The organism is Streptomyces carpinensis, assembly GCF_002154505.1.
GTDB classification, from domain to species: domain Bacteria; phylum Actinomycetota; class Actinomycetes; order Streptomycetales; family Streptomycetaceae; genus Streptomyces; species Streptomyces carpinensis.
Map to the genome: position 1 here is coordinate 1 of NZ_MUBM01000035.1, position 55615 is coordinate 55615.

Annotated in this window: 56 protein-coding genes and 1 pseudogene (1 of these 57 cut by a window edge); 31 read left to right on the top strand and 26 right to left on the bottom strand. The window is 71.3% G+C overall.

The annotated features are described in order from the left end of the window. The 5 genes from BZY54_RS05875 to BZY54_RS05890 form a co-directional block, all read left to right on the top strand. Positions 1-580: C45 family autoproteolytic acyltransferase/hydrolase (locus tag BZY54_RS05875; RefSeq protein WP_244216983.1), on the top strand; the 580-nt coding region annotated here is incomplete at its 5' end. A gap of 56 nt (positions 581-636) precedes the next feature. Next, positions 637-1545, top strand: coding sequence for a bifunctional helix-turn-helix transcriptional regulator/GNAT family N-acetyltransferase (locus BZY54_RS05880; protein ID WP_086723471.1), 909 nt, complete (start codon positions 637-639; stop codon positions 1543-1545). Between the two features lie 58 nt (positions 1546-1603). Further along, positions 1604-1726, top strand: a complete 123-nt coding sequence (locus BZY54_RS54690) for a hypothetical protein (RefSeq protein ID WP_279634659.1) — start codon at positions 1604-1606, stop codon at positions 1724-1726. A 235-nt stretch (positions 1727-1961) separates the two neighbouring features. Next, entirely contained in the window at positions 1962-2582 is a 621-nt protein-coding gene (locus BZY54_RS05885; RefSeq protein WP_086723472.1) for a DUF6082 family protein, read from the top strand. Between the two features lie 81 nt (positions 2583-2663). Next, the gene (locus BZY54_RS05890) at positions 2664-2912 is read left to right on the top strand and encodes a hypothetical protein (RefSeq protein WP_208640566.1); all 249 of its coding nucleotides are present in this window, start codon (positions 2664-2666) and stop codon (positions 2910-2912) included. Positions 2913-2992: 80 nt separating this feature from the next. Here the strand turns inward: BZY54_RS05890 and BZY54_RS05895 are convergent, their stop codons facing one another. Continuing rightward, entirely contained in the window at positions 2993-3652 is a 660-nt protein-coding gene (locus tag BZY54_RS05895) for a hypothetical protein (protein WP_086723473.1), read from the bottom strand. A gap of 241 nt (positions 3653-3893) precedes the next feature. On the opposite strand from BZY54_RS05895, the gene BZY54_RS05900 reads away from it, so the two are divergent. The 5 genes from BZY54_RS05900 (at position 3894) to BZY54_RS05920 (ending at position 9474) form a co-directional block, all read left to right on the top strand. Next, on the top strand, positions 3894-4412 hold the full coding sequence (locus BZY54_RS05900; protein ID WP_086723474.1) for an SRPBCC family protein: 519 nt from the start codon (positions 3894-3896) through the stop codon (positions 4410-4412). A 37-nt stretch (positions 4413-4449) separates the two neighbouring features. After that, positions 4450-6768 carry an FdhF/YdeP family oxidoreductase gene (locus BZY54_RS05905; RefSeq protein ID WP_086723475.1) on the top strand — a complete coding sequence of 773 codons (2319 nt, stop codon included), beginning with the start codon at positions 4450-4452 and terminating at the stop codon, positions 6766-6768. Positions 6769-6839: 71 nt separating this feature from the next. Then, positions 6840-7643: a family 1 encapsulin nanocompartment shell protein gene (locus BZY54_RS05910; protein ID WP_086723476.1), complete on the top strand. Its 804-nt coding sequence runs from the start codon at positions 6840-6842 to the stop codon at positions 7641-7643. A gap of 95 nt (positions 7644-7738) precedes the next feature. Then, positions 7739-8860, top strand: a complete 1122-nt coding sequence (locus tag BZY54_RS05915) for a CE1758 family FMN-dependent luciferase-like monooxygenase (protein WP_086723515.1) — start codon at positions 7739-7741, stop codon at positions 8858-8860. Continuing rightward, positions 8857-9474, top strand: a complete 618-nt coding sequence (locus tag BZY54_RS05920) for a CE1759 family FMN reductase (RefSeq protein WP_208640567.1) — start codon at positions 8857-8859, stop codon at positions 9472-9474. The genes BZY54_RS05915 and BZY54_RS05920 overlap by 4 nt, the downstream gene beginning before the upstream one ends. A gap of 158 nt (positions 9475-9632) precedes the next feature. Here BZY54_RS05920 and BZY54_RS05925 read toward each other — a convergent pair whose 3' ends face one another. Further along, positions 9633-10592 (bottom strand): DUF5996 family protein, encoded by a 960-nt coding sequence (locus tag BZY54_RS05925; protein WP_086723477.1) that lies wholly within the window; start codon positions 10590-10592, stop codon positions 9633-9635. Positions 10593-10758: 166 nt separating this feature from the next. Between BZY54_RS05925 and BZY54_RS05930 the strand changes: the two genes are divergently transcribed. After that, on the top strand, positions 10759-13323 hold the full coding sequence (locus BZY54_RS05930) for an ATP-dependent Clp protease ATP-binding subunit (RefSeq protein WP_086723478.1): 2565 nt from the start codon (positions 10759-10761) through the stop codon (positions 13321-13323). Between the two features lie 55 nt (positions 13324-13378). On the opposite strand, the gene BZY54_RS05935 is transcribed toward BZY54_RS05930, so the two are convergent. After that, positions 13379-13855: a GreA/GreB family elongation factor gene (locus BZY54_RS05935; RefSeq protein WP_086723479.1), complete on the bottom strand. Its 477-nt coding sequence runs from the start codon at positions 13853-13855 to the stop codon at positions 13379-13381. A gap of 137 nt (positions 13856-13992) precedes the next feature. Next, entirely contained in the window at positions 13993-15792 is a 1800-nt protein-coding gene (locus tag BZY54_RS05940) for an FUSC family protein (RefSeq protein WP_086723517.1), read from the bottom strand. Between BZY54_RS05940 and BZY54_RS05945 the strand changes: the two genes are divergently transcribed. The 4 genes from BZY54_RS05945 (at position 15791) to BZY54_RS51555 (ending at position 17991) form a co-directional block, all read left to right on the top strand. After that, positions 15791-16417, top strand: coding sequence for a DUF1345 domain-containing protein (locus tag BZY54_RS05945; RefSeq protein ID WP_086723480.1), 627 nt, complete (start codon positions 15791-15793; stop codon positions 16415-16417). The genes BZY54_RS05940 and BZY54_RS05945 overlap by 2 nt on opposite strands. Positions 16418-16599: 182 nt before the next feature. Next, positions 16600-17175 carry a DsbA family protein gene (locus BZY54_RS05950; protein ID WP_086723481.1) on the top strand — a complete coding sequence of 192 codons (576 nt, stop codon included), beginning with the start codon at positions 16600-16602 and terminating at the stop codon, positions 17173-17175. 172 nt (positions 17176-17347) lie between these two features. Continuing rightward, on the top strand, positions 17348-17755 hold the full coding sequence (locus BZY54_RS05955) for an NUDIX domain-containing protein (protein ID WP_086723482.1): 408 nt from the start codon (positions 17348-17350) through the stop codon (positions 17753-17755). 71 nt (positions 17756-17826) lie between these two features. Further along, positions 17827-17991, top strand: a complete 165-nt coding sequence (locus BZY54_RS51555) for a hypothetical protein (protein WP_167413952.1) — start codon at positions 17827-17829, stop codon at positions 17989-17991. A gap of 107 nt (positions 17992-18098) precedes the next feature. On the opposite strand, the gene BZY54_RS05960 is transcribed toward BZY54_RS51555, so the two are convergent. Together BZY54_RS05960 and BZY54_RS52115 are read right to left on the bottom strand one after the other, a co-directional pair. Then, positions 18099-18458: a thioesterase family protein gene (locus BZY54_RS05960; protein WP_086723483.1), complete on the bottom strand. Its 360-nt coding sequence runs from the start codon at positions 18456-18458 to the stop codon at positions 18099-18101. 9 nt (positions 18459-18467) lie between these two features. After that, a complete protein-coding gene (locus tag BZY54_RS52115; protein WP_208640568.1) occupies positions 18468-18731 on the bottom strand; it encodes a hypothetical protein in 264 nt (87 codons plus the stop codon). Positions 18732-19144: 413 nt separating this feature from the next. On the opposite strand from BZY54_RS52115, the gene BZY54_RS05970 reads away from it, so the two are divergent. Both BZY54_RS05970 and fdhD read left to right on the top strand, forming a co-directional pair. Then, complete coding sequence (locus BZY54_RS05970; RefSeq protein WP_086723484.1) at positions 19145-21439, top strand: FdhF/YdeP family oxidoreductase; 2295 nt, start codon at positions 19145-19147, stop codon at positions 21437-21439. Between the two features lie 176 nt (positions 21440-21615). Then, entirely contained in the window at positions 21616-22452 is an 837-nt protein-coding gene (gene fdhD / locus BZY54_RS05975; RefSeq protein WP_086723485.1) for a formate dehydrogenase accessory sulfurtransferase FdhD, read from the top strand. Between the two features lie 119 nt (positions 22453-22571). Here the strand turns inward: fdhD and BZY54_RS05980 are convergent, their stop codons facing one another. Then, on the bottom strand, positions 22572-23486 hold the full coding sequence (locus tag BZY54_RS05980; RefSeq protein ID WP_086723486.1) for a LysR family transcriptional regulator: 915 nt from the start codon (positions 23484-23486) through the stop codon (positions 22572-22574). Positions 23487-23828: 342 nt separating this feature from the next. On the opposite strand from BZY54_RS05980, the gene BZY54_RS55810 reads away from it, so the two are divergent. Continuing rightward, the gene (locus tag BZY54_RS55810; RefSeq protein WP_483025143.1) at positions 23829-23906 is read left to right on the top strand and encodes a hypothetical protein; all 78 of its coding nucleotides are present in this window, start codon (positions 23829-23831) and stop codon (positions 23904-23906) included. Between the two features lie 111 nt (positions 23907-24017). Here BZY54_RS55810 and BZY54_RS05985 read toward each other — a convergent pair whose 3' ends face one another. Next, positions 24018-24977, bottom strand: coding sequence for a 2-hydroxyacid dehydrogenase (locus BZY54_RS05985; protein WP_244216985.1), 960 nt, complete (start codon positions 24975-24977; stop codon positions 24018-24020). Between the two features lie 74 nt (positions 24978-25051). On the opposite strand from BZY54_RS05985, the gene BZY54_RS05990 reads away from it, so the two are divergent. Beyond that, positions 25052-26377 carry an MFS transporter gene (locus BZY54_RS05990; protein WP_086723487.1) on the top strand — a complete coding sequence of 442 codons (1326 nt, stop codon included), beginning with the start codon at positions 25052-25054 and terminating at the stop codon, positions 26375-26377. A gap of 80 nt (positions 26378-26457) precedes the next feature. Next, the gene (locus BZY54_RS05995) at positions 26458-27219 is read left to right on the top strand and encodes an IclR family transcriptional regulator (protein ID WP_244216986.1); all 762 of its coding nucleotides are present in this window, start codon (positions 26458-26460) and stop codon (positions 27217-27219) included. A gap of 60 nt (positions 27220-27279) precedes the next feature. Here the strand turns inward: BZY54_RS05995 and BZY54_RS52830 are convergent, their stop codons facing one another. Further along, entirely contained in the window at positions 27280-28785 is a 1506-nt protein-coding gene (locus BZY54_RS52830; protein ID WP_244216987.1) for a hypothetical protein, read from the bottom strand. A 339-nt stretch (positions 28786-29124) separates the two neighbouring features. Between BZY54_RS52830 and BZY54_RS06005 the strand changes: the two genes are divergently transcribed. Both BZY54_RS06005 and BZY54_RS06010 read left to right on the top strand, forming a co-directional pair. After that, on the top strand, positions 29125-29538 hold the full coding sequence (locus BZY54_RS06005; RefSeq protein WP_086723521.1) for a helix-turn-helix domain-containing protein: 414 nt from the start codon (positions 29125-29127) through the stop codon (positions 29536-29538). A gap of 9 nt (positions 29539-29547) precedes the next feature. Then, positions 29548-29964: a VOC family protein gene (locus BZY54_RS06010; protein WP_086723488.1), complete on the top strand. Its 417-nt coding sequence runs from the start codon at positions 29548-29550 to the stop codon at positions 29962-29964. 124 nt (positions 29965-30088) lie between these two features. Here the strand turns inward: BZY54_RS06010 and BZY54_RS06015 are convergent, their stop codons facing one another. The 3 genes from BZY54_RS06015 to BZY54_RS06025 form a co-directional block, all read right to left on the bottom strand. Then, a complete protein-coding gene (locus BZY54_RS06015; protein WP_086723489.1) occupies positions 30089-30931 on the bottom strand; it encodes a CAP domain-containing protein in 843 nt (280 codons plus the stop codon). A gap of 415 nt (positions 30932-31346) precedes the next feature. Beyond that, positions 31347-32765 (bottom strand): MFS transporter, encoded by a 1419-nt coding sequence (locus BZY54_RS06020; RefSeq protein ID WP_086723490.1) that lies wholly within the window; start codon positions 32763-32765, stop codon positions 31347-31349. A gap of 171 nt (positions 32766-32936) precedes the next feature. After that, positions 32937-33581 carry a TetR/AcrR family transcriptional regulator gene (locus tag BZY54_RS06025; protein ID WP_086723522.1) on the bottom strand — a complete coding sequence of 215 codons (645 nt, stop codon included), beginning with the start codon at positions 33579-33581 and terminating at the stop codon, positions 32937-32939. A gap of 83 nt (positions 33582-33664) precedes the next feature. Between BZY54_RS06025 and BZY54_RS06030 the strand changes: the two genes are divergently transcribed. After that, positions 33665-34051, top strand: a complete 387-nt coding sequence (locus tag BZY54_RS06030) for a nuclear transport factor 2 family protein (RefSeq protein ID WP_086723491.1) — start codon at positions 33665-33667, stop codon at positions 34049-34051. A gap of 32 nt (positions 34052-34083) precedes the next feature. Here the strand turns inward: BZY54_RS06030 and BZY54_RS06035 are convergent, their stop codons facing one another. The 6 genes and pseudogenes from BZY54_RS06035 to BZY54_RS06060 all read right to left on the bottom strand — a co-directional run bounded on the left by BZY54_RS06035 (position 34084) and on the right by BZY54_RS06060 (position 39600). After that, positions 34084-34803 carry a FadR/GntR family transcriptional regulator gene (locus tag BZY54_RS06035; protein ID WP_086723492.1) on the bottom strand — a complete coding sequence of 240 codons (720 nt, stop codon included), beginning with the start codon at positions 34801-34803 and terminating at the stop codon, positions 34084-34086. Between the two features lie 106 nt (positions 34804-34909). Then, positions 34910-35833, bottom strand: a pseudogene (locus tag BZY54_RS06040) (SMP-30/gluconolactonase/LRE family protein). Between the two features lie 61 nt (positions 35834-35894). Beyond that, the gene (locus tag BZY54_RS06045) at positions 35895-36908 is read right to left on the bottom strand and encodes a sugar kinase (protein WP_279634660.1); all 1014 of its coding nucleotides are present in this window, start codon (positions 36906-36908) and stop codon (positions 35895-35897) included. Beyond that, positions 36905-37549, bottom strand: a complete 645-nt coding sequence (locus BZY54_RS06050; RefSeq protein WP_086723493.1) for a bifunctional 4-hydroxy-2-oxoglutarate aldolase/2-dehydro-3-deoxy-phosphogluconate aldolase — start codon at positions 37547-37549, stop codon at positions 36905-36907. The genes BZY54_RS06045 and BZY54_RS06050 overlap by 4 nt, the downstream gene beginning before the upstream one ends. Before the next feature lie 72 nt (positions 37550-37621). Then, positions 37622-38767, bottom strand: coding sequence for a galactonate dehydratase (dgoD, locus tag BZY54_RS06055; protein ID WP_086723494.1), 1146 nt, complete (start codon positions 38765-38767; stop codon positions 37622-37624). A 59-nt stretch (positions 38768-38826) separates the two neighbouring features. Further along, the gene (locus BZY54_RS06060; RefSeq protein WP_086723495.1) at positions 38827-39600 is read right to left on the bottom strand and encodes an SDR family NAD(P)-dependent oxidoreductase; all 774 of its coding nucleotides are present in this window, start codon (positions 39598-39600) and stop codon (positions 38827-38829) included. A gap of 248 nt (positions 39601-39848) precedes the next feature. On the opposite strand from BZY54_RS06060, the gene BZY54_RS06065 reads away from it, so the two are divergent. After that, positions 39849-40973, top strand: coding sequence for a PP2C family protein-serine/threonine phosphatase (locus BZY54_RS06065; protein ID WP_086723496.1), 1125 nt, complete (start codon positions 39849-39851; stop codon positions 40971-40973). Between the two features lie 424 nt (positions 40974-41397). On the opposite strand, the gene BZY54_RS06070 is transcribed toward BZY54_RS06065, so the two are convergent. The 6 genes from BZY54_RS06070 to BZY54_RS06095 all read right to left on the bottom strand — a co-directional run bounded on the left by BZY54_RS06070 (position 41398) and on the right by BZY54_RS06095 (position 46594). Then, positions 41398-42603, bottom strand: a complete 1206-nt coding sequence (locus BZY54_RS06070; protein WP_086723497.1) for a cytochrome P450 — start codon at positions 42601-42603, stop codon at positions 41398-41400. Beyond that, entirely contained in the window at positions 42603-43601 is a 999-nt protein-coding gene (locus tag BZY54_RS06075; protein ID WP_086723498.1) for a DUF1259 domain-containing protein, read from the bottom strand. The genes BZY54_RS06070 and BZY54_RS06075 overlap by 1 nt, the downstream gene beginning before the upstream one ends. 212 nt (positions 43602-43813) lie before the next feature. Continuing rightward, on the bottom strand, positions 43814-44095 hold the full coding sequence (locus tag BZY54_RS06080; protein ID WP_086723499.1) for a hypothetical protein: 282 nt from the start codon (positions 44093-44095) through the stop codon (positions 43814-43816). Between the two features lie 306 nt (positions 44096-44401). Next, positions 44402-44698: a hypothetical protein gene (locus BZY54_RS06085; protein WP_086723500.1), complete on the bottom strand. Its 297-nt coding sequence runs from the start codon at positions 44696-44698 to the stop codon at positions 44402-44404. 128 nt (positions 44699-44826) lie between these two features. Next, positions 44827-45060 (bottom strand): hypothetical protein, encoded by a 234-nt coding sequence (locus BZY54_RS06090; RefSeq protein WP_086723501.1) that lies wholly within the window; start codon positions 45058-45060, stop codon positions 44827-44829. Between the two features lie 154 nt (positions 45061-45214). Then, complete coding sequence (locus BZY54_RS06095; RefSeq protein WP_158103819.1) at positions 45215-46594, bottom strand: aminotransferase-like domain-containing protein; 1380 nt, start codon at positions 46592-46594, stop codon at positions 45215-45217. Between the two features lie 286 nt (positions 46595-46880). On the opposite strand from BZY54_RS06095, the gene BZY54_RS06100 reads away from it, so the two are divergent. The 6 genes from BZY54_RS06100 (at position 46881) to BZY54_RS06125 (ending at position 52505) form a co-directional block, all read left to right on the top strand. Next, positions 46881-48191 (top strand): MFS transporter, encoded by a 1311-nt coding sequence (locus tag BZY54_RS06100; protein WP_086723503.1) that lies wholly within the window; start codon positions 46881-46883, stop codon positions 48189-48191. A 273-nt stretch (positions 48192-48464) separates the two neighbouring features. Further along, positions 48465-49199, top strand: a complete 735-nt coding sequence (locus BZY54_RS06105; protein ID WP_086723504.1) for a class I SAM-dependent methyltransferase — start codon at positions 48465-48467, stop codon at positions 49197-49199. Positions 49200-49617: 418 nt separating this feature from the next. Further along, complete coding sequence (locus tag BZY54_RS06110) at positions 49618-49839, top strand: alpha/beta fold hydrolase (protein WP_143668010.1); 222 nt, start codon at positions 49618-49620, stop codon at positions 49837-49839. Positions 49840-49997: 158 nt separating this feature from the next. Beyond that, positions 49998-51017, top strand: coding sequence for a sigma-70 family RNA polymerase sigma factor (locus tag BZY54_RS06115; RefSeq protein ID WP_086723506.1), 1020 nt, complete (start codon positions 49998-50000; stop codon positions 51015-51017). 130 nt (positions 51018-51147) lie between these two features. Further along, complete coding sequence (locus tag BZY54_RS06120; RefSeq protein ID WP_086723507.1) at positions 51148-51876, top strand: aspartate/glutamate racemase family protein; 729 nt, start codon at positions 51148-51150, stop codon at positions 51874-51876. Between the two features lie 74 nt (positions 51877-51950). Continuing rightward, positions 51951-52505 carry a YciI family protein gene (locus BZY54_RS06125; RefSeq protein WP_086723508.1) on the top strand — a complete coding sequence of 185 codons (555 nt, stop codon included), beginning with the start codon at positions 51951-51953 and terminating at the stop codon, positions 52503-52505. Between the two features lie 91 nt (positions 52506-52596). On the opposite strand, the gene BZY54_RS06130 is transcribed toward BZY54_RS06125, so the two are convergent. After that, a complete protein-coding gene (locus BZY54_RS06130; protein ID WP_244216988.1) occupies positions 52597-53322 on the bottom strand; it encodes a DUF4253 domain-containing protein in 726 nt (241 codons plus the stop codon). A 140-nt stretch (positions 53323-53462) separates the two neighbouring features. On the opposite strand from BZY54_RS06130, the gene BZY54_RS06135 reads away from it, so the two are divergent. After that, positions 53463-53915, top strand: a complete 453-nt coding sequence (locus BZY54_RS06135; protein ID WP_086723510.1) for a flavodoxin family protein — start codon at positions 53463-53465, stop codon at positions 53913-53915. Positions 53916-54013: 98 nt separating this feature from the next. Here the strand turns inward: BZY54_RS06135 and BZY54_RS06140 are convergent, their stop codons facing one another. Continuing rightward, positions 54014-55615, bottom strand: partial view of a bifunctional YncE/alkaline phosphatase family protein gene (locus tag BZY54_RS06140; RefSeq protein WP_086723511.1) — the 3' portion only. 1146 nt of this gene lie beyond the right edge of the window; 1602 of the gene's 2748 nt are visible here — the last part of the coding sequence; its start codon lies beyond the right edge, outside the window; its stop codon occupies positions 54014-54016.

Below are 55615 nucleotides of genomic sequence, written 5' to 3' on the forward strand. Positions count from 1 at the left end.
GCACTTCAACACGCTCGGGCACGAGGACGACCGCGTCGGCGGGGTCCCCGTGCACGTGCTCGCCGCGCTCGTCCTGGAGGAGGCGGACGACGCCGACCACGCGCTGCGGATCCTTCGTGACGCACCCGTCACATCGTCCGGATCCTTCATGCTCTTCGACGCGCGACGCGCCGTGCTGCTCGACATCAGCCCGGCGGGCGTCTTCGAGGCACCCCAGGCGGTCGCGGGCACACACCTGCGCACCAACCACTTCCTCACCGCGGTCCCGGCCGCCCGTGAGAAGTCCTGGCTCTACCAGCCCGACTCCGGCGCCCGCCACGACTTCCTGCGTGCCCGGCTCGAACGCAGCGACGCCGCCGACGCCGGCGCACTGCTCCGGCAGGTGGTCACCGGCGCGGGGGAACCTCCCGTGACCTGCGTCCCCAACCTGCGTGAAGCCATGGGGCGCCGCTGGGCGAGTCTCGCCACCGTGGTCCTCGACCCTGGCTCCCGCACCGCCCGCGTGCTCGACGGCACCCCCGCCGAGCACGCCATCCGCCCCTGGCGCACGCTCCGGGCGGGGCGTGACGCGCCCCGGTGAGCCGCAGGTGCCGCCGGCGTCTGGCCTCCCACGATTTCTCTGACTAGAGTCAGAGAATGGATTCGGCGCAGATCGACCAGGTGCGGCGGTTCAACCGCACCGTCACCGAACGGGTGGGCGTGCTCCACGACCACTACCTGGGCCGCGACCGGGCGATCGGGGAGGCCCGGCTGCTCTGGGAGATCGGCGAACAGGGCCAGGACGTACGGCGGCTGCGCGAGCGCCTCGGACTCGACTCCGGGTACGTGAGCCGGCTCCTGCGTTCCCTGGAGGCCGACGGTCTGGTGACCGTGGAACCGCAGCCCAGGGACAGGCGCGTGCGCACCGTCCGGCTCACCGACGCGGGCCGCGCCGAGCGCGCCATGCTCGACGCCCGCAGCGAAGAACTGGCCGGGTCTCTACTCGAGCCGCTCAACGACGCCCAGCGCGCCCGCCTGGTCTCCGCCATGGCCGAGGTCGACCGGTTGCTGACCGCGGGGACCGTCACGCTGGACACCGTCGACCCGGGCCACCCCGACGCCCGGCACTGCCTGCGGTCGTACTTCACCGAACTGCGGGAGCGCTTCGAGACCGGCTTCGACCCGGTGCGGAGCCTGCTGCCGGACGCCGGCGAACTCACGCCGCCGCGCGGCGTGTTCCTGGTCGCCCGGCTGCACGGCGAACCCGTCGGCTGCGCGGGCCTGAAGCTGCCGGCCGGCGCCCCGGCCGAGATCAAACGCATGTGGGTTGCGCCTCAGGCCCGCAGGCTCGGCCTCGGCCGCCGCTTCCTGGCCGAGCTGGAGGCGCGAGCCGAGCAGCACGGCTGCACCCTGCTGCGGCTGGACACCAACAAGGCGCTGACCGCCGCGATCGGGCTCTACCACTCCTACGGCTTCCAGGAGGTCCCCGCCTTCAACGACGAGCCGTACGCCCACCACTGGTTCGAGAAGCGGATCACCGCCCCGCCACCGCGATCGGCACCGTGAGAGCGCCGGGGCCGACACCATGGCCCGCGCCACCGAGATCGCAACACGGTTCCCGTGGTTGCGCGAGCGCCTCGAGGCCGCGGCGGCCACCGACGACGCCCGCAGCACCCGAGAACAGCTTGTTTCCTTCGGCGTCCAGGCCGTCCCGGACGGCTTCGAGCCCCGCCTCGCGGCCGGCTGACCCGTCGCCGCGCCCACGCCGGCCGGTGGGACCGCCACTTCGCGCCGCCGGGAGGACCGGCAGCCACGATCTCCACCCGGCGACATGCGCGGCTCCTCGGACGGCGCGGGCGGCGCAGCGCGCCGGTCGCGCGCCCCGGCGGCGACTCGGAACCGTGCGCCCTACCCAAAGTCCGACGTGGTTGGTTACATGACGAGTCCGGTCGGCCGACGGGTACCTGACGGAGCGTGAGGCATTGAAGAGGTGGAAACTCAGGCGGTTCTTCGCCCGGACTCCCGTGGTGCTGCTGGTCGCGTCCGTGTCGGTGCTCGCGGTCGTGGCCCTGTCGCCCTATCTCCTGCAGCAGTTGGCGCCGCCGATGGGGGGAGACTGGAACGACCTCAGTGACATAGGGCAGACCTATGCCGCGGTGGCGGCCATCCTCTCCGCTCTCGCGGTGGCGGGCGTGGCGGTTTCCCTGGTCATCCAGTCGCGCCAGGCCCGCGTCGAGCAGTGGCAGACCGTGCGCGGCTTCCAGAAGGACCTGCTGCTCATGGCCCTCGACAACCCCCTCTACCGGGACGCCTGGGGGGAGATGGGGGGACTGACTGGCGAGGAGTGGCAGAAGCACACCTATACCCGGATGGTTCTGCACTACATGTGGCTGGGGGCGGACACCGGCGCGATCCCGTGGGGTTCGCTGCCCCGGATCGCGGCCAACACCTTCCGGGTCGAGTCGAACGTTCGCGTCTGGGCTCGCATGAGGCAGGGCTGGCTGGTGGAGGCCCAGACTGCTCGCGAGCGGGAGTTCGTGGCCATCTTCGACGCGGAGTACCAGGCGGCCCTCAGGAGGGCCCCTGCCCCCGTCCCGGAGTAGCACGGTGAGGCAGGGTGCGCCGACGACGCGCAGTGCTCGGCAACTGGGAGACGCCCGCGGACAAGGGGCAGGCGATCATCTGTGATCGTCCACTCCGTAGGGTGGGCGCCATGCCGGAAGCTGCGCGCGGGTGTCCGGATCACCCTGTCCTCACTGATCCGCCGCCACGTCTGGCCCCGCATCGTCCTGGGCCAGGCCGCCTGGGCCGTGATCTGCGCGCTGCTCATCACGCAGGTGCCGTGGACGCGGCGTTCCGTCCCCGCTGTTGTGTTCCGGGCGGGTCTGCTGCCGACCTTCGCGAGCGTCTGGTTCGACCGGCGGAAGGGCTGAACGGCCGGCGACGGGGACTGACCCGGTCACGCACACGACAGGTGGCCGGCCCGTTTGCGGCCACCCTGCGGTCTCCCCGCTCACGCTCTGGCCGCCGAGGCCTGGATGTCCTCGCGGGTGTGCTCCATCAGCTCGCCCAAGTCACCGACCTCGGGGTCGAGTTGTGCCGCGCGTGGCGCGGCCTCGTGGAGCCACGCCGCGGTGGAGAGCGCGAGCTCGACGGCCTTCTGCTCCAGGCCGTCGCCGAGCAGCTCCTCGATCTTGAAGGCGAGGCCCGCGAGGGTCTCGTCGTCGGTCTCGGGTACCAGGTACTCCTCGAGACCGGCGGGATACGGCGTCTGCTCACGGGACTCGCGCAGGGCGGTGACCACCGCGGCCTCCTCGCTGAACTGATCGAGGAGGCCCATGAAGACGTACAGCCGCGCCACCAGCCGGGGCAGGCCCGCGTGCCGGTCCAGCCAGGCCATGAGATGGCGCTGACCGCCGAGGTGGTCGATGACCTGCGTCATCTCCTCGGTGAGCGTGTTGGGCAGGACCCAGTGGAACGGCAGGAGCCGCGCCACCTGGTCGGCGAGCCGCGCCTCGCCCCGGGGATCCAGGGTGCCGGCGACGAAGCCGCCGACCAGCGCACCGTCCAGGCCGAAACCCTCGGGCTTCGACCGGTGGCGCGAGGTGCCGGACGCATCGCGGCGCAGACGCAGGAGCTCGTCGACGATCTTGGTCAGTGGTGTGTCGTGCACGGATCCTCCTTTGGTCTTCGTTTCGGGGGTGCCCGTTCCTGGCCGCGTGCTGTGGGGATGCGCGGATCGGCGAAGGAAGCGGCTGCCCGGAGCCTGCCCCACCACTGTGCCGCCCGCCCTCGGCGCGGCGCGCGTTCGTCAGCCCGGGCGAGTCGCCTCCGGTGGGGAGGGAAGATCCGCATGCGGGCTGTCGGCCGAGCCGCAAGACTGGGGGGCGGAGGCGCCTGAAAGTAGGTGGGCCATGCATTCCGTCGAGGAGACGATCGAGGTCGCGGTGCCGGTGCGTACCGCGTACGACCAGTGGACCCAGTTCAAGAGCTTTCCCCGGTTCATGGCCACGGTGAAGAGGGTCGAGCAGGTCAGGCCCGCCGTGACCGCGTGGGTCATCGGCTACGGACCGGTTCGCCGGGAGTTCGAGGCCGAGATCGTGGAGCAGGAGCCCGACTCGCATCTGGCCTGGCGGAGTCTGGAGCGCGGCCCCTCCCACCGGGGCGAGGTCTCGTTCCGGCCCACGGCGGCGGGCGGTACGGCGGTCACCGTGCGGATGGATCTCCAGCCGCGCGGCCTTGCAGGCGTGCTCACCAGCGTCCCGAGGATGGCCGGACGTGTCGTACGGCTCGAGCTCGGCCACTTCAAGGAGTTCATCGAGGGGCTGGGGGAAGCGGGCGGGGCCTGGCGGGGAACCATCCGCAACGGACACGTACGGCCCGTGGAACCGCAACCGCCGAGGAGCCGGGTGCCCTGCTGGCCCGTCGGCTGATCCTCGTGCGGGAAGAGGGCGAGCGAGAGGCAACCTGATGAAGAAGCCGCCCGGCGAAGAGCCGAAGGACGAGCTCACCGTGACCCCGCCCAAGAAGTGGGCGGCCGGCGTTCCCGCGGTGGTGCACGCGCTGGAGTACTCCCTGGAGCAGACGTCCCCGGTGAGGACCGGAGAGACGCTCCTGACCATGAACCAGGTGGGCGGCATCGACTGTCCCGGCTGCGCGTGGGCGGATCCGTCTCCCGGCCACCGGCACCGCAACGAGTACTGCGAGAACGGCGCCAAGCACATCAACGACGAGGCGACCACCCGGCGGGTCACCGCCGACTTCTTCCGCAGGTACCCGGTCTCCGAACTGGCCCGGCGGTCCGACATGTGGCTCAACCATCAGGGACGGCTCACCGAGCCGATGGTGAAGCGGCCCGGCTCCGACCACTACGAGCCGATCAGCTGGACCGACGCCTTCGGACTGCTCTCCGCGGAGCTGACCTCGCTCGACTCTCCCGACGAGGCGGTCTTCTACACCTCCGGCCGGGTCGGCAACGAGGCCGCGTTCGTGCTCCAGCTCTTCGCCAGGGCCCTCGGCACCAACAACCTGCCCGACTGCAGCAACATGTGCCACGAGTCCAGCGGCTTCGCCCTCCACGAGACGCTGGGCACCGGCAAGGGAACGGTCAGCCTCCACGACCTCCACCACGCCGACCTGATCTTTTTGGTGGGGCAGAATCCCGGAACCAACCATCCGCGGCAGCTCTCCGCGCTGGAACAGGCCAAGCTGAACGGCGCCCGCATCATCGCGGTCAATCCACTGCCCGAGGCCGGACTGCTGAGGTTCAAGAACCCGCAGAAGGCACGAGGGGTGATCGGGCACGGCGTGCAGATCGCCGACCGGTTCCTGCACATCCGGCCCGGCGGCGACCTGGCGCTGTTCCAGGCGCTGAACCGGCTGCTGCTGGAAGCCGAGGACGCTCGGCCCGGGCAGGTGCTCGACCACGACTTCATCCGCGCCAACACCAGCGGCTTCGAGGAGTTCGCCGAGCACGTCCGCGCGATCTCCTGGGAGGAGGTCCTCACCGCGACCGAGCTGACCCGCGAGGAGATCGAGAAGGTCCGCGACGACGTGCTGCGCAGCGAACGCGTCATCGTCTGCTGGGCCATGGGGGTGACGCAGCACAAGCACGGCGTCGCCACCATCCGGGAGATCGTGAACTTCCTGATGCTGCGCGGAAACATCGGCAGGGCCGGCACCGGGGCCTGCCCGGTGCGCGGGCACAGCAATGTGCAGGGCGACCGGACGATGGGCATCTGGGAGCAGATGCCGGACTCCTTCCTGGACGCGCTCCAGCGGGAGTTCGGGTTCGACCCGCCCCGCGCCCACGGACTGGACTCCGTCAACTCGATCAAGGCCATGCGCGAGGGCCGTATCAAGCTGTTCCTCGGCGTCGCCGGCAATTTCGTCCGGGCCGCTCCGGACAGCGCGGTCACCGAGGAGGCCATGCGCAGGTGCCGCCTGACCGCCTACATCTCCACCAAGCTCAACCGGTCCCACGCCGTCTGCGGCCGGGCCGCCCTCATCCTGCCGACCCTCGGCCGCACCGAACGGGACTTCCAGGCCGGCGGCGAGCAGTTCGTCACGGTGGAGAACTCGATGAGCGAGGTGCACACCTCGCGCGGGCGGCTGAAGCCGGCCTCCAAGCTCCTGCTCAGCGAGGTCGCCATTCTCTGCCGTCTCGCCCGCCGCACCCTCGACGGCGAACCGGACATCCCCTGGGACCGGTTCGAGGCCGACTACGGAGCGATCCGCGACCGGATCTCCCGGATCGTGCCCGGACTGCACGACTTCAACCGGCGGGTGGCACGCCCCGGCGGCATCCAGCTGCCGAACCCGGTCAACGAGGGCGTGTTCCCCACGGCCGTCGGCAAGGCGCTGTTCACCTGCAACGCCTGGGAGATGCCGCACACTCCCGACGGGCACCTGCTCCTGCAGACTCTGCGCTCCCACGACCAGTGGAACACCATTCCCTATACCTCCGACGACCGTTACCGGGGCATCCACGGAAGCCGCCGGGTGGTCCTCGTCAACCCGGCCGACCTGACCGAACTCGGACTTTCCGAAGGCCAGCACGTCGACCTGGTCAGCGTGTGGACCGACAAGGTCCGGCGCCGCGCCGAGGACTTCGAGGTGGTTCCGTATCCGACCGCACGCGGCTCCGCCGCCTCGTACTATCCCGAGACCCAGGTCCTCGTGCCCCTGGACAGCGTGGCCGAGATCAGCAACCAGCCGACGTCGAAGGGGATCGTCGTCCGCCTGGAACCGACGGGCGCGAGACGCTCGCCGAAGACCACCCCGAGCTGACCGACGTCCGGCGCGAGCCGTCGCCCTCCCGCGCGGCGTGCCACATCAGCAACAGCTAGGAGGCAGGCTCCGTGGCAGAGAACAACCTCCACCGCGAACTGGCCCCGATCACGCCGGAGGCGTGGGCGCAGATCGAGGACGAGGCGCGTCGTACCTTCCGGCGCAATGTCGGGGGCCGACGTGTCGTGGACGTGACCGGTCCGGACGGCCCGGAGCTGGCGGCGGTCGGGACCGGGCACCTGAGGGGTATCGAGGCGCCGGGGCCGGGTGTGACCGCGCGGCTGCGTCTGGTGCGGCCGCTGGTGGAACTCCGTGTCCCTTTCACCGTCACCCGTGAGGCGGTGGACGATGTCGAGCGCGGCGCGCAGGACTCGGACTGGCAGCCGGTCAAGGACGCGGCGCGGGCCATGGCGTTCGCCGAGGACCGGGCCGTGTTCGAGGGGTACGGTGCCGCGGAGATCGAGGGGCTGCGCCGGCGTACCTCGCATGCGGTGGTGGCTCTGCCGGACGAGGTGCGTGACTATCCGGACGCGGTGAGCCGGGCGCTGACGACGCTGCGGCTGGCCGGGGTGGACGGCCCGTACGTGCTGCTGCTGGGTGCCGAGGCGTACACCGCGGTGAGCGAGACGTCCGATCACGGGTATCCCGTCGCCGAGCATCTGGGCCGTCTGCTGGACGGTCCCCCCGTCTGGGCGCCCGCACTGAATGGCGGCTTCCTGGTCTCCACCCGGGGCGGCGACTTCGAACTGCGCCTGGGTGAGGACCTCGCGATCGGCTACACCACGCACGACGCGCACGGGATCGAGCTGTACTTCCACCAGACCCTGACCTTCCTGGTCCACACGGACGAGGCCGTGGTGGCACTCGGCTCCTGAGCACGGCCGGCCGTCGGCCGCGGGGCGGGCGCGACGGCGGAAAACTGTAGGAAGTCCAGAAGGGGCCCGACATGGACTCGTCCGAAGCGACCGGGATGCAGTTCGGCATCTTCACCGTCGGTGACGTGACCGCCGATCCCGCCACGGGGATAACTCCCACCGAGTCGGAGCGTATCCGGGCCACCGTGGCCATCGCGCGCAAGGCCGAGGAGGCCGGGCTCGACGTCTTCGCCACCGGCGAGCACCACAACCCGCCCTTCGTGCCCTCCTCACCGACGACGCTGCTCGGCTACATAGCCGGGCAGACCGAACGGATCATTCTGTCGACGTCGACCACGTTGATCACGACCAATGACCCGGTCAAGATCGCTGAGGACTTCAGTGTGCTGCAACACCTCTCCGGCGGCCGTACCGACGTCATGCTGGGACGCGGCAACACCGGCCCCGTCTACCCCTGGTTCGGACAGGACATCCGCCAGGCGGTCCCGCTGACCGTCGAGCACTACGGTCTGCTGCGCCGCCTGTGGCGTGAGGAAGTGGTGGACTGGGAAGGCAAGCTGCGCACGTCGTTGCAGGGCTTCACACTCGCGCCGCGTCCACTGGACGACGTTCCGCCCTTCGTCTGGCACGCTTCCATCCGCACGCCCGAAGTGGCGGAACTGGCGGCCTATTTCGGTGACGGACTCTTCGCCAACCACATCTTCTGGCCCGCCTCGCACACCCAGGCGATGGTGGAACTGTACCGGCGCCGGTTCGAGCACTACGGCCACGGCCGGCCCGAACAGGCCATCGTGGGCCTGGGCGGCCAGGTCTTCATGCGCCGCAACAGCCAGGACGCGGTCGACGAGTTCCGGCCCTACTTCGACAACGCCCCGGTCTACGGACACGGCCCGTCGCTGGAGGACTTCACGGCACTGACCCCCTTGACGGTCGGATCCCCGGCACAGGTCATCGAGAAGACGCTGGGCTTTCGCAGCTACGTGGGCGACTACCAGCGTCAGCTCTTCCTCATGGATCACGCGGGCCTCCCGCTCAAGACGGTCCTCGAACAACTCGATCTCCTCGGCGAAGAGGTGGTGCCGGTGCTGCGCAAGGAGTTCGCCGTCGGCAGGCCGACCGACGTCCCGGCGGCGCCCACCCACCAGTCCCTGCTGCGCGCCCGCCGCGACGAGCAGGCGTCGCAGCCCGACCACGAAGACAGTCCGGAAGTGCCATGACCGCGATGAAACTGACCATCGTCACCGGCGGCCTGCGGGAGCCGTCCTCGACACGACTCCTGGCCGACCGGCTGACGACGGCCGCGACCCGTGAACTCGAGCGACTCGGCGACCAGGCCGACCCGTCGTTCGTGGAACTCCGCCCCCTGGGCCACCCCATCATGGACGCGATGCTGACCGGCTTCGTCGGGGAGGCACTGCAGTCCGCGTTCGACACGGTCGCGCGGGCCGACGGCGTCATCGCCGTCACGCCCGCCTTCAACGCCTCCTTCAGCGGACTGTTCAAGTCCTTCTTCGACGTCCTTCCGGAACAGACCCTCGCGGACATGCCGGTCCTCATCGGAGCGACCGGCGGAACCGAGAGGCACTCCCTGGTCCTGGAACACGCGCTGCGGCCGATGTTCTCCTACCTGCACGCGATCGTCTCGCCCCGGGCCGTCTACGCGGCGACCGGCGACTTCGGTTCCCCCACGGGATCCGCCCTGGCGAACCGCATCACCACCGCAGCGGCCGACTTCGCCCGGCTGCTGCGCGCGTGCGGTCCTCGGGCAGGACGCGAGGCGGCCGACGAGGACCTCGCCACCATGCAGCGACTGCTGGGCGGTGCGACCTGACCGGCAGGCCCTGACGTCCGGAAGGTTGCTCGCGAGCTGTCCCGGGCGGCTCTTTGGAGCTGTTGACGGCGAATCGCTCGGTATCTGCCGCGATCCTGGGTGCTGTCGTCAACTTCCCGCCTGCCGGTGGGCGGACGACGGGAGTTCGGCGACAGGACCTAGCGGTCGCCGGGGTCTGCCGCGGCCGGCGTGGGCGGTGTCCGGCTCATGTACCAGCCGTCGCAGCGCGGTCCGATGAGGTCGGACGGCCAGCCCGCCGTCTCGACGGCGGCCTCGTAGACGGCGTCACCGAACGCCACGACGGCGTGGTGCGGGTCGGCCGTCTCCCTGAGCGCGGTCCACGGCAGCAGCACCAGACCGGCATCCGCGTGCCAGGCCGCGCCGTCCACCCCCCAGGACCGGCCCTCGAGACCGTCCGGCTGGGGCCAGATGTAGGCGTACAGGCCGGCATGGGGCGCCTTCGGGGTGCCGAAGGAGAACCCCACCGACACATACGCCGACACCTGGGCGTTCTGCATGAACGCCGGACGGTCGGGCGGCGGCGCGGTGGGCCGCGCCCGGTGCCGGGTGGCGGACAGGTCGAACTCGCCCCACATCACACCCACCCGCGGGCGGTGTCCCTGGAAGGGCGCCTGCCAGGCCTGGAGCCCGCCGGCGGCGAGGTCCAGCGCGGTCCAGATCAGCCGGGCCGCCTCGCGGTCCCAGTGGCGCTCGGCGTGATCGTCCGTGAAGCACGCCGGGGCATCGGGGATCTCGCAGATCAGCGAGCTGCCCGGGCTGCGGATGCCCAGCTCGCCCGCCGCCCGGCAGAAGGTCGCGTAGAACGCCGCGACGGAGTCCTGGGACAGGGGCAGGGTCCGTGAGCCGGTGTCGGCCTCGATGACCACGTCCCCGTCCAGCAGCCGGTAGTGCACGCAGAAGGTCACGTCGCGCTGCCGGAGCGTCGGCGTCCTCAGTCCCCGGGGAGTGACGTCGAGGACGATGTTCCCCCAGCCGACCTCGAAGGGCTCGTCGAGGGTGTACTTGCCCGCGACCTGCACCGAACGGTTCATATAGGAGATCGTGGGCGCCAGCTCCTCGTAGTCCAGCACCGGCCATGCCCGGAGTCGTCCGCTCACGACGAGCCTCCCACCGTAGGACCGCGGCGCCGTCCGGAACCCATTCTGGTACGCCGCCCGGGATCACGCCTGCTCGCGCGCCCGTGGACCCGTGTGATCCGTTTGCGGGGTCGGGCGCGGCGCGTTTGAGTGAGTAGGGGTCCACTCCACGTGTCAGGAGTTCGTCATGTCGATGCCGTTCGGTTCCGCTTTTGGTTCGTCGGACCCGTTCAGTGAGTTGCTGAATCGGTTCTTTGGGATGTCGCCCGCGACGTCGCCGCCGGCGGTGCAACGGGTGCCGATCGGACGGTTGTTGAGTGAGGCGTCGCAGGAGCTGATCAACCGGGCGGCACAGCGGGCGTTGGAGGACGGGACGTCGGACCTGGACACGGAGCATCTGCTGTGGGCGGCGACGCAGGTGGAGCCGTCGCGTGGGTTGCTGTCCCAGGCGGGAGTGGATCCGGAGGAGTTCGCGGGGCGCATCGCGAAGGTGTTGCCGCGCGAGTCGGGGGAGCCGTCGGCGGAGCCCGGGCTGACTCCGGCGGCGAAGCGGACCCTGGCCGCCGCTTATGGGCTCTCCCAGGCGGCGGGCGCCTCGTACATCGGGCCGGAGCACATTCTGGGCGCGCTGGTGGAGGGCGAGCAGACGGGGGCGGCGCGGTTGCTGGAGGGCGCGGGGCTGGACGTGGGGCGGTTGCGGGCTCTGTCGGAGCGGGCGGCCAGGCCGGCGCGGCAGGAGGCCGGGGGGCCTGCGGGGCAGGCCGGTGGGGGGTCGACGTTGGAGGAGTACGGGCGGGATCTGACGCAGGAGGCCAGGGCGGGCAAGCTGGACCCGGTGGTGGGGCGTGCGGAGGAGATCGAGCAGACGGTGGAGATCCTCTCGCGGCGGTCGAAGAACAATCCGGTGCTGATCGGTGAGCCGGGAGTGGGCAAGACGGCCATCGTGGAGGGTCTGGCGCAGCGGATCGTGGCGGGTGAGGTGCCCGGCACGTTGAAGGACAAGCGGGTGGTGGTGCTGGACCTGTCCGGGATGGTGGCCGGGGCCCAGTACCGGGGCCAGTTCGAGGAACGGCTGAAGAAGGTCATCGAGGACGTCCAGGCATCCAAGGGGCAGATCATCCTGTTCATCGACGAGTTGCACACGGTGGTCGGGGCGGGTGCCACGGGCGAGGGGTCGATGGACGCGAGCAACATGCTCAAGCCTGCGCTGGCGCGGGGGGAGCTGCATGTGGTGGGGGCGACGACGATCGACGAGTACCGCAAGCACGTGGAGAAGGACGCCGCACTGGAGCGCCGGTTCCAGCCGGTGATGGTCTCCGAGCCGACGGTCGAGGAGACGGTGGAGATCCTGGAGGGGCTGCGGGACGCCTACGAGGCCCACCACCAGGTGCGGTTCGCCGACGGGGCACTGGTGGCGGCGGCGGAGCTGTCCGACCGCTACATCTCCGACCGGTTCCTGCCGGACAAGGCCATCGATGTGATGGACCAGGCCGGGGCGCGGGTGCGGCTGCGCAGCGCGGACCGGTCGGTGGAGGTGGTGGGGGTGGAGGACCGGCTGGCCCGGCTGCAGCGGGAGAAGGACCAGGCGGTGGCGGTGGAGGACTTCGAGAAGGCCTCCGAGGTCAAGCAGCGGATCGACGAGGCCGAGGCGGAGCTGGCCGGGATCACCGAGCGGCGTGAGGGGGTTGTCTCGGTCACCGCCACCGACATCGCCGATGTGGTCTCGCGTCGCACCGGGATCCCGGTGGCACAGTTGACCGCGAGCGAGAGGGACAAGCTGCTCAGGCTCGAGCAGGAGATGCACGAGCGGATCGTCGGGCAGGACGAGGCGGTCACCGCGGTCTCCCAGGCGGTGCGCCGCAACCGGGCCGGGATGGGGGATCCGAACCGCCCGGTGGGCTCGTTCCTGTTCCTGGGCCCGACCGGGGTGGGCAAGACGGAACTGGCCAAGACGCTGGCCCAGTTGCTGTTCGGGGACGAGAGCCGCATGATCCGCTTCGACATGAGCGAGTTCCAGGAGAAGCACACCGTGGCCCGCCTGGTGGGGGCCCCGCCCGGATACGTCGGCTACGAGGAGGCCGGGCAGCTGACCGAGAAGGTCCGCCGCCAGCCCTACAGCGTCGTGTTGTTCGACGAGGTGGAGAAGGCCCACCCGGATGTCTTCAACACACTGCTGCAGATCCTGGACGACGGGCGGCTGACCGACGCCCAGGGCCGCACCGTCGACTTCCGGCACTGCGTCATCATCATGACCTCCAACATCGGCGCGCAGCGGATCATCGACCACAAGGGCGACGTGACCGAGCTCAAGGACGAGCTGATGGACCTGCTGCGGACCCGGTTCCTGCCGGAGTTCCTCAACCGCATCGACGACATCATCCTCTTCCACAGCCTCACCGAGGACGATCTGTCACAGATCGTCGACCACCTGCTGGACCAGAGCAAACACCGGGTCCGCGCCCAGGGGATGACCTTGGAGGTCACCGAGGCGGCCAAGAAACTCCTGGTCGCCCACGGTCACCAGCCTGAGTTCGGGGCCCGCCCGCTGCGCCGCACGATCCAGACCGAACTCGACAACCGCATCGCCACGCTCCTGCTCGGCGGGGACGCCGAACCCGGCGACATCATCGTCGCCGACGTGGTCCGCGACACCCTGCACTGCACCGTCCAGCACAACCGACCGCCGCAGGACACCGGCTCCGGTACCGGCGACACGTCGGCAGCCGCGACGGCCGGACCGCCGGTCCCCTGATCGTCACGTGCCTGCGCGGGGGCCGATCCTCATGTGCCTACGTGGGGATCGGCCCTCATGTGCCTTCGCGAGGGTCGCCGAGGGACAGCACGCTCACCGTCGACCGGCCGCCGGGCGCGTCGTACTCGACGGTGTCGCCGGCACGGCGGCCGAGGAGAGCGCGGCCGAGCGGGCTGTCGGCGGTGACCAGGGTCTGGGCCCGCCCCTCGGCCATCTCGCTGATCTGGACCGTTTCCACCGTCCCGTCCGTGAACCGTACGGTGACCGTGCTGCCCACGCCGACCGCGTCGGTACTGGGCGGTCCGGCGTCGGCCGACTCGCGCAGTCGCTCGGTGATCCTGGTGATGCGGGCGTCCAGGCGTTCCAGCTGATTGGCGCGCTGCAGTTCGTCGGCCTGGTCGGCGGCGTCTCCCGGCGAGTCCGAGTCGCCCAGGGTCGCCGCGACCGTCGCGCGTTCGGCGCGCAGATCGGCGAGCTCCTGCTCGAGCGCGCGCCGCGCTTCCCCACCGATCGGTCTGGGCTCACCGGTCATTCCTGCTCCCGTGGTGCGGTCGGGCTCAGCTGGGACGACACTCGCCGCGTCGGTCGCTGAGTCGTCATGGGCAGAGTAGTGGTGAGATCGCCGGACGCCGCCGAAGCTCGCCGTGGGCTGGTCGGGAGGCCGGGAGATCAGTCCCACCGGCGGTGCAGGAGCCGCTCCAGGAGCAGGTAGCCACGTTGCTCCGCGGTGGCGAGTTCGGCGGGGTCGATACCCGCGGACCACAGCTCGCCGGCGGCGGCGTCGTCGGCCTCGCGCAACTCCACCACCGCCAGGGCCAGTCGTGTCGGGACGGCCGGGAGCGGTGGCCCGAAAGGAGCCGCCAGCGCCCGCTCCGCACGTTCGGTGGCGTCCGCGCAGGCCGCCATCGCACGCTCCACCCGCACCGCGGCCTGGTCGTGGACAACCACCAGCGCGCAGACCAGCCCGACGACGATCCCCAGCAGACTGGCCAGCCCGCGGTCGTGGACGAGCTCACCGGCGGAGACGGGGGTGGCCATGTCGCTCAGCAGCAGGGCCAGCGGCGTGACGAAGACGACGCCCAGGCCGTAGTTGCGGACCACCGCGTACTCCAGCAGGAACTCCAGGAACACGATCACCAGCGCGAGGACCGCGGGACCCGGGTGTGCGGCGAGCACGCCGACCGCCAGCAGCAGTCCGACGACCGTGCCGAGGGTCCGCTGGACGGCGCGCTGTGCCGTGGTGCGGATGTTGACCGAGTGCAGCACGGCGGCAGCCGAGATCGCCGCCCAGTAGCCGTGTCCCAGGCTCAGCAGAACGGCCAGCCCACCCGCCGCTCCCGTGCCCAGCAGCATCCGCAGCGCGGGCACGGCACGGGCCGGGAGGTGGTCGGGGCGTCCGGGATGGGACCCGACCATCAGCTCGGAGGCGCGCCGGGCGGCCGGATCGGCGCCGGTCGCGTCCGTCCCGGCCGCACGGCGGCCCCCGCCGTCCGGCGCGACGGGAGCCGGGGGCGACAGTTCGGGCAGCACCCGCGGCGTGCGGCGGCGCCGGTCCGCGAGGAGACACGCCTGCCGGCGCAGGGCCTGCGCGAGGGCGGCAGGGTCGTCGGGCGACCGGCGCGCCGAGCCGATCAGCAGCGACCACGCCATGTCGGCCAGGCGCAGACAGGGCGCCTTTCGGCCGGAGAGCCGCACCTCCGCCGGCGGGGCCACACCGAGTGAGTGATAGGCCTGCAACAGGGCCACCGTCGCGCGGTGGCGCGTGCGGCCGCCGATCGCGCCCCCGGTGCCGGAGGCGTCCAGCACCTCCGCGAGCGCGCGCAGCGCCGAGGCGACGGCCAGACGCTGAGGCCGGTCCGGGTGCACGAGCCGGCCTGCCACAGCCAGCAGCCAGGCCACCGCCGACGCGGCGGCGGCCAGCGCCGTCTGCGCAAGGACGTCGCCCGGGGCGGAGGAGCCGTTCGCGGCCACCGCGAAGGAGAAGAGCAGCAGCACCGCGCCCAGCCCGCCCAGCCGTGTCACGTCACAGACGAACTTGGCCAGCCCGGCGACCACGGCCGTGGCCGCTACCACCACGAAGGCGCCGGTCCCTCCCGCCCGCGGATGCACCCATGCGGCAAGCGCCGCGCCCGAGCCTACGCACGCCGTCATGGCCAAACCGACCAGCGCGAGGGCACGAGCACGGCGCGGATAGGGAAGGTTGCGCCCGAACGTGGTGGTGAAGGCGCCCAGCATGGCGTAGACGGCGAGTTCGGCCCGCCCGGCCAGCACGATCGGCAGCGCCACCAGGGCCATGGCCAGCGCCGCCCGCAGAGCGAAGAGGAAGGCACCGTCCACCTGGTGCACGGCGAGCGCGCCGCGCGGGGAGAGCACCCGCGCCGCGCCGGCGACCGCACGCCGCCGCCCTTGACTCCCGACGGCGGTATCGACGGGCTGACCAGCGGCGGGGCCGCTACGGTTGTGGCTCATGGGTTCCTGGTTGCCGCTGTCCGCGGTGCCCCGGCTTGCCGGGGCGGTGGTCGTCGGGGCGGTGGTCGGCGCGGTCGTCGCGGAGGCGATCGACACGCCACTCGGTGTCCTGGTGGGTATCGCGGCGATGGAGGCGTCCTTCGTCGTGTCGGGCTGGTTCGTGCTGTGGCCGATGGACGCGGCCACCACCCGGCGCTACGCCGGGCGCGAGGACTTCCGGCCGGTGCTCGAGGAACTCGCCGTCGTCGCGGCCGCGCTGTGCGGCCTGGCCGGCATCGCGGTGCTCCTGCTCGGCCACTCCGACACGAACCACGCCACCGCGGCCCTGATCGGGGTGTTCATGGCCTGGGCGGCGCTGCACCTGATGTACGCCACCCGCTATGCGTACCTCTACTACGTGACATCCGCGGGCGGGATCGACTTCAACTCCGACCACCCACCGGCATACAGGGACTTCTTCTACTTCAGCTACAACCTCGGTATGACGTACCAGGTGGCCGACACCAACGTTTCGAGTTCGACCGTCCGTGCGACGGTGCTACGGCATTGTCTGCTGTCCTATGTCTTCGGCACCAGCATCCTGGCCACCGCCATCAACCTCGTCGCAGGAATTGTGGCCCGCTGATCCCGTCAATATTCATCCTCGGGCCGTTTCCCGCAGGAGTCAAAGAGGCATACGTGATCGCGTGATAAGCGGCGGTTATCCGGCCGTGTGCCGCCATCGGCGGGGCCGGGGGCCCGGGCGAGGGCAGGTCGACACACCGGCGCCCCCGCGCCCGCCCGCACCCGCTGTGCCAAGCTGTGCCCATGCCTCCGAAAAACACCACCGGCACCGCAATCTATTACGGTGACCTGAACACTTCCCACGTGCTCCAGGTATTCCTGGAGTTGCGTGACCGGGCGAGTCACCGCATGGCGGCAAGTCTCCTCGGGACTATGCGGCAGGTCGCGGACGACGGTGAATTCGTCATCAAGTTCCATTTTGCGGGTTTGCTCGACGACACGGTCGGCGGTGCCGGTTCCCAGCATGGTCTGAGCGCGCTCGCCGCGGCCGCCGACGCCGGTCAGAAGCAATTCATCGAGTACCTCGGAACACTTTTCGCCCATCAGCCGTTCCCGCCCGGCGAGGACCGGTTCGCCGACACGTCCGTGCTGCTGTCGCTGGCCGGCGAGGTGGACGGGCTGCGGTCCGCCGACTTCGACCGCAAGCTCAGGGAGGGCACGTACCTGACCTGGGCCGGTGAGGCGATCGGGAACTTCGAGTCCTTCGGCGTGGTGGGCACACCGGTCGTCTGGCGTGACAGCGAGGTGATCCCCGTCGTGAAGAGCGACGGCGGGCCCGCGATCACGCCGCAGGAGTTCCTGGCCCAGCTCCAGCGGTGACACCCCTGGGGCTGGTGCCGCGACCCCCAGGGTCCCGGGGCGCGGCGGCCTTCCTGCGCACGGGCAGCCGGGCAGGGCGTCAACTCCCAGGCCCAGGGTAGGAAGACGGGGGCGGACGGCGGCCGGTGATCTGCCGGACGGGCCGCGTGAGGAGCAACGGGAGGGGTGGACCATGGCGCCGGAGCAGGCTGCCGAGAGCGTGGTGCAGGCGGTCGTCGTCTACGACGGACAGGTGCTGCTGGTGGAAGAGTCCCACGGCGGCTGGCGGCTGCCGTCGGGCGGCCTGGAGCCGGCCGAGACGGCGGAGGCCGCGGCGGCGCGCCTGGTCTACGAGCTCACCGGCTACCTCGTCGACGGCTCGACGACGCTGGGGCCTGCGGCAGCGGTGGGGACCGATGCGCGCACACCGGTGGCGGTGGTGTGCCAACTGCTCACCGAGGAGCCGTCGGCGGGGGCACGGCTCACCCCGGAGCGGATCCGCTGGTTCTCGACGGCGGAGCTCGTCCGTGCCGGGCGGCCCGGGAACGCCGGGCTGCCCGAGGTCGTACGCGCCTACCTGGAGGGGCACACGCCCGTGTGAGCCGGTGGGCGGCGCCAGCCGTCCGGACGGTTGCGGTGGCGGTCGGCGCGCGAAGGCAGTGGGCTGGAGACATGAGCGACGACGAGAACATCTCCGCCTGGACCGAACGGCTGCTGCGCGAGGCGCCCGCCCTGTCGCCCGAGCAGGCCCGCAGCTTCGTGTACGACCTGTACTTCGCCGCCCAGCGGGCGCTCGACAAGGAGGAGTGGGAGGCCGACTTCGAACGCGACGAATAGTCAGAGCGTCCCTCGGGCGTCGTCGGGCCTCGGACGACGGAGGACGCAGCCGCCTGCGCATGCGACGGACAGGACGAGTGGACGGCCGGTCAGCGGCCCGCCAGCACCTAGGGAAGGGGCGTCGCGGCGAGGAACCGCTGACGGTCCACGATCGCCCGGTCGATCTCCCCGGTGGCGACCAGCGCGCCCGAATCGTCTACGGCCCGCACGAGGAAGGTGAGCCGCCGGCCCGCCGCGGCGGCGGGTGCCTCGGCGAGGACCTCCACGCCGCCGCCCACGCGCGTGGCACGCAGGTGCCGGACGCGGATCGCCGTACCGACCGTGGTCTGGCCCGCGGTGGTGAACGGCGCGGCTGCCCGCATGGTCGCCGCCTCCATCCACGCGATCAGCCGCGGGGTGGAGAGCACGGGCACGTCACCGCTGCCCACCGACTCCGCGGTGTCGGCATCGGTCACCACGTGTCGCATCGCACCACGCTAACCTCTCGCGGCTCCGTGCGCCGACCGGTGACAGGACGGCCCGGTCGCCTTCGTTCCGGCTTCGAACGGTGCGACGGCTGCGGGGAACGGGACGTGCGGGCGGTGCTCGCGGGCCGTCAGGGGCCTGCGGGTGAAGGTGTCGTCCTCGGCCCGCAGGCAGACGTCGTGCTGGTGGGTGACGACGCCGGTGGCGGGTTCGTCGAGGAGCCGGGCCAGTACGTACGCGGCGGCCAGGCCGGTCACATCCCTGATCGTGCCCATGGTGAGCAGCGACCGGGTCTCCGCGATGGCCTCGTGTTCGCCCGCTGTGATGATGACGCGCGTGCCGGGGCCACGCCGTGGACGGCGATGGCCACGGCGATGTTGTCGAGGTCGTCCGAGCGGACGTCTCGATCGCGTGATAAGCGGGGGTTATCGGGCCGGTCCCGCGGTCCCAGCGAATGGAGCACCGGCAGGACGCGGGTGATAAGCGGCGCCGATCGGATCATCGAAAAGCCCTCTTTGACTTCCCCGTGTGCACCGGCGGAGGCTGGCCCGGCAGCCGAGTTGACCATTCACGGCCCATGCAGGAGTGTGTCGCAGATCGGTCCTGGTTCGTGGACATGGTGCGTGAGTCCTGTGTGCCGCGACCCGATCCGCACCTGCCTGCGCGGCAGAAAGAGGCGTACCGGACAATGAGCGTCATCCAGGACCCGAGTGACGACCTGTCGGTCACCCCGCCCAAGCGCTGGGCCACGGGTGTTCCCGCGGTCACCCACGCGATCGAGTACTCCCTGGAACAGACCTCGGTGCGGCGGACCGCCCTGACGCTTCTGAACGTCAACCAGGCCAAGGGCTTCGACTGCCCGGGCTGCGCCTGGCCGGAGCCCGGGCCGGGGGAGCGGCACCGCAACGAGTACTGCGAGAACGGCGCCAAGCACGTCGCCGACGAGGCCACGTCGCGCCGGGTCACCGCCGACTTCTTCCGCCGGTACTCGATCGGGGAGTTGGCCGGAAAGTCCGACTACTGGCTCAACCAGCAGGGCCGTCTCACCGAACCGATGGTCAAGCGGCCCGGCGCGACCCACTACGAGCCGATCGGCTGGGACGAGGCGCTCGGACTGCTCGCCGGCGAACTCAGGGAACTCGACTCTCCCGACGAGGCCCTCTTCTACACCTCCGGGCGGCTGAACAACGAGGCCGCCTTCCTGCTGCAGCTGTTCGCCCGTGCCTTCGGCACCAACAACCTGCCGGACTGCTCCAACATGTGCCACGAGTCCAGCGGTTCCGCGATGCAGGAGACGCTGGGCATCGGCAAGGGGAGCGTGTCGCTGGACGACATCCACAACGCCGACCTGATCTTCGTCGTCGGGCAGAATCCGGGCACCAACCATCCGCGCATGCTCTCAGCCCTGGAGGAGACCAAGCGCAACGGCGGGCAGATCGTGGCCGTGAACCCGCTGCCCGAGGCCGGGCTGATCCGTTTCAAGCACCCGCAGAAGCCCCGCGGGGTGCTCGGCCGCGGCACACAGATAGCCGACCAGTTCCTGCAGATCCGCCCCGGTGGCGACCTCGCGCTGTTCCAGGCGCTCAACCGGATGCTGCTCGAGGCGGAGGAAGCGGCACCGGGCGCCGTTCTCGACCGGGCGTTCATCGACGGCTTCACCACCGGCTTCGACGACTTCGCCGCGCACGCCCAGAAGGTCTCCTGGGACGACGTCCTCACGGCGACCGGGCTCACGCGCGAGGAGATCGAGCGTGTGCACGACCGGGTCCTGGGGAGCAGGAAGATCATTGTGTGCTGGGCCATGGGCCTGACCCAGCACAAGCACGGTGTGCCCACGATCCGTGAGGTCGTCAACTTCCTGATGCTGCGCGGCAACATCGGCAGGCCCGGCGCGGGCGTCTGCCCGGTCCGCGGCCACAGCAACGTTCAGGGCGACCGCACCATGGGAGTGTGGGAGCGGATGCCGCAGCGGTTCCTGGACGCTCTCGGCCGCGAGTTCGGTTTCACCCCGCCCACCCGGCACGGCCTGGACTCGGTGAACGCCATCCGGGCCATGCGCGACGGCACTGCCCGCGTCTTCCTCGGCGTCGCCGGCAACTTCGTGCGCGCCACCCCGGACAGCCTCGTCACCGAGGAGGCGATGCGGCGATGCCGGCTCACCGCACACATCTCCACCAAGCTCAACCGCTCCCACACGGTCTGCGGCGAGGTGGCCCTCATCCTTCCGACGCTGGGCCGCAGCGACCGCGACGTCCAGGCCACCGGTGAGCAGTTCATCACCGTCGAGGACTCCATGAGCCAGGTGCACGCCTCCCGCGGACGACTGGCGCCGGCCTCCCCGCACCTGCTCAGCGAGGTTGCCATCATCAGCCGTCTGGCTCGCAGAACCCTGGGGGACGAGCCGTCCATCCCCTGGGAGGAGTTCGAGTCGGACTACGGCACCGTCCGCGACCGGATCTCCCGCGTCGTGCCGGACTTCGAGGACTTCAACGCCCGCGTCGCCGAGCCCGGCGGCTTCCGGCTGCCCAACCCGGTCAACCGGCGGGTCTTCCCCACCCCGAGCGGCAAGGCGGTCTTCACCTGCAACGAGTTCACCATGCCGAGGGTCCCCGACGGGCATCTGCTGCTGCAGACCCTGCGCTCCCACGACCAGTGGAACACCGTTCCGTACGCGATGAACGACCGCTACCGCGGCATCCACAACGCCCGCCGGGTGGTGCTCGTCAACCCGGCCGATCTCGGCGCCCTCGAGCTCGCCGACCGGGACCGGGTCGACCTGGTGAGCTCGTGGCACGACGGCGTCGAGCGCCGCGCGGCGGACTTCACGGTCGTCGCCTACCCCACGCCCCCCGGCTCCGCGGCCTCCTACTACCCGGAGACCAACGTCCTGGTACCGCTGGACAGCGTCGCGGACATCAGCAACACCCCCACCTCCAAGGGGGTCGTGGTCCGTCTGGAGCCCGCCGTCGTGCGGGAGCGGTGAGGCCGTCGCCGTCGGCACAGTGACGGCGGGACGGGGGCGCGGCCCGGCTCAGGCCGCCGGGCTCCGGGACCCGGATGGCGCCGTCCCGACGACATGCGCGGCGTGCCCGTCCATCATCGAACCAGCTCGACCGCACCACACCGGCGGAGTGCGACTCCGCGGAGAGGACTCGGACCATGGGGCGCGTGACCGTGCGGCGCAGGGTGCTGCGCATTCGGGAAGGGGTGTCCACGTATCGCCCGGACACCCTGGCGGCCGAGGAGCCCATGGAGATCCGGGTCGGCGGGCGGCCGCTCACCGTGACCATGCGCACCCCGGGTGACGACTTCGACCTCGCGGCCGGGTTCCTGGTCAGCGAGGGCGTGGTGCACGCGGCCGACCACGTGCGGGGCATCCGCTACTGCGCGGGCGCCACCGCGGAAGGCGGCAACACCTACAACCTGGTGGACGTCGCCCTGGCTCCGGGCGTGCCGGCCCCCGACGCGTCACTGGAGCGGAACTTCTACACCACGTCCTCGTGCGGGCTGTGCGGCAAGGCGAGTCTGGACGCGGTGCGCACCTCGGCGGCCTGGTCCGTGGCCGAGGACGCGCTGCGCGTCGGGCCGGAACTGCTCGCGGCCCTTCCCGACCGGCTACGGGCGGCCCAGAGGGTGTTCGACAGCACCGGCGGCCTGCACGCCGCGGGGCTCTTCACGGCCGAGGGCGAACTGCTCTGGCTGCGGGAGGACGTGGGCCGGCACAACGCCGTGGACAAGGTGGTGGGACACGCCCTGCGGTCGGGGCTGCTGCCGCTGCGCGAGACGGTGCTGATGGTCAGCGGCAGAGCCTCCTTCGAGCTGGTACAGAAGGCCGTGATGGCGGGGATCCCGATGCTGGCGGCGGTGTCCGCTCCCTCCTCGCTGGCCGTGGACCTGGCGACGGAGAGCGGACTGACCCTGGTCGGCTTCCTGCGTGGGGCCTCGATGAACGTCTACACCGGAGGCGAACGCCTGCAACCGCAGCCTGTGGGCTGACCCCGGCGAGGCACACGCCGCCCACCGCACTGGCCGTCCGGCCACCCGCTCGCCGTCCGCCCACCGCGCTCCCCGGTCCACCGACTCACCGACCGGGGCACCGAGCCCGGCAGCGCGCATCACGAGCCCGTGCCCTCCAGGGCGGCGGCGATGTCGGTGCGGCGGGCGATCTCGGTCAGCGCGCGGGCCATGACCGACCCCGGCTCACGGGCGGTGGTCACCAGACCGACCAGCACCGCCCTGGCGGGCTCCACCAGCGGCACCGCCCGCATGCCGTGCGGAACCCCGAAGACGTGCAGCCAGGCGTGCGGCACGATGCTGGCCCACTGCTCGGTCCTGACGTGGGCGATCAGCGCGGCCACCGAATCGGTCTCCACCCGGGGCGCGGGCCGCAGTCCGAGCTCGGAGAACACCTCGTCCAGCACCCGGCGGCCCTGCATGGTCCCGGTCAGCAGGCACAGCGGCAGCCGCGACGCCTCCGTCCAGGTGGCCGTCGCCCGGTGGGCCAGGCCGCCGGCGGAGGTGGTCAGCAGTACATACCGCTCCTGGTACAGCGGGACCGTCCGGAAGTTCTCCGACAGGTCCCTGTGGAGGTAGGTGATTCCGGCGTCGATCTCGAAGTTGCGCAACTGCCGGAGAATGTCGTCGGACTGAAGGTCCGCCATGACCTCCACGGTGACCAGCGGGTGCGCTGCACAGAACGGGCTGGTCAGCAGCGACACCGCGCCGGTGGCGGTCGGGACCGCGCCGATCCGCATCCTGCCGCTCAGGCCGGTGCGCAGGGCGCCCACCTCGTCCTTGAGGGCGTCGCGGTCGGCCAGGATCCGCTGCGCCCACACCACGATGCGCTCGCCCTCGGGTGTCAGCCCCTCGTACTTCCGGCCGCGCCTGACCAGCGGTACGTCCAGTTCCTCCTCCAGCTTCCGGATCGCCTCCGAAAGAGCCGGCTGGGAGACGTAGCAGGCCTGGGCGGCACGGGCGAAGTGGCGCTCCCGGGAGAGGGCCACGAGGTACTCGAGTTGACGGAACAGCACGCCATGGGTCTACCCGACAGCCTGCGGGAACGCCAGTCGTGCAGCGCGGGCACGGACCGTTGCACCGTGCAGGCACCGGTGGCGCCGACGTCGATCCAGCGCCATGGACCGGCGGCACTTGGGCGAACGCACCCTCGGTGCTCCGTCGGCGAGCGTGGCCGGGACGCCCTCGCCGCCGATGTCCCCGGGCACCCGGATGCCGTCGGAGAAGGCGCCCCGGGGCGTGAACCGGAATCGCGGCACCAGGTCCCTTGTGGAAGGATGCACGATGGGAATGCCTGTTATGCCCGCATATGGGCGACGGACCGCAACGGCATACGCCCCCATCACGAGGAGGTTCCCATGTCCTCGAAGCGACGCCGCAAGAAGAAGTCCCGCCGCAACCACCAGGCGAACCACGGGCGACGCCCCCAGTCCTGACCTCCGGGGGAACGGGCCTGCGCGCCGCGAGCCGGATCGACGGGCCCGCGTGCCGTGAGGCCGGAGCCGCCGCTGACCCGCCCCACGGCACGCAGCCGTGCGCGAGGCGGGTCAGTCGCGTGGGAAGGGGTGCAGGAGAGGGCGGCCGGTCGCGAAACGGTGGACCTGTTCGACGATCAGGCGTTCGGCGCGTGGGCGGAACGCGGCGGAGCCACCGGCGACGTGAGGGGTGATGAGAACACCGGGAGCCTGGCGCAAGGGGTGGTCGGCGGGCAGGGGTTCGGGGTCGGTGACGTCCAGCGCGGCCCGCAGCCGGCCGCCGCGGGTCTCGTCGAGCAGCGCCTCGGTGTCGAGGGTGCGGCCACGGCCGACGTTGACGACCAGGGCGCCGTCGGGCAGGGCGGCCAGCTCCTTGACGCCGAAGAGCCCGGCCGTGCCGGGGGTCTCGGGCAGGACCAGGACGACGATGTCGGTGGCCGGGAGCAGTCCGGGCAGGTCGGCCACGGCGTGCACGTCCTGGCCGGGGCGTGCCCGGCGGGCGACGCGGACGACGTGGGCCTCGCAGGCCAGCAGGCGTCGTTCGAGGGCGGCGCCGATGGAGCCGTAGCCGACGATCGTCACCGTCGCGTCGGCGAGGGACCGCGTGAAGTGGGGCTCCCAGCGCCCCGCGGTCTGGTCGGTGACCCAGCGCGGCAGATCGCGCTGGGCGGCGAGGATCAGGCCCAGGGCGTGTTCGGCGGTGGACGCGTCGTGCAGGCCGCGGCCGTTGTGCAGGCCGACCCCGGTGGGCAGGAGCGGCAGGAGCTTTTCGACACCGGCACTGAGCGACTGCACCGCGCGCAGGTGCGGCAGCCGCGGCAGCAGGCGCACGGCGTCCGGCACGGCGTAGGGCATGACCCACAGGCCCACACGGGCCAGGAGGTCCGCGGCGGGTTCGCTGCCCGGCGTCACGCCGTCCCAGACGTGCACCCGCACACCCGCGGGCCAGGGCCCGTGCCGCCGGTCCATGTCCGGCCACGGGACGAGTACGTCGGTGGCGTCGGTGGCGGTGTCGTGAAGGGCTCTGGTCATCGGGCTCTCCTTCTCGTACGGTTCTTCCCGTCCAGTGAAACACTTTCCATCTCACGGAAAACAGGGGGTCAGGGATGACAGCGACGTCACCTGCCACCGACACCGCCGGGCCCCAGGCCGCGCACTCCGGCTTCTGGAGGTCCGCCCGCGCCCGCCACCTGATGCCGGTCGCGTTCGTCACGTACTCGCTCGCCTATCTCGACAAGTCCAACTACGCGATCGCGTCCGCCGGCGGCATGGCCGACGACCTGCACCTGTCCGCGGGGGCCGACTCCCTGATCGCCGCGTCGTTCTTCCTCGGCTACTTCTTCTTCCAGATCCCCGGGACGATCTACGCCGAGCAGCGCAGCGCTCGCCGGATGGTCGCCTGGTCGACCGTGGCCTGGGGGCTGCTCGCCATGGCGCAGGGACTGCTCAGCAGCCCCGCTCAGCTGATCGCGGTCCGCTTCGCGCTCGGCGTCGTCGAGGGCGCGGTGCTGCCGTCGATGGTCATGCTTCTCGGCCGCTGGTTCACGCGCGGCGAGCGAGGACGTGCCAACACCTTCCTCATCCTCGGCAACCCGGTCACGGTGATGTGGCTGTCGGCGGTCTCCGGCTGGCTGGTGTCGGCCTCCGACTGGCGTGTGATGTTCGTCGCCGAAGGCGTGCCCTCCGTGCTGTGGGGCCTGTGCTGCCTGCGGCTCATCAAGGACCGTCCCGAGCAGGCGCACCGGCTGCCCGCACACGAACTGGCACTCCTGCGCTCCGACCTGGCCGCCGAACAGGCCGCCGCGCCGCCGGTGTCCGGCACCCTGCGCCGCCAGTACCGCACGGTGCTGCGTTCGGCCCCGGTGCTCACCATGGCCGCGCAGTACTTCTTCTGGTCCTTCGGCATGTACGGCTTCGTCTTCTGGCTCCCCGCGATCATCAAGAAGGGCTCGGGCGAGGGCATCGGCGCCACCGGACTGCTCACGGCCATCCCGTACGCCTGCGCGGCCGGCGCCATGTTGCTCAACTCCCGCCTGTCCGACCGCAGCGGCCGGCGCCGCGCCGCCGTGTGGCCCTGGCTGGCCTGCGGCGGCCTCGCACTCCTCGCCTCCTACGCCGCCGGCGACCACTTCCCGGTGGCCCTCGCCCTGCTCGTCGTCGCGGGTCTGTGCCTGTACGCGCCGTACGGACCGTACTTCGCCCTGGTCTCGGCGCTCGCCCCGCCCGGCATCGCCGGCGCCGCCGTCGCGCTCGTCAACTCCTTCGGCGCACTCGGCTCCTTCGCCGGGACCTACCTGGTCGGCTGGGTGCGCGGGACGCAGCTCGGCGACGCCGGCGCCTTCGGGCTGATGGCCGTCTGCGCCCTGGTCGCGGCGGTGCTGACCCTGGCGGTCCCCGACCGGACGGCCTCCCGGCCGGTCCCGGTACGGTGATCTCGACGCGGCGGCCGAGCGGGGCACGACGGCCGCCGCACCCGGCCGTGACGGCGGCACAGAACACGGAGGCGCACACGGTGACCACACCAACCGGCGACGACATGCTGGGCCGGGGACTGCGGCTGCTGACCGTGCTGGCCGAGCACCCCGCCGGACTGGGTGTGAGCGCCGCCGCCCGCGCCGCCGAGCTCCCCGTCAGCAGCGCCCACCGAATCCTCGGCCGGCTCGTCGAGGAGCGGTTCGCCACCTACGACGAGGACGCCCGGCGCTACGCCCTGGGCTGGCGGGTCCTGGAGCTGTCCCGTGGTTTCCAGCGCTCACCGGCCGGCTACTCCGCGGCCGCCGCCCCGATGCGCCGGCTCGCCGCGCGCACCGGCCTGCCGGTCATCGCCGGCATCCTCCACGGCACCGACGTCCTGCTCGTGCTCTCCGTCCAGGGAACCCAGCACCTGCAACTGCGCAGCGCGGAGGGCACCCGCAACCCGTGGCATGCCACCTCGCTGGGCAAGGCCCTCGTCGCCGGGCTCCCGGAGGAGGAGCGCGAGCACCTTCTTCGCGGACCGCTGCCGCAGGTGACACCCCGCACGATCACCGACCCCGACCGGCTCCGCGCCGAGCTGGCACTCGTGCGGGAGCGGGGCTGGGGCGAGGTGGACGAGGAGAACGAGATCGGCGTCCGCTCCATCGCCGCGGCGGTGCCGCACGTCCCCGAGCGCACTCCGCCCCTGGCCGTCTCTCTCGCGGCCACGGTCATCCTGACCGAAGCCGGCCAACTGCGCGCCCAGGCGCCCGCCCTGCGGCAGTGCGTGGAGGACATCGCCGCGCACATGGCGCCCTGAGGCCGAGCACGTAGGGCCACGCCCGCGCGGTACGTGCGGGCGTGGCCCTACGGCCGGGTGTCAGTGGAGGTTCTGGACCGCCGGGTCGGTGAAGCCGACGGCGAAGACGGTGCGCAGCGACGTGGTGGTCGTGCTGTCGTTGTGCGCGTAGCAGACGTCACGTGCGTCGGTGACGTCCGCGAAGTCCTCGGGATAGGCGGTCTTCAGGGAGTTGCTCGGGCAGATGCCCTCGGTCAGTCCCCACAGCTCGTCGACCTGGGTCGCGTCCAGCTTGGGCCAGTAGCTGAGGGCCTGCGGCGGACCCGCCGCCCAGTTGCCGCCCGCGGCGCATGTCGTGCCGGCCCTGGTGTCGCCGGCCCAGGTGTGCGAGAAGACGCCGGGCAGGGTGCCGCAGCCCTTGTGGAAGGCGAAGTTGAGCACACCCTGGCCGTCGGTCCAGGTCATGCCGCCCTGCAGTCCCCGGTAGCGGGAGGCGGCGTAGGCGTCCTCGATGACGGTCTTGCCGCCGGACATGTTCAGCAGGCCGGGGTAGGTGGCCGCGCCGGCCGGGTTGAGCTGGTAGCGCACCACCCGGCCGCCGTCGACGCCGCCGTACCACTCGCCGGTGACCAGCTTGTACGGGCTGCCGCCGGTCTTGTCCAGGGACAGCCACGAGTAGCAGAGGTGGGCGGGGTCGAGGACGCCGTTGTCGGCGTCGGAGTCGCACGCGGACGGGGTGCCCGACTGCTGGTAGTAGTGCACCTCGGGCAGCACGTACGGGTAACCGCACGCGCTGGAGCGGCCGTTGTGGATGCCGTACGTCGTCAGGCCCGAACCGTAGTCGTCGACCTTGGCGAGCTTGTTGATGTCGAAGACGCGGATGCCGTGCGCGGTGTCGGTGACGTAGATGTAGTTGGCGTACCAGACGATGCCGCCGCCGTGGCCGGTGACGTACTTGAAGTCGGAGGCGCTCGACGACGTGCTGGTGGGCTCGGCGAGCAGGACGTGGCGGTACTTGCCGGTGTCCCGGTCGATGAACGTCAGCTTGAGCAGGTTGTTCGACTTGCAGCCGGTGGTGTCCGAGGCCGCGTCACGGGCGAACGTCCGGTAGTGCCAGACCACGGCCGTGACGTGGTCGCCCTGGATGGCCCCGTCGGCTCCGTCGGCGGTTCCGGTGGTGCTCAGACCCTGCGGCCACCACCGGGCCGTGGTGTCGTCGGCGTGTGCCGAGGACCAGCACCAGGCGGTCGAGGTCGTCGCCGGCGGCAGTGCCTTGGTCTCGTCGCCGGTGCAGGAGCGCATCGAGCGAAGGCCCAGCCAACTGTCCGTCGCCCCGGCCGAGTTCTTCGTGTAGTCGGTGGTGATGACGTCCGTGAGACCGGCGTGGTTCGTCAGGTGGTGGGTGTAGAGGTTGTCGGTGGCGGACACGTAGCTGGTGTCGGTCATCTTGAACTGATCGGCGCCGAGCGTCAGCTTGGTCACCGTCGGCGAGTCCGCCGTGGCCGTGGCCTGCCCCGTGAGCGTGGCGAGTACGGCTGCCGCCGCCGCGACGGCAGCGACGAGCCTGGGTCTGTGTATGAGTGCCACTGGCACCTTCCATGAAGGGATCGACCGGCATGCCCCGGTCGCGGACATGCCAAAAGCACGGTTGATCCTAGGTGCCGTGGACACGTTCATGGACCTGCCGCCGCCTCGCCTGCGACGGTCTTTGCCGATGTTTGGCCCGGCCTGTCCACGGGCGCGACCCTGCCGTCAGCGCCGTACACCACCGGCGACGGAAAGCCCGAACTGCTGATCAGCGCCATGGGCGAGAACCACATGGCCGGTGCCGTCCGGATCCTGACCGGCACGGCGACCGGCTCCACGGCGCAGGGCGGCGGGACGGCGCTGCCCGAGACGGAAAGCTGCCTGTGCGATGCTGGTCCGGTGATGCTGGAAGACCTCGTCCGACTGCGCCGAGCCCGTGACGTGATGGACCGCGACTACGCGAAGCCGATCGACGTTCCGGCGCTGGCGCGTGTCGCCCTCATGTCGCCGGGCCATTTCTCCCGCAACTTCCGGGCCGCGTTCGGGGAGACGCCCTACAGCTACCTGATGACGCGCCGGATCGAGCGGGCCAAGGCGCTGTTGCGGCGGGGTGACCTGTCGGTGACGGAGGTCTGCTTCGCGGTCGGCTGTACGTCGCTGGGGTCGTTCAGCTCGCGGTTCACCGAGCTGGTCGGCGAGAGCCCGAGCTCGTACCGGGCTCGCCGCCATGACGAGGGCGCCGCCATCCCGGCGTGCATCGCCAAGATTCAGATGCGACCGGTCCGGAGAGCGAAACCCGTCACCCACTCGTAGCGTGAGCACATGGAAATCAAGCTTTCGACGTGCTTCATCGCCGTCGACGACCACGACAAGGCGCTCGTCTTCTACCGGGACGTCCTCGGCCTCGAGGTACGCAACGATGTCGGGTACGAGGGGATGCGCTGGGTGACCGTCGGTGCGCCCTCGCAGCCCGACGTGGACATCGTCCTCGAACCGCCCCTCGCGGACCCGAGCGCCTCGCCCGCCGACCGGAAGGCGATGGCGGAACTGCTGGCCAAGGGCCTGCTGCGAGCCGTCATCTTCCAGACCGACGACTGCGACGCCACCTTCGAGCGCATTCGCGCCGCGGGCGGCGAGGTGCTGCAGGAGCCGACCGACCAGCCGTACGGCGTCCGCGACTGCGCCTTCCGCGATCCGGCCGGCAACATGCTGCGCTTCAACCAGCCCCGCAAGCGCTGAGCTCCCGTCCCGCACGTCCGGCGGCCACCGACTGATCCCCGTTCGTCCACGGGACTCACGATCCTCGTCGGTGGCCGCAGCCCTCTTCACGCCGCCCTGACCGGTGGCGAGGGCGACCGGAGTGTCAGCGGGAGGTGCCGAAGTCCTGGGTCCAGTAGCTGCCGGGCTGTGCCAGACCGACGCCGATCTCCTTGTACCCGCAGTTGAGGATGTTGGCCTTGTGGCCGGGGCTGGACATCCAGGCCGCCATGACCTGCTCCGGAGTCGAATAGCCGTAGGCGACGTTCTCGCCGTACGAGCTCCAGGAGTAGCCGGCACCGGTGATCCGGTCGCCCGGGGACGACCCGTCCGATCCGGTGTGCGACATGTTCTGGTGGCCTGCCATGTCCTGGCTGTGCGCCTGTGCGGCCTTGGTGAGCTCCGCGTTCACGGTCAGGGGCGAGCAACCGACCTTCGCGCGCTCGGCGTTGACGAGCTGCACGACGCGGGCGGTGGCCCCGGACGCCGTAGCGGTGGCCTTCGGGGTGCTCGGCGAGGTGGGGGTCGCGGCGGCGGGGGCTGTGGTGGCCTTGGGCGCGTTCGAAGGACGGCTTGCCGTGGGCCGGGGCGCGGTGGTGTGCACCGTGCGCGCAGGCGCGGTGCTGCTGGGCTTGGGCGCGGGGGGCCTGGGCTTGGGCGTGGTGGTCCTGGGCGCGCTCGCCGGGGCGGTCGCGGTCTTCGTCGCTGCCGGGGTCGGCTGGGCGTCCTGGTGACCGTGGTGGTCGTGCTTCCCGTCGTGGTGCCGGTCCGTGCGGCCGTGCTGCCAGTGTGCCGGGGTCGCCTTGTGCTCGGCGCTGTAGGACTGTTCTCCTCCGCTGCCCGGCCAGTCGGCACAGGCCAAGGCGACGGACGGCACCCCCACTACGCCGATGGCGGCGGTGGCGATGACTATCCGCCGGTAAGGCTGCTTTTTACGATGCTTGCTCATGCGTGACCTCACTCGGTGATCGCCGAGCACTCCCTACGTGGCCGGCTCCGCGCGGAGTTCGCTTCTGAACTGCGGCGATGTGCTGTGATCGTCATTCTTAGGACGGCTTTACAGGAAGCACAAAGACTCTCCCTACTAACGGCCTTCGTAGGCGTGCTTGGCCCTTGCAAAGGCGAGTGGAAGCGTGCTGATCGGTCTTCTGCGGCCTTCGCGCCATCCTGCTTTGCCGTCAGAAACCCGCATGCGAAGCAGAACCAACGGCAGCGCCGAGCAGGTGAGACCCCGTCGCACCCGCCACGGCATGGGCCCGTATCAAGCCGGACAAGTCCTATATGTCATCAGTGGGTCATCTACTACCCGAGGCGCATAGTTGCGGGATTCCCTGTGACTGATGTCACGCATCCCTCCGCTGCTGTCACGCGTCCCTGTGCTTCGACGGCACGCACACCCGTGCGAGACCCGCGGCGGTGAGGTAGGCGAGCGCGCCGATGGCCATGCTCGTGCGCAGCCCGGCCGCGTCGGCGGTGTTCATGGCGAGCAGGCTGCCCGCCAGGGCCACACCGGTGGCGCTGCCGATCTGTCGCGTGGTGTTGAACAGGGCGGAGGAGGCCCCCGCGTACCCCGCGGGCGCGGCCGCCATCACCGTGGCCGTCGAGCCGGTCAGGGCGAAGGAGGTACCGAACCCCGCGGCCATCATGGGCACCACCAGCAGCGGGTACGCGGGATCGGCTCCGGCCGCGGCCCAGCCGGCCAGCCCGAGCGCAGCCAGGAGCATGCCGGAGACCACCAGCGGACGATCGCCGGTGCGCCGGGTGAGCCGCCCGGACAGGACGGAGGCGAACATGGTCATCGCCACGGCCGGGAACAGGGCCACCCCGGTGTCCAGGGCACTGAAGCCCCGTCGGCGCTGGAAGTCCAGGCTGGCGGTGAACGCCATGCCGTAGAAGCCGAAATTGAACAGCAGGCCGATGGCGGCACCGCCGCTCATCGCGCGCGAACGCAGCACGCTCGGAGGGAGGGCGGGGGATCCGGCCAGCCGCTCGCGCACCGCGAACGCCGCGGCCGCCGACGCGGCCAGGCCCACCCCGGCGAGGACGGCGGGGTCGGACCAGCCGCGCCGTCCGGCCTCGTTGAGCGCGGCGGTCAGCAGGGCCACCGCCGCCACGACCGCACACTGCGCCGGCCAGTCCAGGGCGCGGTCGGCGTCCCGGGGTGAGCGGGACACATGCCGCAGCGTCAGCGCCAGACAGGCCGCGCCGACGGGCAGGTTGATGAGGAAGACCCACCGCCAGCCCACCGTCGAGACCAGCAGCCCGCCCAGCAGCGGCCCGGCGGAGGCCGCGATGCCCGCCATCGAGCCCCACAGCCCGAAGGCTCGTGAACGTGCGGCCGGGGCCGGGTAGGCCTGCTGGAGGAGGGCGAGGGAACCGGGCACGATCAGCGCCGCGCCGAGCCCCTCCACGAGTCGGGAAGCGATGAGGAAGCGGGCGTTCGGCGCGAACGCGCACGCGGCAGACGACACCGTGAACACCACCACGCCCGAGCAGAAGACGCGCCGGTTCCCCAGCCTGTCGCCCAGCGCACCACCGGTCATCAGGAACCCGGCGAAGACCAAGGTGTACGCATCCGTGATCCACTGAATGCCGGTGACCGAGGCGGACAGTTCACGGCCCACCACGGGCACGGCGACGTTGATGATCGTCACATCGAGGATCACCATGAAATACCCGGTGCACACCGCCAGCAGCGGCGCCCGGGACCGCCGCCCGGACTTCGAGACCGATCCGGCAGGAGGCACGGGCCCACCGGCACCGGCCGACTCCGCGAACGTCACGTCCCAACTCCATCCCGTCCACGGAGGGTCGACGCAAAGAGCAACGAAAAGGAACTCAAGGAACAGAAGGAAACCAAGGAGTACGAATCTACTCCGTGGTGCCTCGCCCGGTGCTCGGCGCGACTCGGCGGTACGGCGTCTCGGGCTGTCCGGCGGCGGGTGCGATGACGCCTACCGGCCTGCGGCACTCCGAGGGTCCGCGGAGTCTTCGGGCGCCACGCCGACGAGTTTGGTCAGCAGGCGGTCCACCTGTTCCTCCAGCGGCGGCCACGGGAGATCCGGCTGGTTGACACGCATCGAGACGGCGCCGTGCACGGCGGCCCTCAGATCCAGCGCGACCACGGCCGCGTCGTCACGGGGAGCCAGGCCGGCGTCCATGCACCGCCGGACGGCGGCCGTGGTCGTGAGCGCGAGTTCCTCCTTGAAGCGCATGTCCGCACGCTGGTTGAGGGTGCTCTCGTGCAGCACCTTGTACAGCCCGGGGTGGTCGTGCGCCCATGTCCCGAGCGTCAGAGTCCCGGCTCGCAGCCGGGCGACCGGCCCCTCGGCGGCGGTCTCGGCTCGCTGGACGGCCAGCATGAGGTCCTGGTGGCAGCGCTCCAGCGCGGCCAGCACGAGCGCGTCGCGGTCCGGGAAGTGGAGGTAGACGGACGTCGCCGCGACCTCGATGTCACGGGCGACCGCGCGAAGCGACAGGGCCTGATCGCCTCCGAGCTCGTCCAGGAGGCGGAGGGTGGCGGCGATGATCTCCTCGCGGAGGCGGTTGCCCTCGCCGCGGGGGTTCCGCCCGCGCTGCTGTCTGCCGGTCGGTGGCATGGCGTTCACGAGAGTCGATGGTATCCGCGCGGGCGTTGCCCTACAGTTGTAGCGCTACAGCTGTTCATATAGGAGGGGGAGCCATGTCGGACGCCCGGCTCGAACAGAACAGGCAGACGGTGCTGGCCTTCTATCAGGCCGGTATCATCGACAAGGACTTCGGCACCGCGTCGAAACTGCTCAGCGACGGATATGTGCAGCACAACCCCCGGATCGCCGATGGGCTGGAAGGCTTCCGGGAGTTCGTCGAATCGCTCAAGGAGAGGTTCCCCCACCTGCGAGCCGAGGTGAAACGGATCTTCGCCGAGGGCGACCATGTGATCGCGCACGTCCACGGCGTCCGGGTGCCCGGCGGGCCCGGGGCGGCCATCGTCGACATCTTCCGCATGCAGGACGGCAGGATCGCCGAGCACTGGGATGTCATGCAGCAGATCCCGGACGAGGCGAGGAACCGTAACGGCATGTTCTGACCCGCCGTCGGGGAACGCGTCCGTGCCGGTTCTCAGGAGTGCGGTGCGGCGCCCGGGAGGTGGGCCACGTGTTCGAGATCTTCGGCGGACTTGGCCAGCAGGTCCAGCATGGCGAACTCGGCGCGTGCGGGATCCTGGTCCCGGACGGCGTCCAGGACCGCACGGTGGCTGGGAACCGGGTCGTCGGCGTCGCTGTGTGTGTGGACCATGCGGTCGCGCTCCCTGAGTCCGGGTTCCAGGAGCATGTCCATCCGGCGCAGCATCTCGTTGCCGGTGGCGGCGAGCAGGGCGCGGTGGAAGGCGGCGTCCGCCTCGGCCGCGGCGGCGGAGTCCACCTGCGCCCGGCCCATGGCGTCCAGGGCGGCCTCGAGGGCGGTCAGGTCGGCGTCGGTGCGGTGCAGGGCGGCGCGGTGCGCCGCGGCCGGTTCGACGATGGAGCGTACGTCGGCGAGGTCGCGCATCAGTTGGGCGCCGTCGCCCGTCTCCATGCGCCAGCGGATCACGTCGGCGTCGAGGAGGTTCCAGTGGGTCCGTTCCCGCACGTAGGTGCCGCGCTTCTGCCGTGCGTCGGTCAGCCCCTTGCCGGCCAGCACCTTGAGGGCCTCCCGCATCACGGTCAGGCTCACGTCCAGTTCGCTCCCGAGCGCGCCGATGTCCAGGATCTCGCCCTCGGCGAACTCTCCTCCCACGATGCGGGCGCCCAATTTGTGCACGACCTGCCCGTGCACGCCTCGGCCGGAGTAGGACGCCATGCGATTCTCCTTGGGTGAGTGGGTCGGTGGGACCTGCCGGGCCATCGGCGCGAGTCTCGCAGAGCTTCTCCCGCTGTGCCGATGGAAGTCTATCGCTGGCCATTATTTATGAATTCATCGATGGTTGTGTCGTGGGGCCGCTGATCACGGGGCGGCGCCGCGGGTGCGGTGACCCGGCAGGGGGCCGACAGCACCGCACCGTCCAGCGGGCCGGGGCGTCCAGGCCGTACCGGGCCGTGGTCACCAGCAGTTCGCTTCCCGTCGGGCACACGCTCGTGGGCTGGAGCGCGGGAACGGGGACGGTCAGCAGGAGCGTGCCGTCGGGTGCGTGGCAGCGGATCCGGCCGGCACCCCAGACGGCCGACCACAACCGGCCCTCGTCGTCGACGGTCATGCCGTCCGGGCTGCCGGTGCCGGGGGCGAGCCGGAAGAAGACGCGGCGGTCGCGGAGAGCTTTCCGTCACCGGGTCGACGCGACAGGCGTACACGGTGCCCATCGCACTGTCCGCCAGATTCATGGTGGTTCCGTCGGGGCTGAAGCCGGACCGTTGGGCACGGTGAGGTTCTCGAGGACCGTGACCATGGTCCCGTCCGGATCCACACGGTGCAGGGCTCCCGCGCCAGGGGTGGCGTCGTAGGCCATCGAGCCGGCCCACATCCGGCCCTGCCGGTCGCAGACGGCGTCGTTCATCCGCCGGGGCGGCGGCCCGTCCAGGCCCGGCAGGGACCTCGCGCGGATGAGCGAGCCCTCGGAGGTGAGGCGCACCAGCCCGGTACCGGCGGCGGCGAGGAATCCGCCCCCGCGGCGCGCGGGTGCGACCGCGCCCAGGGGGACTTCGAGTCGCGCGAGGGATGTCAGCGGGGCGTCGCGGTGGGTGGGGAGGGCCAGGAGGCGGCCGGTGAGGATGTCGACGAGGACGATCCGGCCGTCGTCGAGCAGGCGGAGGCCTTCCCCCAGTTCGAGCCGGTCCGTGGCGGCGGGTTCGAAGGCGGTGGCGTCGACTGCGGGGATGCTGCTGTGCGGGGGCATGGCGGGTGTCTCCGGGGATGCGCGAGCGAGGGGGCGGGTCGGCGTGGCGCCGCCGGGCGGGTCAGCGGATGGCGCTGCCGGGCGGGGCGTCCATCACGGTGAGTTCGTCGCGGTGGGGCAGCCCTTCCCAGTCACCGGCGGTGGCGACCGCGAACGCGCCGGTGGTGCACGCACGGCGCAGCCGCTCGGCCGGTGCCAGGCCGTCCAGAAGCCCGGAGAGGTACCCGGCGCAGAAGGCGTCCCCGGCGCCGACCGTGTCGACGACCGGCACGGGGTGTGCGGGCCGGCGGAGGCGCCGGCCGTCGGAGCCGTGGAGATCGGCGCCGTCGCCGCCGCGTTTGACGACCACCTCGCGCACCCCGGCTGCCAGGAGTTCCGCGACCCGGGCGTCCTCGGCGGCGGCGTCGTCCTCGGCGGCGGTGGCGTCGTCGCCGGCGATCAAGGGGAGCTCGTCGGCCGAGGCGATGACCACGTCGATGCGGTCGCGCAGGGGACGCAGAGCCTGGGCGGCCTGGTCCCGGCTCCACAGTCGGGCACGATGGTTCACGTCCAGGACGACGGTCCAGCCGTGCTCGCGTGCGTGCTCGACGGCGGCCGTCACCGCCGCGCGGGGCCCCGGTCCGATGGCACAGGTGATGCCGGTGACGTGCAGGATGCGGGCGCCCGCCCGCAGGGCCTCGGTCAGATGCTCGGGTCGCTGACGGGAGGCGGCCGAGCCGGTACGCCAGTAGTGCACGCGGGCGACGTCGGCGACGAGGCGTTCACGCAGCATGGAACCGGTGGGCGCCTCCGGGTCGGTCGTGGCGTGGCGTACGTCCACGCCTTCGCCGCGCAGTGTGCGCAGGATCAGGCGGGCCGGCTCGTCCGCGCCCAGGCGGCCGGCCCAGGAGACCCGGTGGCCCAGCCGGGCGAGTCCGATGGCGACGTTCGATTCCGCGCCGGCGAGCGTGGTGCGGGCCAGGGCGCCGGTGCTGACGGGGCCCTCGGTCTGCAGCGACAGCATCGTCTCGCCGAAGGTCAGGACGTCGGCCGCCACGGGCCGTGCGGCGGGCGCCGCGGTCGCCTGCGGGTTCACGAGCGCGGCTCCTCTCGCCGGCAGACGGAACGGAACCGCCGGGCCCGGTGCCGCAGTTGCTCCAGGTCCCCGCCGTGGGCGGCGTCGCCGACGAGCGGCGAGCCGACACCGACGGCGAGGGCTCCGGCCGAGAGGTACTCCGTCGCGGCGTCCGCGTCCACGCCCCCGACGGGAACCAGCGGCATGTCGGGGAAGGGGTCCTTGAGCGCCCTGAGGTAGGCAGGTCCGCCCAGGGACGCGGGGAAGAGTTTCACGGCGGTGGCGCCCGTCGCCATGACGGAGACGGCCTCGGTCGGGGTCAGCGCCCCGGCCAGTACCGGCAGCCCCTGCTCTACGGCGGCGGTGACGCCGTCACCTCCCGCGGGGGTGACCACCCATGCGGCGCCGGCGTCCTGTGCACGCAGCAGATCGTCCCGGCTGACGACGGTGCCCGCACCGATGAAGGCGTCCTCGCCGACCTCTCGGACGGCCTGGGCGATCACGTCGCAGGCGCCGTCGGTGGTGAGGGAGACCTCGATCAGCCCGACGCCTTCCTCGGCGAGCGTGAGCACGGTACGCAGAGCCGCGTGTGCCGAGCGTCCGCGCACGATGGCGGCGAGCCGGTCACGGCTCAGGCGGGTGGTGAAGTCGGTCGGGTCCACGGGCGCGGCTCCTGAAGTCTGGGGGGGCGGAAGGGAGGGCGGCAACGGTGTGGTGGGTGTGGGCTGCTGCTGTCACCACTCGGCGAACGAGCCGTCCGGGTGCCGCCAGATCGGACCCCGCCAGTCCGGGCTGCTGTTGTCCGCCGCGCGTACCGCCTTCTCGTCGACCTCGATGCCCAGGCCCGGTGCGGTGGGGCGCAGGAAGCACCCGTCGTGAAAGCGGAACACCTCGCGGTCGACGAGGTAGTCGAGTACTTCGGCGCCCTCGTTGTAGTGGATGCCGATGCTCTGTTCCTGGATGAGGAAATTGGGGGTGCTGAAGGCGATCTGCAGGCTCGCGGCGAGCGAGACCGGGCCCAGCGGGCAGTGGGGCGCGACGGGAACGTCGAAGGTCTCGGCGAGCGCGGCGATGCGGCGGACCTCGGATATGCCTCCCGCGTGCGAGAGGTCCGGCTGGAGCACGGCCACACCCGCCTGCAGGGCGGGCAGGACGTCGGTCCGGGAGTACAGCCGCTCGCCCGTGGCGATGGGCACCGGAGAGCCGGCGACCAGGTCGCCGAGCAGGTGGGTGTACTCCGGCAGCACCGGCTCCTCCACGAACAGCGGGTTGAACGGAGCCAGGTGCGGCAGGACCTTGCGGGCGTTGGCCACGGTGAAACGGCCGTGGAAGTCGACGGCGAAGTCCCTGTCGCCGCCCAGCACCTCCCGTGCCGTGGCCGCCCGCCCCACCACCTCGTCGATGTCCCGTGTCGTCGCCAGGCGGCTCATCCTGCCGCAGGCGTTCATCTTGACCGCCGAGAAGCCCGCCTCCACCTGGGCGGCCACGGCATCGGCCACCTCGGCGGGCTCGTCGCCGCCCACCCAGCTGTAGGCGCGCACGCGATCGCGCACCGGCCCGCCGAGCAGGACGTGCACCGGTACGCCCAGCGCCTTGCCCGCGATGTCCCAGAGGGCCTGGTCCAGCCCGGCCACGGCGCTGGACAGCACCGGACCGCCCCGGTAGAAGGAGCCCTTGGTCATCACCTGCCAGTGGTCCTCGATGCGCAAGGGGTCCCGGCCGATCAGGAGTTCGGCCAGCTCGGACACGGCCGTACGCACCGTGGCGGCCCGGCCCTCGACGACCGGCTCGCCCCAGCCGACGACGCCGTCGTCGGTCTCGACCCGGCACAGCAGCCAGCGGGGCGGGACGGCGAAGGTCTCGATGCGGGTGATTTTCAAGGGGAACGCTCCTGCGCTGGGTGGTGGAGAGAGGTCACGCGGTCGGCACGCGCCCCGGCCTACGAAGAGGTCTTCAGCACGCTCCACCCCCCGTCGACGACGAGCGAGGCGCCGGTGACGAACGAGGCATCCGCGCTCAGGAGGAAGGCGATGGCGCCCGCCACCTCTTCGGGCCGCCCCAGACGTCCCAGCGCGGTCTGTTCCGCGCTGGCCTTCCTGTCCTGTTCGGCGATCTCCTCCCAGGCGCGCGTGAGCACCGGTCCGGGCAGCACGGCGTTCACGCGCACCCTGGCGCCGTACTCGACCGCCAGCTGCCGCGTCAGCCCGGTCAGTGCGGCCTTCGCCGCAGCGTAGGCCGGGCGTCCGGGCATGCCGACGAGAGCGTGCACGGAGGACACGAACACGGCGCTGCCACCGGTGGCGCGGAGGTCTTCCAGACATGCGCGAAAGCCCAGGAAGGTGCCGGTGAGGTTGACCGAGAGCTGGCGATCCCACTCCGTCCGGTCGATCGCGTCGGCGGCGGCCACGTGCGCGATGTAGGCGTTGCTGACCAGGGCGGAGACAGGGCCGAACCGCTCGCGTGCCGTGGCGGCGACACCGGCCCACGCCACCTCGTCCGAGACGTCGCCGTGCCGGTACACGGCCCTGCCGCCGGCCCTCCTGATGGCCTCGGCCGTCTCCTCACCCGGCTCGTCGAGCACATCGGTCAGCACCACGGCGGCGCCTTCGGCGGCGAGCCGGTGTGCGGTGGCGGCGCCGATTCCCGAGGCGGCCCCGGTGACGACGACGCAGCGGCCGGTGAATCGGCCTTCGACAAGGCGGTGAGGCTCCACGCGCAAGCTCCCGGGCGGCTCTGGTGCGAAAACTGCGATGACTGCGACAACTGCGATGACTGGGACGACACGGAGGCGGGCCGTTGAACGACCAGCTCAAGCCATTAAATATTAATTAATCAGGCTTGCCAAGAGGGTGCATGAGGCAAGTGGCCCCGCGGACCCCGCCGGTAGGGCCGCGATCACCGGCCGGACTTCACGTCCGACGACGAGTGGAACACTCATCGGCGGCGAGGCAGGCTGGACTCATGCGGTTGCTCTCCCGCTCAGCTCGGCAATGCAGTTCGGGCGGTGGCGAGGTCCTGCTCAGACTCGCCCAGTGTGTGCCGTTCCTGATCGTGCTGCTGGGGCTCGGGATCGAGCTCTCACCCGGACACATGGTGTATACCGGCCCTCTGATCACCGCCATGCCGGCACTCGCGTCGCTGACGATGGGCCCCAAAGGAACCCTGGCGGCCGCGGCCGGAGCTCTCGCCGTCAGCATGATCAGCGGCACCCTCCACGGGGCATGGCGCGGCGAGCAGGTCTACAGCAACCTCGCCGGCCTCTTCGTGGTGTCCCTGGCCAGTGTCACCCTGAGCCGCACCATGCAGGCGCGCAGGCAGAGCGAACTCGACCAGATCCGCCGGATCGCGGCGGCGGCACAGAGCGTTCTGCTGCGCCCCGTCCCCGCACGGCTGGGACCGGTGCGGGCGGCGAGCATGTACCTGGCGGCCGAGACCGGCGCGCAGATCGGGGGTGATCTGTACGAGGCCGTGCAGACCCGCTACGGGGTCCGGATGATCGTGGGGGACGTCCGGGGCAAGGGGCTGCCCGCGGTGCGCGCGGCCGCGGCCGTGCTGGGTGCCTTCCGTGAGGCCGCTCACTACGACGAGGACCTGAGGGAGGTCATGAACCACTGCTCGGCCGCGCTGCGACGGGAGTCCGCGGTCGAGGAGGCCGCCGGCGCCGAACAGGAGGGAGAGTGTTTCGTCACCGCGGTCGTGGCCCAGGTGCCGGACGGATCCGTGGTCGAGGTGGTCAACCGCGGCCATCCGCCGCCGATGCTGCTGCGCCGGGGCAGGGTACAGGCCCTGGTGCCGGGCTCACCGGAGCCGCCCCTCGGCCTGGAGGACCTCGTCGCAGGGCCTCCCGCCGAGCCGGAGCGCTATCCGTTCCTGCCCGGTGACCGGCTGCTGCTGCACACCGACGGAGTGATCGAGGCCCGCAACAGTGCCAACGACTTCTTCGCCCTGCCCGAGCACATGGAATCGGCGCGCCACGCCCGCACCCCGCGGGAGTTCCTGGAGCAACTGCACCAGAGTCTGGTCGTCCACACCGAGGACCGCCTGGTGGATGATGTGGCGATGGTCGCCGTCGACCGGATCGGCTAGGCCTGGCTCGGAGCGGCCGAGGCCTTGGCCCGGAGCGGGCGTATGTTCCGTGCTCGAACCGGTCGAGGCCTTGGCCCGGAGCGGGCGTATGTCCCGTGCTCGAAGCGGCCGAGGCCCTGGTGCGGAAGCGGACGCATGTCGCTTGCCCCGGAGCGAACGCGTGGCCAGGGCTTCACCCTTGCGGAGGAACGACACCCCCGCCGCATGGCGCTACCTTTCGTCGCCTCGGCTTTCGCGGGCCTGTCGTCGCCCCGGCCCTCGGGCCGGGGTGCGGATGCCGAGACCAAGGGTCCCCGCCTTCCACCCGTCCCCGGGAGGCGGGGACGGCGCACAGCGGCGCCCGGCATGAAGGCCGGGCGCCGCTGCCGCCTCGCCACAAGGTGTCCGTCCCGGTGACTTCCGGTGATCCGGACGCCCGCGGCCGCTACCAGGCCACCGGCAGCTCCAGCGGAAACCGCCGGATCGTCCTGGTGTCCCACTGCAGCTCCTCGGGCGGCACCGCGAGCCGCAGCCCGGGGAAGCGCTCCACGAGCCGCCCGATGGCCACTTCCAGCTCGGCCATGGCGAGCGGCATCGCGATGCACCGGTGCCCGCCCCAGCCGAAGGTCATGTGGGGACTGTTCGGCCGGTCGAGTTCGATGGCGTGCGGGTTCGGGTAGCGTTCCGGGTCCCGGTTGGCCGTCAGGTACGACACGTGGACGAAGTCGCCCGCCCGGATCCGCACACCGTCCAGTTCCATGTCCTCGAGAGCCACCCGCGGGATTCCGACCCCCTTGCGGAACGGGATGTAGCGGAGCATCTCGTGCAGGACGTCGGTCAGGGTCTCCGGCCGGCGCCTGAGGTGCTCCATCAGCTCGGGACGGGTCAGGAGCAGGTACACGATGTCGCTGATCTGGCAGGTCGCCGTGTCCTGGCCGCTGAGCGCCAGCATCAGCGTCATGACCGCCAGTTCCCTGTCGTCCAGCTGCTCCTCACCGTCCCGGGCCGCGGCCATCGCGCTGATGAGGTCGCTGCCGGGTGAGGTGCGGCGCTGTTCGACGAGTTTGCCGAAGTAGGCCGTCAGATCCGCCTTGGCGGTCGCGGCGGTCTTCTTGTTGTCCGCACCGACGACGAGCAGTTGGTGCAAGGACTCCTGGATGCGGGGCCACTCCTGCCGTTCGATGCCGAGGAGGTCAAGGACGGTGTGCTGGGGGAGGGGGTCCGACAGGTGCCGGACCAGATCCGCCGGCGGGCCCTCCTGCTCCATCTCGTCCAGCAGCTGGTCGGCGAGCCGGACGATGCGCTGCCGCATGCCGTCGACATGCTGCTGGGTGAAGGCCTGGGAAGCCAGGTGGCGTACCCGGCTGCTGTGCGGCGGGTCCATCACGTTGATCGACTCGGGCGAGACGATGGGCTCCGCCGTCATCCGCGGGTAGTCGAGGCCGATGATGCCGGCCCGGCTGAGCCGCTGGTCGGTGGTCACCTGCTTGACGGACTCGAAGCCGGTGATCAGCCAGGCGTCTGCGTCGCCGTAGGGAAGCCGGATCCGCGCGGGGGAACCGCGGCGCATCAGGTCCGCGAGCGCGGGGTCGAACTCCAGGGCTTCGCTGTAGTCGAACGGACAGGTGATCGGTTCATGGTCCCCGGGCATCAGCCGGCTCCTCCGGACATCGGTACGACATTGGTGGTGTCCACGGCGCGGCGCAGGCCCTTGGAGAGCCTCACGGCATCACCGACGGCCCAGTAGTGGACGAAGAACAGGCGCGGGTCGTCGGTCAGGTTGTGGTGGTGCACCTCGACGAGTTCGGCTCCACCACGCCGCAGCGCCACGAGGGCGGGCTGCACCTCCTGGGCGGTCATCACCAGGTCGCCGCTCAGCGCGGCCCTCCCGCCGCCGAGCGGCTGGAAGTTGGCGGAGGTGGTGGCGCCCAGGCCGGGAGGCAGCATCAGATGGCCGTCGGCGATGGTCTCACGGCGGACGTAGGTGCACTTGTAGATCTCCTCGTCGAAGTAGCCCTTGACGCCCAGCGCCGCGTCGATCGCGGCGGTGTCCAGGGCGCCGGGCCGCGCGGCCTGGACCGGCACGGCGGGCGGCGTGCCGGTGCGGTCGAACGCGGCGCGCAGACCCTCGGCGACGGCGACCGGGTCGTGGCCGTGGGCGTGCACATGGATCCACCACACGTTCGGCTCATGGGCGAGCAGGTGCTTGTGGATGGCGGTCAGCATGATCCCGTGCTTGTGCAGGACGTCGATGAACTCCTGCAGTTCGTGCTCGGTGACGACGACGTCGCCCATGAGGAGCGTGCTGTGGTCGGCGTACCGGACGAAGGACACGTGCGTACCGAGGGCGAGGGCGGGCTTGATCCGGACGCCGTGGGAGAAGACCCTGAGGTCCCGGCGCGGCAGCCCCGTGTGGTACATGAACCGCTTCATGTCGCCGAGCCGGCCGAGGGCCCGGCCCACGTCCGTCCAGTCCGCCAGCCGGGTCATGACCGGCTGGACCAGCGCGCGGGGCGCGCGTCTTGCGGGCACTGCGCCGGCGGCGGCCGGCGCCCCCGTGAGTACGGGCGTCAGTGCCGCCACTGCCAGCACTCGGCGCCGGGGCGCGGTGAGCCGGGAGTGGGTGTTCTGCTGTCGGTCGTCAGCCATGTCTGTGCCTCCTGGCGTGATGGAAGCACGGAAGATCGCACGGCCCGGTGACCCGCACCGGCACATCCATCACGTGGGTTAACAGCTCGCCCCCACGTGACGCAGTGTCAGGTCAGGAGAACAGGAGGCACGACGGCCGGTGTGCACCCAGGCGGGGCGGACGTCACCGAGAGCCGCCGGAGCCCACCTGGAGCCGTCCCCGGGCTGGTCGGTCACGTCTCGATCACGGCATCGCAGTCGGGACAGACCACGGATCGGTACTCCGCCGGGTACCAGGGCGCTCCCGGGTGCTCGGACGGCTTCCAAGGAGCCGTCTCCATGGCGAAGGTGTCCTTGCCGCACAGCGTGCGCGGTCCCGTCGCGGTGCGCGAGCCCGGGGCGGTGGGCGCCGCGTGCACCCTGCGGACGGACCGTTGACCACCACCCGCCGGCCCCGGAGCGGGGCGTGTGGCCACCGGTCTGTCGAGCTCGTACACGACGACGATCTCGCTCATGCCCTCAGCCTTCACAGTAGGTGCGCCCGGCCGACACGCCTTCGGACCGGGCCGCACGGCCGTCCCCGCCGGTCCCGGCGGCGAGTCCGTGTGGGCGGCGGGCGTGTGCCGTCGCGGCGAGTCGGAAACTGCGGCACCGGACCCGGCCTGCGGCACACCCGGACCGGCTGCCCGACGGCTACCGCTGAGGAACGGCGAACTGCCCGACGGCTGCCCTTGCGGAACGGCGAACTGCCCGACGGCTGCCCTTGCGGAACGGCGAACTGCCCGACGGCTGCCCTTGCGGAACGGCGAACTGCCCCGCGGCTACCGCTGGGGAACGGCCAGTTGGCGGCCGCGGTAGAAACCCTCCCGCTCCTCGACGACGTACGGGGCCATGGCCGCGCGCCGCTGCGCCTCGGGTTCGGAGGCCCGCCAGGAGTCGCAGGCCTCCTGGGACTCCCAGAACGACACACCGGTGATCTCCAGTCCGTCCTCCGACCAGTACGCGTAGGAGCGGTGCAGGCCCCGCGGATAGGGGTCGGGGCGCCACGACCTCTCGAACTCCTCCAAGGTGCCCGGCTGAAGGCGCCGTGTCGTCACCCAGACGTAGTACTCCTCCACAGTGGCCTCCTCCGCACCGCCGAGTCCCTTTGCCGGCCCGGGCGCAGAGCGCCCCCGGGCCGAACCCGCGGCACGCGGCGTCGAGGCGCCGGGCCGCGGGCAGTACGCCACGACTGCCGTTGCGTCGTTCAGGCGTGGTCGACCAGTTGGGCGTGGCCCTTCTGCCGTGCGCAGTGGGCGCAGCAGAAGAACTGCCCGTCCGCCTGCAGCCCATGGCCCAGGATCCGGCAGTTGCAGTTGTCGCACATCGGAGCCATGCGCTGGGCCGCACACTCCAGGCTGTCGAAGACGTGCACCGCTCCGGCGGCTCGTACTTCGAAGGCCAACTCGTAGTCGTTGCCGCAGACTTCGCACGTCGCCATCGACTTCCTCCATCCGCTTCCCGCGGCGGACCGGAGCGTGGCCCCGGCCGCCGATACTCCCACGAGCCTGTGGCCGGGCCCTCGGCGACGCAACTCCGCGGTCCACGCCGTGATCCGACCGGGTGAACGACGCGCGGCACGGGTGCCGCGCGGGTCAGCCGTTCGAGCCGCGGGGGCTGGTGTGGATCAGGCTCACCAGGCTCAGCAGGGCCCGGCGCAGCATGTCGTCGTCGATGTCCGCGTTGAGGCCGACGCGGACGCCGAAAGCGGCCTGTCGTCGGCTGGTGATGTACTCGTCGCCGGGGGAGACCAGGACACCGGTGTCGCGGGCCGCCGCGGTGAACTGGCCGACGCCCCATGGCTCGGGCAGGGGCAGCCAGAGATGGGGTGCCGCCGGGTCGGCGTGGACACCGGGGCCGGCGAGGATCTCCGCGGCCATCGCGTTGCGGCTCTGCACGGCGGCGCGGCGGGCGGCGACGATCCGGTCGGCGACGCCGTCGTCCACCCAGCGGGTGAAGACCTCGCCCAGGAGGGGGGCGGTGAGCCAGGTGGTCGCCCGCACGGCGGCCGCCAGATCCGGATAGGCCCCCTCGGGGGCGGCGACCACGCCGATGCGCAGGCCCAGGGCGAGCACCTTCGCCGTGCTGGTCACATAGCAGGTGCGGTCCGGCAGCAGAGCGGCCACCGGCTCGGGGCGCCGGGCGTCCAGAGGCCCCAGCGGATCGTCCTCCAGCACCCAGACGCCGGCCCGCGCGCAAACCTCGGCGAGGGCGGCCCGGCGGGTCGCGGGCATGCCGCGCCCGCTCGGGTTGGCCAGCGTCGGCTGAAGATGCACCAGCGAGACCTGGCCGGAGGCGCACACGTCGGCCAGCGCGTCCGGGAGCATCCCTTCCTCGTCGCTCTCCACGGCGAGGACCGGCAGGGCCAGTTGCCGGGCCGCCGCGATCAGGCCCGGATTGGTCAGGGGCGTCGTGGCCACCCCGCCGGGCGCGGCCAGGGCCAGCAGCAGGGCGGTCAGGGCGTGCTGCGCGCCCGCGGTCAGCACGACCCGCTCGGGCGGCGGCCGGAACCCGGCGTGGGCCACCCACGTGGCCGCGGCGGCGCGGTGGGCCGGCAGGTCCTTGCCGTGCTCGGTGCCGACCACCGACCGGAGTGCGCCGGGGTCGGCGGCCAGTGCGCCGAGAGTGGCGCCCAGCAGGGCGGCGGGGTCGACGTCGTCGGTGATCGGCGGGTGCAGCGAGGCGAGGTCGATCTCGGTGGAGCCCGGGGCCTCGGCCAGTCCGAACCCGGAACGGACGAAGGTGCCCCGCCCGACCTCGCCGCCCACCAGGCCGCGGCGCTCCGCCTCCGCGTAGGCGCGGGCGACGGTGCCGACGGTCACACCGAGGGTCCGGGCCAGGTGCCGGTGCGGCGGCAGACGGTCACCCGTCCGCAGCCGCCCGCGTGCGATGTCGCCGGCCAGCACGTCCGCCAGCCCCACGTACGTGGGGCGCCCTTCGGGCAGGGGGCCGGGAACCCACTGACTGTGCGGCATTGACATCACCTCGCCGGGCAGCACTCACGGCCCATTGGATCGCCCCGAAACGGATTGACACCCTAGCACGGTGTCGATCGGGACGGTCTCAGGATGGGAATCCGCCTGAATGCTTCCCACCAAAAACCTCCGCAATTCGCGCGCTCTCGAAGGTCGCAGCGCGGCCGTTCGGGATGGCTCGGCGTCACGACGGCTGGTAATTGACACCATCGCTCCGATCAATTGACACCCTTGAGTGTCGTTCCTATGGTGTCAATCCTTCGGCTCTTCGGAAGGAAGACAGACCATGCAATGGCACCCGGTGTGGTCCCAGCACGGATTCCGCGCCTTGTGGGCGGCGTCCGGGGTGAGCTTGATCGGCACGCAGGTGTCGGTGCTCGCGCTGCCCCTGACGGCCCTCGTGGCGCTGCACGCCTCGCCGACCGAGGTGGCGCTGCTCGCGGCGGCGGGCACGGCTCCCTTCTTGCTGCTCGGTCTGCCGGCGGGAGCCTGGGTGGACCGTTGGGAGCGGCGAAGACTGATGGTGTTCTGCGACGTGGGGCGTGGCGTGCTGCTCGCCACCCTGCCGGTCGCCCAGCTGGCCGGAGGGCTGACCATCGCTCAGCTGTACCTCGTCGCGCTCGCCGTGGGCACCCTCAGCGTCTTCTTCGACATCGCCTCGCTCTCGGTGCTGCCCGCGCTGGTCGGGCCCGACCAGATAGCACCCGCCAACGCACGGCTGGAGACGGTGCGGGCCACCGCCCAGACGTCCGGACCGGCCATCGGCGGCGCCCTCGTCCAGGTGCTCACCGCCCCCCTCGCCCTGGCGGTGGACGCACTGAGCTACGCGGTCTCCGCCCTCCTGCTGCGCGGCCTGCCCCCGATCCCCTCCCCACCGGCCGTTGCCCGGTCCGGCAGCCTGCTTGTCCAGATCCGCGCGGGGCTGCGCTTCTGCCTGACCCATCCCTACATCCGCCCGCTGGCCGTCGGCGCGGCATGGCTGAACTTCTGGACCGAGGGACTGCTGGCCGTCTTCCTCACCTACGCTGTGCGTGAGCTGCGGCTTTCTCCGGCCACGGTCGGAACCGTCCTCGCGGTGGCGGGACTCGGCTACCTCGCCGGCTCGCTCCTCACTCCGCGGCTCAACGCCTGGATCGGGGTGGGGCCGGCCATCGCGGTCGGCGCCGCCCTCAACGCGGGTTTTCTGCTGGCCGCCTGGGCGCCGCGCACGGGTACGACCGCCTGGCTCCTCCTCGGATTCACGGTGACCGCGATCGGAGTCAGCGTCTGGAACGTGAACGCCGTCAGCCTTCGCCAGGCCACCACGCCGGACGACTTCCTCGCGCGGATGAACGCGGCGAACCGCTTCCTCATCTGGGGCACCATGCCGCTCGGCGCCGCGGCCGGCGGGTTCCTGGCCGACCTGCTCGGCCTGCACCTCGCCGTGATCGCCTGCGCACTGGCCGCGCCCGTGTCCGCCCTGCCCGTCGTGTTCTCCGCCGTACGGAAGGTGACGGCCATGCCGCAGCCCCCGGCCCCCGCGGGCCTCGCGCACGCGGCGGACCTGCCGGCGACGCCGGCTCGGACCCCGAGTCCCACCCGGAACTCGACTCCGTGACAGAGACCGGGATCCCGTGTGACGAGTACGGCGGGATCCGGTGCGACGAGCACGGCGAGAGAATTTCAGAAATCGGCTCGTGCGCCGCGCGGGAAGCCGCCGTGACGCCCTTCGGAGGGGGACACGGCGGCCGTGCGCACAGGCCCCGGACCGCAGCTCGCCGACTCTCCTCAGAACCTCGCCATCACCCGTCCACGCCTCCGAGACGTACACGGTGATCTGGGATTTCGTGATGTCCGGCCGTACTGTCCCCCCATTGCGAAAGGGGGCCGGATGGACCGGAACATCCGCACCGTCGAGGACGTCCTGCAACTGCTGGACGGCCTGTTCACGCCGGAGGCCGACCGCTGGACGCGCGACGCGGCCTCCTGGTGGGACACCTTCTATGCCGACCGTTCCAGGCCGGTGCCGTTCTTCGCGGCCAAGCCGGACGAGAACCTCGCCTCGTACGTCGACCGCGGGCTCATCACCCCGGGCCGGGCGCTCGACCTGGGCTGCGGGCCCGGACGCAACGCCCTCCACCTGGACTCCCTGGGTTTCCAGGTGGACGCCGTCGACCTGTCCCCGACAGCCATCGGCTGGGCCGAGGAGCGCGCCCGTGAGGCCGGGGCGTGCATCCGGTTCCACCAGGGGAACGCCTTCACCCTCGCCGGCACCGAGCTCGGCGGACGCTATGACCTGATCTACGACTCGGGTTGCTTCCACCATCTGCCGCCCCACCGCCGCATCAGCTATCTCTCCCTGCTGGACCGGCTCCTCGCGCCAGGCGGCCATTTCGCGCTCACCTGCTTCACCGACGGGAAGGCGGGGGGATCGGACCTCCCCGACGCGGCCTTCTACCGCGACGCCCGTCTCCACGGCGGGCTCGCCTACACCCCGCAGGCCCTGCGCCGGATCTTCTCCGACCTGACGGAGGTCGAACTCCGCCTCATGCGCGACGAGCCGCCCGAGTCCCCGTACTTCGGCGAACCCTTCCTGTGGGCCGCCCTCTTCCGACGCGACGCCTAGGGGGCAGCAGGAACAGCGAGGCGATCGCCGCGCGCGGTCGCCGCGTGATCATGCCGGACCTTTCGCGGGCACGGTGGGAGCGCCAGAGCGCATGACGCCGCCGCCCGCCCCTGCGACATCCTGGCCGACGACGTCTTCTCTCTCCTGGAGCACCTGGGGCTGGACGGACCGGACGACTGCGACCTCGACGGATACTCGCCCGGGGCGCGGATCGTGGGGAGGGCGCTGGTGCGTGGCGCCACTCCGGGCCGGGCGGTGGTCGCGGGCCGGGGACTGCGTCAGGTGCTCGGCGCCGGTGCCGAAGGCGGACCCTCCCAGCGGGTTCCGGCCGGGTTCGGGACGTTCGAGCCGGACTCGCCGGAAGGGCAGGCCGAGCAGTGGCTCCGGGGGTGATGCGGACCGGGTGATGCTGCTTCACGTGGTTGATTCGGTCGTCACCACGCCGGTGGAACTCGTCGCTCGTGTCCGGGTGCCGACGCTCGTGGTGGTCGGAGGCGACGACGAGCGTGCGGCCGCGGCCGACCGGCCGGCCTCGCTGCTCCCGCACGGTGCTCGCGTCGTGGTGCCCGGAGATCACTGGGCGGCAGCCGCCGCCCCGGAGCTCACCGCGGTGATCGTCGACTTCCTGGCCGCCCCGTGATCCGCGGAGACCACTGGGGTGCGGCCGCTTCCGCCGCCGGACCGGGGCGGATCGTCCGGGTGGGATCAGACCATGGATTGTTTTTCGCATTTGACCGGCACGCCCTCCGACCCGTCGGGTACCCGGTTGCTCTTGGACGCGAGGAAATGAGGAGCGCAATGGCTCCGGCGACACCGAAGAAGACAGCGTCCGTACGGGACGGCCGTAGGGCCCCGGTCCGCGCCACGAAGCGGCACAACCCGGTCCCCGAGCTGGACGGGGACCCGGATCTGCTGGGTCAGTACCTGCGGCAGATCGGGGCGACCCCGCTGCTCGACGCGGACGACGAGGTACGGCTGGCGCGGCGCATCGAGACCGGTGTGCACGCCGCGGAGGAACTGGCGCAGGCGGAGGCCGACGAGCGCGAGCTCACGCCGGAACGCCGACGGGAGCTGGAGATCGCCGTGCACGACGGCCAGGAGGCCAAGGACCACATGGTGCGGGCCAACCTCCGGCTGGTTGTGTCCATGGCCAAGCGGCACGCCCACCGCGGTCTGCCCCTGCTCGACGTCATTCAGGAAGGCAACCTGGGCCTCATCAGGGCCGTGGAGAAGTTCGACCACACCAAGGGATTCAAGTTCTCCACCTACGCCACCTGGTGGATCCGCCAGGCGATCGAACGTGGCCTCGCCACGCACGCCCGCGCGGTCCGGCTGCCGATGCACGTCGTGGAGCAGCTGCACAAACTCGCCAAGGTCGAACGCAAGCTGCAGCTCGGCCTCGGCCGCGAGCCCACCGTCGAGGAGGTCGCCCGGGAGGGCGGCATCGCCGAGGACCGGGTCACGTGGCTGCGCCGCGTGGGCCGGCAGGTGATCAGTCTGGACACCCCGGTGGACGACACCGGGGAGACGGTGGTCGGTGACCTGATTCCCGACAGCGAGGTGCTCCAGGCCCCCGAAGTCGCCGAGTACCAGGCGCTCGCCGAGGAGCTGCGCGAGGCCATGGACACCCTGGCGCCTCGCGAGGCGCTGATCCTGAGCCTCAGGTACGGCCTGCACGACGGACGGCCGCGCACTCTTCAGCAGGTCGCGGAGCACATCGGCCTGACGCGCGAGCGCGTGCGGCAGCTGGAGAAGCAGTCCCTGGCGCTGCTCAGGGAGCAGGAGCCGGGCGAGCGGCTCCAGGCGTGGGCGAGTTGACCGGACGCGGGACGGAGGACCGGAAACCTGATACCGAGCGCCGACAGGCCTGCACACTGGGTGTCCTCGGAGCGCGACCGAGCGGCCGGCGACGATCGCCGGTCATCCACACTCTCGACACAAGGACACCATGCATCACTTCGGCATCCTGGCACACAGCACGGGAGGCGCGGCGCTCAACTTCCTGGCCTACTGCGAGGAGGGCTTCAAGCGGACGGGCCGCCATGTGCACCCGGACGTGACATTGGACTACATCGCCTTCGGCCACAGCATGGCGGCCTGGGACTCCGGTGACCACGACGCGGTCAGACGCACCCTCGCCGTGAGCGTGGACCGGTTGGCCCGCGCCGGCGCGGCGTTCTTCGCCTGCCCGGACAACACCGCCCACCTGGCCCTGGAGCGCCCCGGCCCCGACCTCGCCCTGCCGGGCCTGCACATCGCCGAGGTGGTCGCCGAGCAGGCCGCCCGAGAGGGCCACAGCCGGGTCGCCGTACTCGGCACGAAGTACACCATGGACGGGCCGATCCATCCGCGCGCGCTCGCCGCGCGCCGGATCGCCGCGGAACTGCCCGAACCGGCCGACCGAGAGGTGCTCGACCGGATCATCTTCGACGAGCTGGTCAGAGGGGTGCTCACCGACGCCTCGCGTCAGGAGTACCTTCGGGTGATCAGCGGGTTGGCCGAGCGGGGCTGCGACGCCGTCGCACTCGTGTGCACGGAGATCCCCCTCCTGGTGACGCCCGAGGTCTCGCCGCTGCCCACGCTCGACTCCACTCGCCTCCTGGCCGAAGCGGCCTACGAGGTGGCCGTCGGGGAGCGGGCGCTGCCCTCCTGGCGCGGTGGGCCGTACAGCACCTGACCGCGAACCGCACCCGCCGGCGCACGACAATCCGGTGGCTTCGCCTGTGCGCGGGGTGCTAGAAGACTGTGACCATGGAGTACTTCTGCTACCACCGTGATCGGCCCGGTTCCGCGGCCTTGCGCCACGAGTTGGTCGAAGAGCACTGGTCCTACATGGACCGGTACGCGAAGGAGCTGATCGCCCGCGGTCCGACCTTCGCCGACGACGGGGACACGCCCACCGGCAGTGTGCACATCGTCGACCTGCCGGATCCCGCCGCCGCCCGGGCGTTCGCCTTCGACGAGCCGAACTATCAGGCGGGCGCGTACCGGGACGTGATGGTGCGCCGCTGGCGCAACACGCTCGGGCGCACCATGTGGGACTTCCCCGGTGGCCGGACCGGCGGCAACCGGTACCTGGTGCTCGGCCTCGGCTCGGGGCACGCCCCCGCCGACCTCGCTCTGCCGCGCGAGCGGGACGGGTTGATCGCGTACGGGCCACTGCTGTCCGACGACGGCACCACCTGGCTGGGTACGGCGGTGCTGATCCGGGCGTCGGACCCGGATACGGCACGCGCCGTCCTGACCCCGAACCGGTACGCCGGCATCGAGGTCCACAACTGGCAGTTCGGCGGGCGGCCGTCATGAACCGAGGACGTCCGAACGCCGGGCATCGCCAGGGTTTTTCGTTTGGATCAGGGCAGACCCCGCGAGCCCGGCATGATCCGGACGAGAGGTCCTAGTCCCACCAGAACGACCAGTGAGTCCGCCCCGCAAGTCCCGCGGCGTACTCGGGAAACGGTGTGGGCGGGTCGTCGACGATGTTGTCCGCGGTCGACAGCACGTGCTCCAGGGCGAGCAGTTGGGTCTGTGCCGGGTCCGCGGGCGGGCGTGCGACCGAGACGTGCAGCTCACCGCCGCACACTCCCAACACCCGTGCGCCGTAGCGGTCCTCCCAGCTGCGCAGCAGCGAGCAGAGCAAGGGCAGTGGTGCTTCCGCGTCCAGGCCGAGCAACGCCAAGGCGTCACTGCTGCGCGAGGCGGGGACGAGAACGAGGCGGGAGCGGACCGGACCGAACCGGCCCGTGCCGATGAGCGAGGCGAGCGTTCTCGCCGCGGCCTCCTCGGGCGTAGGGTCGGTGGGCGTCACGGGCATCGATGGGGCCATGCCCGGCCACCGGTCGAAGGGCGGCCCCGGGTCGTGCGGCCATGGCGCGACTCCTTCGGGAACCGGGTCCGGCGTCGGATCCGTCCAGAAGGGAAGCCTTCTGCGGCGGTACTCGGCGAAGTCGGCCGCCAGCACGTCCGGCAAGGAGACGGCGTCGACCTGTTCCAGGTCCAGCGCCGTGTCCGGGGACGGGCAGCCCAGGAGCGGAACCAGTCCGGTCGCCTTCCGCTCGCCCAGCAGGCGGGACCACAACCGCTGGAGGTCTTCAGGGCACTCGTCGGAGACCCACACCTGCACCTGGCCACAGGGCAGGGTCCGACCGGGAGGCAATCCATGAGGCGGTGTCAGGACCATGCGCCGAACTGTAGGGCGTGCCTCTGACATCGGAGTCGGCCGGTTGTTGCGGCCGCAGGGGTCGTCGGGGCAGGGTTCGGGGTGTGGCTACCTTGCTGATCGTGCACCATACGCCGTCGCCGAAGTGCCAGGCGCTGTTCGAGGCCGTCGTCGCGGGTGCGACGGCGCCGGAGATCGAGGGCGTACGGGTGGTGCGGCGGGCGGCGCTGGCCGCGACGGCTTCCGACGTGCTGGCCGCCGACGGCTATCTGCTGGGCACCCCGGCGAACCTCGGCTACATGTCGGGTGCCCTCAAGCACTTCTTCGACCAGATCTACTACCCGTGCCTGGACACCACGCGTGGCCGGCCGTTCGGCTTCTACGTCCACGGGGGCAACGACGTGACGGGAGCGGTACGGGGGATCGAGTCGATCACGACGGGCCTGGGCTGGCGACGAGCGGCGGATGCGGTGACCGTGACCGGCGAGCCGGACAAGACCGACACCGAGGCGTGCTGGGAACTGGGCGCGACGGTCGCGGCAGGTCTGACGGCCTGATCCCGCCGCCCTCGCCGACCCCTGCTCGCACAGAGGACGAAACGGGCCCCTGGCCGGCGGCGGGCGCCGGCCAGGGGCCGTGAGGGGGTGAGCCTACGTCAGCCGTCGGACTCCGACGACGGGATGTAGGCGCCCGGCACGTCCTTCGGCGCGTAGATCTTCTTCTCGCCGGGGTACGGCTTCGTCCAGTTGTGCGTCTCGTACCACGTGAGGTGGTTCATCTGCGCAGGGTTGGCGTAGTCGGGCACCGCGCCCGGCCCGGTCAGCTTCTGCTTCGACTTCCACTGGTCCCATTGGCCCGCGAGCTGCTGCTTGTCCGCGGGCACCTTCGACGACGGCACGGCCGCCGCCTTGGGGTCCTGCGGCGCGGGGGTGTCCACACCGCAGGAAGGCGGGGTCTTCAGACCGTCGGTCAGCGAGGTCCGGTTGGGCAGCGCCGTGAAGGGCGTGTAGTCGGGCTTGGTGGTGAACGCCCCGGCCATCGGGGTGGCCGCGCTGTCCTTCTGGTTCATCGGCTTGATCCCGAGGATCTGCTCGATGGTGCGGATCATCGTGATCTGCGAGTAGTAGCGGCTGTCGACCTTGCCGTGCTGGGCCCAGGGGCTGATGACCTGGATCGGCGCACGGTGGCCGTCGACGTGGTCGAGACCGGCCTGGGAGTCGTCCTCGACGACGAAGATCGCCGAGTCCTTCCAGTACTTGCTGTGCGTGATCTCGTCGACCATCTTGCCGACCGCGAGGTCGTTGTCCGCGACCTGAGCCGCTGCGCTCGCCGGGCCACCGGTGTGGTCGTTGGAGAGCCAGAACATGTTCAGGTTGGCCGGACCGTTCTTCTCGAAGTCCTGCTTCCAGATCTGGTACTTGTAGACGTCCGGGACACTGGTGTCGAACATCGGGAAGCCGGGCACCGACACGTCGTTGAGCGACGGGATGGCCGAGCCCGTCTGTATCGGGTAGGCCGTCTTCTGGCCGGTCGACTCCATGTTCTTGGCGTCGCAGTACAGGTTCTGCCAGGTGGCGCCGGCCGGCTTGCTCTCGATCGACTGGAACTCGCCGAAGTCCCGTACGGTCTTCCCGGCCGCCTGCGCACCGGTCCAGATGAAGCCGGACTTCTGGTGGCCGAGTGCGTCGTTCTCGGTGTCGTAGCTGCGCGCGTACTCACCCGCCGAGGACTCGGTGTACTCCGGGTCGTCGGCCTGCATCAGCCAGTTGTGACCCTCGGCGGAGTTCGTGCCGATGTCGTAGGTGTTGTCGTACAGCCCGAACTGCTTGGCCAGCGCGTGCTGGTTCGGCGTCACGTTCTCGCCGAACTGCGTCACGGACGGGTCGCCGTTGCCCTGGGGGATGTCACCGAAGACCTGGTCGTAGGTCCGGTTCTCCTTGACGATCATGAAGACGTGCTTGATCGTCGAAGGATCGCCGAGCTTCACCGGGACCGGCACCGGCTTCGCCTTGCCCTTGCCGTTGGACGTCTTGACCGAGCCGGCGTTCCAGCCGTTCTGCTGGAAGACCTTGGCCGTCTCGGACCTGATGACGCTGTCGTCGGGCAGCGTGAACCGCGTCAGGCTCGAGGTCGTGTCGTGGGTGCCGTGTCCACCGGCGGTGGTGGGACGACGGGCGTCGACACCACGGGTGTTGGAGACCAGCACCTGCTTGCCGACGGTCGTGATCTCCGCGGGGAAGTAGTCGGTCGGGAGGAG

Excerpts from the sequence above, each read along its gene's own strand:
- BZY54_RS05880 (WP_086723471.1), top strand. The coding sequence starts at position 637 with ATGGATTCGGCGCAGATCGACCAGGTGCGGCGGTTCAACCGCACCGTC.
- BZY54_RS05900 (WP_086723474.1), top strand. The coding sequence starts at position 3,894 with ATGCATTCCGTCGAGGAGACGATCGAGGTCGCGGTGCCGGTGCGTACC.
- BZY54_RS05905 (WP_086723475.1), top strand. The coding sequence starts at position 4,450 with ATGAAGAAGCCGCCCGGCGAAGAGCCGAAGGACGAGCTCACCGTGACC.
- BZY54_RS05915 (WP_086723515.1), top strand. The coding sequence starts at position 7,739 with ATGCAGTTCGGCATCTTCACCGTCGGTGACGTGACCGCCGATCCCGCC.
- BZY54_RS05920 (WP_208640567.1), top strand. The coding sequence starts at position 8,857 with ATGACCGCGATGAAACTGACCATCGTCACCGGCGGCCTGCGGGAGCCG.
- BZY54_RS05930 (WP_086723478.1), top strand. The coding sequence starts at position 10,759 with ATGTCGATGCCGTTCGGTTCCGCTTTTGGTTCGTCGGACCCGTTCAGT.
- BZY54_RS05935 (WP_086723479.1), bottom strand. The coding sequence starts at position 13,855 with ATGACCGGTGAGCCCAGACCGATCGGTGGGGAAGCGCGGCGCGCGCTC.
- BZY54_RS05945 (WP_086723480.1), top strand. The coding sequence starts at position 15,791 with ATGGGTTCCTGGTTGCCGCTGTCCGCGGTGCCCCGGCTTGCCGGGGCG.
- BZY54_RS05940 (WP_086723517.1), bottom strand. The coding sequence starts at position 15,792 with ATGAGCCACAACCGTAGCGGCCCCGCCGCTGGTCAGCCCGTCGATACC.
- BZY54_RS05950 (WP_086723481.1), top strand. The coding sequence starts at position 16,600 with ATGCCTCCGAAAAACACCACCGGCACCGCAATCTATTACGGTGACCTG.
- BZY54_RS05955 (WP_086723482.1), top strand. The coding sequence starts at position 17,348 with ATGGCGCCGGAGCAGGCTGCCGAGAGCGTGGTGCAGGCGGTCGTCGTC.
- BZY54_RS51555 (WP_167413952.1), top strand. The coding sequence starts at position 17,827 with ATGAGCGACGACGAGAACATCTCCGCCTGGACCGAACGGCTGCTGCGC.
- BZY54_RS05960 (WP_086723483.1), bottom strand. The coding sequence starts at position 18,458 with ATGCGACACGTGGTGACCGATGCCGACACCGCGGAGTCGGTGGGCAGC.
- BZY54_RS52115 (WP_208640568.1), bottom strand. The coding sequence starts at position 18,731 with ATGGGCACGATCAGGGATGTGACCGGCCTGGCCGCCGCGTACGTACTG.
- BZY54_RS05970 (WP_086723484.1), top strand. The coding sequence starts at position 19,145 with ATGAGCGTCATCCAGGACCCGAGTGACGACCTGTCGGTCACCCCGCCC.
- fdhD (WP_086723485.1), top strand. The coding sequence starts at position 21,616 with ATGGGGCGCGTGACCGTGCGGCGCAGGGTGCTGCGCATTCGGGAAGGG.
- BZY54_RS55810 (WP_483025143.1), top strand. The coding sequence starts at position 23,829 with ATGTCCTCGAAGCGACGCCGCAAGAAGAAGTCCCGCCGCAACCACCAG.
- BZY54_RS05985 (WP_244216985.1), bottom strand. The coding sequence starts at position 24,977 with ATGACCAGAGCCCTTCACGACACCGCCACCGACGCCACCGACGTACTC.
- BZY54_RS05990 (WP_086723487.1), top strand. The coding sequence starts at position 25,052 with ATGACAGCGACGTCACCTGCCACCGACACCGCCGGGCCCCAGGCCGCG.
- BZY54_RS06010 (WP_086723488.1), top strand. The coding sequence starts at position 29,548 with ATGGAAATCAAGCTTTCGACGTGCTTCATCGCCGTCGACGACCACGAC.
- BZY54_RS06015 (WP_086723489.1), bottom strand. The coding sequence starts at position 30,931 with ATGAGCAAGCATCGTAAAAAGCAGCCTTACCGGCGGATAGTCATCGCC.
- BZY54_RS06025 (WP_086723522.1), bottom strand. The coding sequence starts at position 33,581 with ATGCCACCGACCGGCAGACAGCAGCGCGGGCGGAACCCCCGCGGCGAG.
- BZY54_RS06030 (WP_086723491.1), top strand. The coding sequence starts at position 33,665 with ATGTCGGACGCCCGGCTCGAACAGAACAGGCAGACGGTGCTGGCCTTC.
- BZY54_RS06035 (WP_086723492.1), bottom strand. The coding sequence starts at position 34,803 with ATGGCGTCCTACTCCGGCCGAGGCGTGCACGGGCAGGTCGTGCACAAA.
- BZY54_RS06065 (WP_086723496.1), top strand. The coding sequence starts at position 39,849 with ATGCGGTTGCTCTCCCGCTCAGCTCGGCAATGCAGTTCGGGCGGTGGC.
- BZY54_RS06070 (WP_086723497.1), bottom strand. The coding sequence starts at position 42,603 with ATGCCCGGGGACCATGAACCGATCACCTGTCCGTTCGACTACAGCGAA.
- BZY54_RS06075 (WP_086723498.1), bottom strand. The coding sequence starts at position 43,601 with ATGGCTGACGACCGACAGCAGAACACCCACTCCCGGCTCACCGCGCCC.
- BZY54_RS06080 (WP_086723499.1), bottom strand. The coding sequence starts at position 44,095 with ATGAGCGAGATCGTCGTCGTGTACGAGCTCGACAGACCGGTGGCCACA.
- BZY54_RS06090 (WP_086723501.1), bottom strand. The coding sequence starts at position 45,060 with ATGGCGACGTGCGAAGTCTGCGGCAACGACTACGAGTTGGCCTTCGAA.
- BZY54_RS06095 (WP_158103819.1), bottom strand. The coding sequence starts at position 46,594 with ATGCCGCACAGTCAGTGGGTTCCCGGCCCCCTGCCCGAAGGGCGCCCC.
- BZY54_RS06100 (WP_086723503.1), top strand. The coding sequence starts at position 46,881 with ATGCAATGGCACCCGGTGTGGTCCCAGCACGGATTCCGCGCCTTGTGG.
- BZY54_RS06105 (WP_086723504.1), top strand. The coding sequence starts at position 48,465 with ATGGACCGGAACATCCGCACCGTCGAGGACGTCCTGCAACTGCTGGAC.
- BZY54_RS06115 (WP_086723506.1), top strand. The coding sequence starts at position 49,998 with ATGGCTCCGGCGACACCGAAGAAGACAGCGTCCGTACGGGACGGCCGT.
- BZY54_RS06120 (WP_086723507.1), top strand. The coding sequence starts at position 51,148 with ATGCATCACTTCGGCATCCTGGCACACAGCACGGGAGGCGCGGCGCTC.
- BZY54_RS06125 (WP_086723508.1), top strand. The coding sequence starts at position 51,951 with ATGGAGTACTTCTGCTACCACCGTGATCGGCCCGGTTCCGCGGCCTTG.